Consider the following 57,671-nt stretch of genomic DNA (forward strand, 5'->3'; position numbering starts at 1 on the left):
TTCCCGCCGGCAGGGAATTTATCGTCAGAGATGGAAATATGCAAGGCCATGCGAATCGCCCGAGGGGCGAGCCTTGCATATTTCCATCCCCGGCGTTTTGCTGGTCGCATGTAGATTTGCAGCGTGATGTAATCACAGGTAATTTCGATATGGAGTCGCAGTGAACCGGGGCTTGTCGTAAGCTTTGAGGCTTGGCGGTAGATTTGGACTGCGACTCCATTAACCAGAGAGAATGGCTGTTTAGAATTGTAGGTTTGAAGACCTGGTACATGTGATAGCATACGACTCTCACAAAACTAACAAGTTATGCACTATTTGTATTATGTGGGTCTGGATGTGTCGAAAGAGACTTTCGATGCGTCTTTGGTCGCCTTCGAGGATGCAAACGAGATGGCTCACCGCAAATTCGCCAACTCCCGAAAAGGGATCTGCTCGTGTCTGCACTGGGTTGAGAAGCGGCATGGTATTCGGCTCGACGATGTGATTTTCTGCGCCGAGGATATGGGGAGCTACATATCCGAGATGGCGGTTTGTGCTTCCGACAGGACGCTGAATTTCAATTTTTCACTGATCTCGCCGTTGGTAATCAAGTATTCGATGGGTATTGCCCGTGGCAAAACAGACAGAGTGGATGCCCGGCGTATCGCCGAGTATGCGATCACTCACTATCGGAAGATAGCCCTTTATCTGCCGGCAGAGAAGGAACTGTGTCAGTTGCGCACATGGCTGATCTTAAGGGCTCATCTGGCAAAACAACGTGTAGCGAAACTGGTGTTGCTCGAAAAATTAGACTACAAAGAGAAATTCGCGGATGTATCTATTCAACGTTCCATGCTCCAGGAGGAGATCGCGTATGCAGAAACTCATATGAAAACCATCGAACGGGAAATGAAGGAACTGATAGCCGCCGACAGCAACATTTGCCGGAACTACAAGCTGCTGACCAGCATCAAAGGTGTAGGGCCGATCACGGCCATTGTGATGCTCTGTTCGACGCTTAATTTCACCAAAATCACAGACCACCGCAAGTTTGCCTGCTATTGCGGGCTGGCTCCGTTCGAACATAGCTCCGGCACAAGCGTTCGCGGGGGATGCCACACATCGAGCATGGCGAATCGAGACATTAAAGTACAACTGAACCGCAGTGCACTGATTGCCATCAGGTGTGATCCGCAACTAAAGGCATATTACGAACGCAAAGTGGCTGAAGGTAAACATAAATTCAGCGTCCTGAATGCTGTGAGGGCCAAAATCGCCGCCAGATGCTTTGCCGTCGTAAGGCGTGGAACACCATATGTAGCGTTGCAGATATAATCCGGCATACATATCTGCCATTCGATAAGATTTTGAGATCATTCAAAATCTCAAAATCTTATTGTCGGAACAGTCCGTCTAATTGGGAGCCGAACCTACTCATAATTAATGTATTGTCATTTCCGTACTCCGCAAATTAACGATTCTGACTATGGGATGCAAGGCTATACAAGCGCTTCGCGGCCTTGCATCCCATAACTAGAATCATTTTGCTAAACGCTACGACAAAAAATGACAATTTCCGGGCATGAAACTTTTTGCAGCTTTTATTTGGTTTTATCTTAGAATTCTACCGTCGGAATAGGCGGCTTTCTGCGGCCCGGACGCTACCCTGCAGACTGCCCCTCCAATAGCCATAATCCACGACACGCACGTCATATACCCCAATAGGCATAACAACCGCTCCCGACGTTTCGTTCAGCTGTCCGTTATAATTCGCATTGTCTGTTCAAAACGGTCGTCTGTTGTTCTTCTTCTCGTGGAGATAATTCAGCTCACCGCTGTAAATGTCCATGACAAATCGCAGCATATTGTCGACCAAGGCCGTAAGCCTTGTACTCTCATTCCCTAACAGGTGGAGTATTTCCGATACTTTGTGCTTGGTTCGGGTACTGACATAGATCGCAGAGCGGTTGCGGCAATCCACCGGAGCGAAGAACGTGCGTTCAAAATCCGGTAGCGTGAGCTTTTTCCGACGGAAACCGGAATGTTCTTTTACGGTACTCGCAGTGGAGTCTATGCCTGTTTTCTCAGCAGTCGGCGCCGATGCTACGGATGCAGTTGCCGATGTCTTTTCCTCGGGATCGTCCGTATTTTCCTCTTCCGGCTCGGGAATCCTGCGGACGACTTCCGAGTCCAAAGGGGCTTGTCCGGCGATCATCTGACGCATCAGTTCCTCGTCGACTTCGATACGGGGACGCTTAGCAGGATTGGGTGCGGGGTTGTCTTTTTCCTTTAATGAATCCATGGTGCAACGTTTTTGAGATTGATTGTCAGCCATACGAGCATAGAGTATGTATGTCTGGTTTATTGGGTTAAACCATTCAAAATACCGTTTTCTATTTCATGCAGTTTATATCGGGATAATGAACGCAATAAGAAAATCGACCTTTCATGCTGCAAGATACAACTGGGTGAAATACCTCGGTTCCGATGTCCGCTCCAGACCGCTCCAGTCCGTACCGAGGGTTTGTTTTGGCGCCCGCATGGTTGTAATATTGCAGAGGGAAACGACCCACCCTCGGAAGCCGTAGCGGAGGTTTGGCATAGATTTTTCGAAAATTTTTCCGCCGCGGATTTTTCGCCTCACTTGAGGCGAGCGAGCTGTACCTTTGTATGCCGAAAAACTTTTCGGCATACAAAAGGTGCTCGCTCTGCGAGGTTGGGTGTTCTCCCCAGTCGAACGCCTTTCTAACCCAAAACTATGGATACTAACCAAAAAAGAACACAGCAGCCCAAAACTCCGAGTTACAAGTATTCTTTTTCGCCTCAATGAAGAGCAGAATATCCGCTTCAACGATTTGCTCTGCAAAGCTGGTTTGGAACATAACCGCAGCCGGTTTATCGTCAAAAGAATCTTCGGGGAGGAGTTCGTTGTCGTCAGACGCGACCCTTCCAAAGTGCAATTCGTCGCCCGGCTGAACGACTTTTATTTCCAGTTTCAGAAACTCGCCAACAACTGTGCGCCCGTCAAGGCGATATAATAAATATAGCGATGGCAAGCTATTAGGTAAGTGTTCTTTGAAAATAACCCATCATCAACCGACTTATCTGAAAGGGAAACCGAACAGGGAGTGTAGCATGTCGGGGTAAACCATAAGTCAGTCAGTTACCCGACTGCGACTGAATGGGGTGATGAAAGACAGATATGAGGATAAAATCCGGATTGATTGAATGACAGCCTGAGCGGTACCTAGCGAAACTGTGACGTTAAGGTAACTATACTCGTCATATCGTGATACTCTCATTGTAGTAGTTGTACAGAGAGAGCAAGAACTTATCACGACGCAACTGCAATAAGCAGTAAAAGGCGGACGTCATATCCGACAATCTGTCGCGCCATAGTTATTATATCGCAAACGGGGATTACCTAAACCGGAATGCCGTAAGGCTATTGGACGAAGGTCTATGAATATCCGGCATGGTAACGGAGCCGCCGTAGTAGTCCGAGCGAGGGAAAGCCTCGCACACGGCGAAGGGCGGCAGCTAATATTCATTAATACGATTAACGGAAAATGCGAGAGGCATTATGAGAAGTCCCGCAAGAGTATTAAACAGTCTGACAAAGCATAGTCAAACCACGGAATACAGGTTTGAGAGGCTTTATCGTATTCTTTTCAATGAGGAAATGTATTATCTGGCTTATCAGCGAATATATGCCAAGCCGGGTAATATGACACAAGGTGCAGACGGGAAAACCATCGACCGTATGAGCCTTTCCCGCATTGAGAAACTGATCCTTTCGTTGAAAGACGAAAGCTACTCACCCCAGCCATCGAGAAGAATGCACATCCCGAAGAAAAACGGGAAGACACGACCTCTCGGCGTACCCTCTTTCGACGACAAACTGGTGCAGGAGGTAGTACCATTCGTACAATCCATTTGCCCCGTTCTTTCCGATGCATAAAACATGCTCGCCGGAACTCCCATATCCGGCTTTCAGCCGGATAATCCATCCCGGGAAACAACCCGGCGCAGGCCGCACTTGCTCGCCGGAAAACACACATAAACCCTCTTAGCCGGGAATTCCATGCAATGAAAATAGTGTGTAATTTTCAGATATGCCCTTATTTGGGGGACTAACAGTGTAAAAGTTTTTGCTTTTGTGGGTGTTGGTGTTGATTTTTCTTATTTTTACAGGCGTTTGGAGTTAAAATTATTGAACTGAAACTGCCTGAATGAATAATCGTGCCTATGCCGTGGACATCCTGCGGGGACTTGCCATCGTGGGGATGGTCCTCTCGGGTTACATCGCCTGGAATCCCGACCTGCCGGCGTGGCTGTTCCACGCGCAGCTGCCGCCGCCGTCGTTCGTCTTCGATGCGTCGGTGGCGGGAATTACGTGGGTGGACCTCGTCTTCCCCTTTTTCCTCTTTTCGATGGGCGCGGCCTTTCCGCTCTCGCTGGGCCGCAGGCTGAACCGCGGCGACCCGCCCCGGCGGATCGTCGTCTCGATCCTCAAACGGGGCCTGCTGCTCGCCTTTTTCGCCGTTGCGCTCGGCAACACGGGGCTGTGGACGCTCGACGCCGTGTTGCAGCGTCCCGTCGTGAGCGCCCTTGTGACGATGACGGTCTGGGGCGCCTTTTTCGCGATGTTCGTGCGGATTCCCGGCTTCATCCCGCGGCAGAACGGGTGGCTCAACGCCGGCGGCATTGCGGTCCTCGCGGTCCTTATGGGCGTGTACCGGTGGCTGGGCGTCGGGGTGAGCGTCGTGCGGTCGGACATCATCATCCTGATTCTCGCCGACGTGGTCGTCGCGGGTTCGCTGATCTGGTGGCTGACGCGCCGCAACCTCTGGCTGCGGATGGGCATCGTCGCCCTGATTGCCGCCCTGAAGCTGGGCGCGGCGGTTCCGGGGTCGTGGAACGAGGCGGTGTGGAACTTCTCGCCTGTGCCGTGGCTCTTCCGCACGGAGTTTCTGCAATACCTCTGCATCGTGTTGCCGGGAAGCGTGGCCGGCGATCTGTTCGCCCGCTGGCTGGCGCGCGGGCAGCAGGAGGAGCGTCCGGCGCTTTCCGGACAGATCGCCGCCGCAGGGCTCACAGCGCTGCTCCTTGCGGTCAATATGTGGGGGCTTTTCACCCGTACGCTGACGCTCAATCTGGTGCTGACGCTCGCGCTGGGCGCGGCGGCGTGGATGTTGCTGCGCAAGCCCCGCACCGGGACCGAATCCCTGCTTTATCGACTGTTCACGACCGGATTTTTCTGGCTCCTGCTGGGTCTTGCGTTCGAATCGCTCGAAGAGGGCGTGAAGAAAGACCCCGCCACGGTGAGCTACTTTTTCATCACGGCCGGAATGGCTTCGCACGTGCTGCTGGTCACGTCGGTCCTGCTCCGAAAGGGCCGTTCGCGGGGCGGTCTGCTCGTCCTTTGCGGGCAGAACCCCATGATCGCTTACACGGCGGCGGGTTACGTCGTCGTGCCGCTGCTCGTCTTCGCGGACCGGGCCGTGGCGCTTCCGTGGCTGTGGGGGCAGTGCGGCTGCGTGATGGGAGTCGGGCGCGGGGTGATCGTCACCCTGTTGATGATGCTCTTCACGGCGGCCTTCACGCGGAGCAAAATCTTCTGGCGCACCTGACCAAAAAAACGGGGCCGAAGCCCCGTTCTGTCACTTGTCGGAGAGCGCCCGTTCGACGACGGGCGGTAGAATCCGCTCCATCACCAGATACCCCGCTTCGGTGGGATGCACGCCGTCGTAGGTGTATTCGGCGATCATCGAACCGTCCGCGGCCGCCATCGGCGTATGGTAATCCACATAGGGGATGCCCTCCCGTTCGGCGTAGGCGCGGATCATCGCATTGAGCCGGACGATCTTCTGCGCCGGTTCCAAACCCGGACGCCAGGGGAAGTCACCGGCCGGGAGCACCGAGCAGAGGACGGGCCGGATGCCGTTGGCGCGCGCCAGCTCGGCCATCGACTGAATGTTGTCCAGAATGTGCTCGAGCGAGATGTAGCCCGTGTTCTGCGCCAAATCGTTTGTGCCGCCGCAGATCACTGCGACCTGCGGATGCAGTTCCACGACATCGGCGCGGAAGCGCACGAGCATCTGCGAGGTGGTCTGTCCGCTGATGGCGCGGCTTGCGTAGCCGTTTTCGGTGAAGAAGTCGGGGCGCTTGGCGATCCACCCTTCGGTGATCGAGTTGCCCATCAGAACGACTTTCGGATGGTCCGCCAGTGCGGCGTTCTCCTTTTCGAAACGTCCGAAGTTGGCCCAGTCGGCCGGGGCCTGTGCGGCGGCCGTCGCGGCTGTGAGGGCGGCGGCGAGGGTGATGATAAGATTTTTCAGCATGTCTAACGGTGTTTATCGGTGATTTATTCGTCGGTCAGTTCCTTTTCCACGGCCTGGGCCGCTCCCTCCTCCGTGTCCGGATGGGCGAAGGGGATGCGCCATGCGATGAGGAATATGGGGATGGTGGCCATGAGGGCCCAGAGGAAGAAGCGGTGGTAGCCGACCTGGTCGCAGAGCCAGCCGCTCGCCATGCCCGGCAGCATCACGCCCAAATTGGCCAGCGACGAACCGAAAGCGTAGTGGGCCATTTTGTGCGGTCCGGGCGCCACCTGCTGCATGATGAAGAGCGTAAGGCCCACGAACCCGAATCCGTAGCTGAAATATTCGAAGACGATGCCGCCGCAGATCAGCAGGGGCGACGCGGGCTGGAACCAGGCCAGCAGGGCGTAGACCACGAACGGGATGTTGAAGATCGTGATGAGCGGAAACAGCGCCCGCCGCAGTTTGAGCCACGCGATGAAGTAGCCGCCCAGGATCGAACCCACGACGAATGCGATCACGCCGAACGTGCCGTAGTAGAGGCCGATCTGCTGTTCGGTCAGGCCGAGACCCTGATTGTCGAGCGGGGCGTTGAGAAACAGCGGAACGATCTTGATGACCAGCCCCTCGGCGAAGCGGTAGAAGACGATGAAGGCGATGTAGATGCCGATGTACCTTTTCCGGAAGAATCCGCGGAAGATGGCGCCCGTCTCGCGCAGCGCCTCGCCGACGCTCCCCGCATGGGCCGTGGCTTCGCCGCCCGAAGGCAGCATCCGCAGGTGGTAGATTCCCAGCAGGAAGAGCAGCGCGCCGCAGAGCGCCATGACGATCATCCACGCCTCGACGATCCCGACCCGCTCCTTGAGCGCTCCGGCCAGATAGACCAGCCCGCCCATGGCGAAAACCTTGGCGATGTTGTAGAACGCCCCCTGCCAGCCGATGAAGCGGGCCTGCTGGTCCTTCGAGAGTTCGGTGATGTACACCCCGTCGGTGGCGATGTCGTGCGTGGCGCCGCTGAAGGCGATGACGCCCATCAGCGCCACGGCGTAGGGAAAGAAGTCGGGCAGGGGCAGCGTCAGCGCCGTCAGCGCCAGCCCCAGCCCGGAGATGAGCTGGGTCGACACGACCCAGAACTTCTTGGTGCGGAACATCTCCATCAGGGGGCTCCAGATCGGTTTGAGCGACCACGGCAGGATGATGAGCGAGGTCCACAGCGCGATGCGCGCATCGTCGATGCCCAGACCGCGGAACATCAGCGTGGAGACCATGTTCACGAGGATGAACGGCAGCCCCATGGCGAAGTAGACGGTCGGAATCCAGGTTAGCGGCGAGCGGCGCCGGACGGTTTCGGGTTTCATGCGTTTTTGCGTTTAGTAGTTAGGCACGGCCCTTACGGACGGTGGCGGGGGCGGTTGAAAACGACCCTGCGGCGGCCCTCCCCTCCGGTTTCGGCTTATTTGCCGCAAAGATAACAAAAAGGCGGAAGGGTGCAAAACCAGATTCCCGGCGGTTCGGCAAAACCTTCCGACCGATAAAAGAGCCGTTACGGCACCAAAGATAATTATTTGCGGCTAATTATTCGACATTCCGGTCGGGCATTTCCCACCCCGTGATCGTGGCGATGTAGGGAATGACGGCCATGGCCATCTTGCGGTGTCCCCGGTGGTTGGGGTGGTAGTTGGCGCCCATGTCGCGGTCCCAGTCGGTGATGCCGGGAAGCATGGCCGTGAGGTGGAGATGCGCGTCCTGCCGCTCGCGGAGGAAGTTCTCCAGGTAGCGCAGGATCACCAGATTGTCGCTCGGGGCCACGCACAGCACGGGAACCTGGCCGTAGGCCGCGCGCAGCTGATCCAGCGCCTGCGCGTAGGAGGCGTTGAAGGCCTGCTCCGAAGGGGTCACGTCGGTGCTGAAGTCGTTCGAGCCGAGCTTGATGACGACGATGTCGGGCGTGCAGCCGCGAAAATCCCAGCGCGGCGCGGGGTCCATGTCGAAGGTGCGGAGCATGCGTTCGCGCATGGTGCAGTCGGAGACCTCCTTTTCGTCGCCCCAGTTGCGGACGATGCCCTGTCCCGAGTGGGCGATGAGGGTGTATTCGGCGTCGAAATAGCGGGCGATGACGCATCCCCACGCCAGATCGCAGTTCTCGGTCTCGGGCGTAAAGGGCTCCTGGACCGATTTGCCCTCGGTGCCGTAGCCGCAGGTGTGCGAGTCGCCGATAAATTCGATGTGGCGCGTGCGGGGTGCGGGGAGCGGAAGCAGTGCCCCGTCGGTTTCGACGCCGCGGAGCGTCGTGCGGCCCTGTTCGCCCTCGGTGCGTTTCTGTACCAGTATGGTATGCGGCCCGCGTTCGAGCCCCTCGGCCAGCACGACGGTCGAATCGGCCCCGGAGGTGGCGGCGACGCCGGTGTGCCGGCCGTCGACGAATACGTTGTAGTAGTTGCGGCCCGTGTCCGCGGCCCGCATGGCGCAGCGCGTGCCCTCGAATCGGAACGTGAAGTGGCTGCCGCTCCAGTCGAACGACAACGCTCCCCCGGGGCCCTTTGCGGCGCGGCCCGTGAAGCGGATTTCGGGCGAGTCGGCGGGGGTGAACACCGGGCCGCTGCCGCGGCCCGAAGCGGCCCCGCAGGCGAAGAGCAGCAGGGCGAAAATCAGTTTTTTCATCGGTTTATTCTTTTTTCAGCGCGGTACGTGTTTCCGAAGCGGTCGCGGGCCGTGACCTCGACGCGACGCGTTCCGGCGGGCAGCGGCGCCGCGTAGTAGTGATCCGACTGTGTGACCGTGATCCATTTGTGGTCAAGTTTCGACGCATCGGCGTAGAGCCTCCGGGCCTGGGGATCGACCGCCGTGGTGCGTTCCATCCGCACGGGGCGGCCGCCGTCGGCGCGCATTTCGACCGTCCAGGCGGGGTCGCAGTTCCAGACGTTGGCCACGATGCGTCCGGCGAAGGCTTCGTCGTCCTTGGAATCGTAGATTTTCAGCTGGAAGGAGCGCGGATGCCCGACGGATTTGTAGTACCACGACACCTCGCCGCCGTCGACCTCGAAGACGGCGTAGCCGGCCGGCGTGCCGTCGGTGCAGATCGCGCCCTGCCACCACGCCCCGCTCAGGGCCGCGACGTTGTGTTCGTAGAGCCCCTCGCGGACGGGGCAGTTCGTCGTCGTGTGCATGTGACCCGAGACGATGTGCGCGTCATAGGGCTCCAGCAGCCGGTGCAGGGCCCGGTGGTTGCAGAGCGACCGCTCGGCCTGCGCATAGTCGAAGGGTTTTTCGTCCTTTCCGGCGAACGCGGTCGGGATATGGAGCGCCACGACCACCGTCGTTCCCGCGGGCACGAACGACAGGTCCCGTTCGAGCCACGCCAGCTGCCGCTCCTCGAGATAGCCGATGTAGTACCAGTCGCGGCCGATGTAGTAGTTGTCGTTCAGCACCGCGTAGTGTACCTCACCCACGTTGTAGGAGTAGTACGCGGGGCCGTACATTGCTTCGAACGCCGCGGCCGACGTTTCGTGCGAGCGGCCCCAGAGCTTCATGTCGTGGTTGCCCATCGCGTTGCGGAACTCGATTCCCGTCGCCGACATAACCTCGTTGTAGGAGGTGTAGAACGTGTGGTCGCCCGAGGTGATGTCGCCCGCGCAGATGCCGTGCATCGGGCGTCCGGAGCGCTCGGCGGCGGCAGCGGTTTGGCGGATGTCCTCCGCCGCACGCTCCAGCAGGCGGAACTCCTTGCGGGCGAAGAGCTGCGGATCGGCGACGACGACGAAGCCGTGGCGGGTTTCGCCGGATGGTTTGCGCCGGAGACGGAAGTCGTGGGAACTGCCGTCGGACTTCGCCGGAAGGTAATGGCGCACGCCCCCCTCCTCCGAGGGCGACGCATAGCCCGCGGGGGTCGAGACGAAGACGAAGCGCGCCCGGTCGTTCGCCGGAAGCACGAAGCGGCCCGCCGAGTCGGTGGCGGCGCAGTTGTCGCCGTCGCTCACCACAACCCCCGCCAGACCTCGGCCCGCGCAGGTCACCGTGCCGATACGCGCCCCGGCCGGCGTGACGTAAGGGCGCAGTGCCTCGACCCAGACGGCGTAGCCCGCCGGTGTGAGGTGGATGCCGTCCACGGTATACTCCGCGGGGAGTTTTCCGTCGCGGAGCATGCGGCTGCGGATGTCGATGAATTTCAGTCCGCGCCGGGCGGCCATCCGCCGCAGCAGGCGGTCGAAAGCCTCGATGCGGGCGTTCTTACCCGTGAAATATGGTTCGTTGCGCGCCTCGTCGAGGGGCAGCGGACTTTGGATAAAGACCTGCGTCGCAGGCGATTCGGCGGCGATGCGGTCCAGCAGACGTTCGTACTGCCGGAGCAGCGCCTCGGGCGCGATGGTCGAGAATATCAGGTCGTTGACGCCCGCCATGAGGAATATCGCCCGCGGCCGTCCCGCCACGATGCTGTCCAGCCGCGCGGCCATGCCGGCAACGCAGTCCCCGCCTATGCCGCGGTTAATCACGTGCGCTTCGGGGAAGTATTCGGCCCAGGCGCCCCGCTCGGTGAGGCTGTTGCCGAGCATCACCGTGTGGTGCGGCCGCACGGGGAGGGACTCCTGCTGACTGCGTTTCGAGAAGTAGTAGTCGCCGCGGTAGTCGAGCGAGTCGGGCTGTGCAGCGAGCGTGACCGCCGCGGCGGTCGACAGAAGGGTCAGAATCAGTCGTTTCATAAGCAGTTAGCGGTATTCTCCGTGAAGATCGACCGGGCGGGCGAAGGGATCGAGACACTCCTCGAGAAGCAACGCCAGTTTCCGGCGCGTGAGGGGCCTATCCGCATCCGCGGGGCGGATCCGCGGGGCTTTGCCGCCCGCCTCGGCGATGAGCTTCGCGGCGCGTGCGGCGGTGAGGGCGGTCGTGTCGGTCCGGACGGGGATTCGAGGGGCGAAGTCGTGCAGTCCGCGGGTGAATTCCCCGACCGGGATCGTCCGCTCGGGGTAGAACCACGAACGGTTCGCCCAGTGGAACGGCTCGCCCGTCATGCGCAGGATGCCCGTCGCGGCGATGCGCTGCAGGGTCGCGAAGTCGGGATCGTCGGGCTTTACGTCGTAGAGCGGCGCGATGTAGGCTTTCTGGGCCAGCAGGGCTTCCTGCACCTCGCGCACGGGAACCTCCCGCGGCGGGCAGCGGCGTTCGGCGGCCAGCGCCGCGAGGGTTCCCGCGGCCTGTCCGGTAAGCATCACGACCGGTTGCAGGCGCGTCGAGCCGTTGACGAGGTTCGAGACGGAAATGGCTTTGTCCGAGACGATGAAGTTCTCGGTCCGGTCGGGAATCAGCGCCCCCAGCGGCACGCTGAACGACGGCACGGGCGGGAAGAGGATCTTCGGCAGATCGGTCCGGCAGTTGCGGTGGTGGTCGACGGGGTAGTCGCCGACGGAGATGCCCGTGCGGTAGAGCGGCCTCGCGTAACGATCGGTCACGTCGTCGAGCGTCATGCGCACCACGCCGTCCATGCGCCGCCCCTCGCGGTGGTAGGGCAGGTAGGCCAGCCCGTCCGGCGTGTCGAATTCGTCGTCAGCGATGCCGAGGCGGCGGTATCCCAGCTCGTGCTGGATGTGGTAGACGAAGCGCAGGGTCTTCTGCCGCGCCGCTTCGAGGGCCGCTGTGCGCTCGGCATGGGGAAGTTCCACCACGTCGAGGTTGATGTCGTTGCCCTCCTTGGGCCAGTTGATCATGTATTTGCCTCCCGGCATACGGCCGTATTCGAGCATCCGGTCGGCGCTGCGCACCCCTTCCGACGAGAGGTCGTAACACCCGGCGAACTCCGCGGGGTCGTAGCCCGCAGGCCGCTCGATGGTTCGGTCCGCGCCGGGCCCGTAGTCCTTGAGGATGGCCACCACCGTGAGGTCCTGCACCGCGTCGTTGGCCTCGGCCAGAGCCAGCTCTTCGCCCGTGTCGGCGCGGGCGTCCATGCCAAGACGGTATGAGGTGCCGCTCAACGGCAGCGCGTCGCCCAGATCGGTGGCGTCGACGGTGATGCGGGCCCGCACCAGCATGCGGCCTCCGCGCGCGTCGGTGAACTCGGCGCCCGTGACCCGCTTTCCGCGGCGCAGGATGCCCGTCAGGCGGTAGCCGTGCACCACCTCGAGCGTCGGCTCGGCCGCGGCCATCGTGTGAAAGATGCTGTCGGCCACGTGCGGTTCGAACAGGGTGGTGCTCACCCAGCCCGTCCACAGCGCGCCGATACCGCCGTAACGCTTCCGCAGGTGGTCGCGGAACTCGTTCCACAGACCCGACGGCAGGTTGAAATTGCCGTCCGTGGCGCATACGCCCTGGGCCGTGAGCATGCCTCCCAGCATGGGAGTCTCCTCGACGACGAGCGTCTGCACGCCCTGCCGCGCCGCGGCGATGGCGGCCGTCGTGCCGGAGGTCGTGCCGCCGATGACGAGCACGTCGGCCCGGCGGCGGATGGTGTTTTCACAGGTGCAGCCCGCGGCGAACGTCAGACACAGCAGGGCCGGAATCAGGATTTTTTTCATCGGATCGGTGTTTTTTCAGGTGCGGCGAACCTAACGGCGCATCCGCCGCCCGAAGCCATGCTCACGGTCAGCGTATCGGCGGCCGTTACGGGACGCTCTTCGTAGTCAACGGCATAGGGATTGGTTTTCCAGTCGGCGCCCTCGCCGTCGGCGTAAATCTGCGCCGTGTAGGTCACCCCGGGCGCGAGGAACGTGAGGGGCACGCCGACCGTGCGGGGCTCCTCGTCGGTGACGGCGCCGAGGTACCAGTCCTCCGAGCTGCGGTCCTGCCGCACGAATACGGCATAGTCGCCGATCGCGGCCTGGGGCACGAGCGTCCGCTCCCAGTCGGTGGGCACGTCGCGGATGAAGTCGAAGGCCTTGTGTCCGCGGTAGTTTTCGGGCAGGTCCGAGGCCATCTGGAGCGGGCTGTAAATCACCACGTAGTGCGCCAGCTCGCGCGCGATGGTCGACTGCACCCGCGCGAAGGGCGAGACGGGGTTGTCGAAACGGAACGTCCCGAACGTGTAGTCCATCGGCCCGGCCAGTCCGCGCAGGAACGGCACCACGGTGGTGTGCTCGGGCGGATTTCCGCCGTCGGGCGACCAGGCGTTGTACTCCTGACCGCGGACGCCCTCCTGCGTCATCAGGTTGGGCCACGTGCGTTCTATCCCCGTGGGCATGACCGGCTCGTGGTTGTCGATCATCATGCCGCAGCGGGCTGCCGTCTCGATCACGCGGCGGTAGTGCCGCACGCCGTACTGGCTGTCGTGCAGCTCCTTTCCGTCCATCAGCACATTGACGTAGCCCGTTTTGACGTAATCGACGCCGTACTTTTTATAGAACGCGAAAGCCTCCTCCAGCTGGGCCTCGTAATTCTTTGTATCGGCCCCCGTTTCGTGGTGGCCGATCAGTTCCACGCCCTTTTGGGCGGCGTAGCCGGCAACGGCTTCGATGTCGAAGTCCGGATAGGGCTCCGTGAAGCGGATCCGGTCCGTGTTTTTGGTCCACTCGCCGTCCCAGCCGACGTTCCACCCCTCTACCAGCACGCCCTCGATGCCGTGTTCCGCGGCGAAGTCGATGTAACGTTTCGCGTTTTCGGTCGTGGCGCCGTGGCGGGGTCCCTGCGCCCAGGTCTCCTGAAAGAGATGCATCGACCACCAGATGCCGACATATTTGGCGGGGCGGATCCACGAGGTGTCCTCGATGCGGCACGGCTCGTTGAGGTTGAGCATGAGCCGCGAAGTTACCAGACCGCCCGGCGTGTCGGCGACGATCATCGTGCGCCACGGCGTGCGGAAAGGCGTCCGGGCGTAGACCTTCACCCCCGTGGACCACGGGGTGAGGTGGCAGCGCAGGGTGGTTCCGTCGGGGTAGAGGCTCATTTTGGCGTAGTCCGTCAGATCGGCCTCGTGCAGGGCGAGATACCCTCCGCCGGCGCATTCCAGCGTGAGCGGCGTGTTGACCGTGTCCATCCGCGAGATGGGGGTGTGGCGGGCGAGGCTCTCGTAGTAGGGTTCGCGCGCGGGCATCCACCAGACGTTGTGGTCGGACGGAAAGCGGTATTCGGTCAGCTCGTCCGTGATCGCGAACTCGCCCAGATGGGGCTGTTCGGGAAATTCGAAGCGGAAGCCATAGCCGTCGTCGAACAGGCGGAACACCACGTCGAAGCGGCGGCGGGGCGCGTCGCTTTCGCGCACGCTGACCCTCAGCTCGTTGTAATGGCTGCGCACGGTGCGCTGTTCACCCCAGACGGTCTCCCACGTCTCGTCACGGCTGTCGCGCGACGTGCCCGTGATTTCGAGCCCTTCGCGCAGCGCCGGGGCATCGAGCAGTTCGAATCCCAGCGTCGAGAAATCCAAAAGGGGCGCGCCGCGGCGCGTCACGGAGTAGCCGATGCGGCCGCCGCGTTCGGCCACCTCGAGACAAAGCGTGCCGTCGGGCGAGCAGACGCGGCCTGAGCTGCCGCAGGCGGTGCAGAGGAGTGCGGCGAGCGCCGCGAAGAGGATCGAAAGAGGTTTTTTCATCGTGCTGTCATGGTTTTTTCGGTGTCGAATAGCCCGTGCCGCTCTCCCAGACCGAGAGCCGGCCGAATCGGTCGCAGACTTCGACGCGGATATGCGCATCGGGCGACGCGGGCAGGGCGTGGAAGAGGTGTTCGGTGCGGTCCGCGCCGATGTTTTTGTGCTTGAAATGCTCGCTGTAACGCGCCACGTAGTCGTAGATCGACGCGTCGTACCCCGTGTAACGGGTCATCGGTCCGCGCGGCTCGCCGTTCTCGTACCAGACGACCTGCCAGGCGGGGTCCCAGTTCCAGACGTTGACCGTCACGGCGTCGGGGCGGCGGCGGTCTTCGCCGACGCCGTAGGCCGTGAACTGCCGGCTGCGGGGATGGTCCGCGGCCTTGTAGTACCACGTGAGGCCGTCGCCGTCGAACTCGTAGACCCCGTACCCGGCCGGAATGCCGTCCATGCTCCACGGGGTCTGCCAGAAAAGGGTGCTCAGCGGAGCGTGGACGTGCTCGAAGAGGTGCGGCTCGGGGGTGTAGTTTTCGTTGTAATGTTCGTGCGCGGAGAGGATATGGGCGTTGTAGGGTTCGAGCATCCGGTAGAGCGCCCGGCGGTTGTTGAGCACCTTGTGCGACTCCTCGCGGCTCCATTCACCGCTCCGCGCCGCGCGCGACCAGGTCGGGATGTGCAGGCAGACGACCACCGTGCGGCCCGCCGGGACGGTGGCGAGGTCCTGCTCCAGCCAGCGGAGCTGCCGCTCGTCGAGATACCCCACATAGAGGTAGCTGCGGCCGATGTAGAAGCAGTCGTCGAGCACCACGTAGTGCACGCGGCCGCGGTCGAAAGCGTAGTAGGTCGGGCCGAAGTGCTCCTTGAACGAGCGTTTCGCCCGGTCGCTCGTCCGCACGCCGAGGTCCATGTCGTGGTTGCCCGCGACGTAGAAGAACGCGACCCCGCTCGCGGCGAGGGCCTCGCTAACCGGTTCGAAAAGCGGGGGCCTGCGGTCGATGTCGCCGATGATGTCGCCGCAGACCACCCCCAGCGTCGGCACTCCGTCGGCGGCCGTCAGCCGCATGTCGTCCGCGGCCCGGCGCACGCTGTCCAGCTCGCACTCGAAGTAGACCTGCGGATCGGCGACCGCCAGCAGGCGGTGGCGCGTCATGTCCTGCGCCGCGGGCTCCAGCGCGAAATCGTAGCGCCGTCGGCCGGGTGCGATGCGCCGGTAGATGCAGGGCGTGCCGTCGCGCAGGGGGATTTCGTACCCGTCGGGCAGCGTCAGGTAGACGAACTCCGCCTCCGTGTCCGACGGCAGGCGGTAGCGCCCTTTGGCGTCGGTGCGCACGATCGTGCGGCCGTCCGTGACGCAAACTCCCGTCACGCCCCTGCCGGAAGCCGTCACGCGGCCGCACAGATCGATCGTGCGCGTGGCCGCCCGCCCCGTGACGGAAAGAGACGAGGCGGCGAGCAGCGCCGCAAAGAGGATGAACGCGCTGGTTTTCATTTCACGGGTTCGAGAACGGCGGCCCATCCGCCTCCGGGGGCCATCCTTAAGGCGACCGTATCGTCGCGCGTGACTTCGCGGGTTTCGGTGCGGTAATCCCGCGCGATGCGGTCGGCATTCACCCCGTCGGCGAAGACCGTCATGCGGTAGCGGCCACCGCCGAGGAACTTCAGCGGGGCCTCCAGCGTGCGGGCCGTCCAGTCGGTGATGGCTCCGATGTACCACTTCTCACCGCTGCGGCGCGCCACGGCGGCGTACTCGCCCACCGAGGCGGCGAGCCCCACCGTTTCGTCCCACACGGTCGGCACGGCGGCGATGAAGGCCGTGAACTCCGCTTCGCGCAGGTAGTGCGACGGCGAGTCGCAGAGCATCTGAAGCGGACTTTCGAAGACGACGTACAGCGCCGCCTGATGGGCGCGCGTGCCCTGGCTCATCGGGTTGTCCCAGCTGATGGCGAAATCGGCCCGGGTGGCGTTGCGCGTGGCGCCGGGCGTGTAGTCCATCGGTCCGGCGACCATGCGCGTGAAGGGCAGCGTGCAGTCGTGGACGGGCGAAATGTCGGTCGAGCATTTGTCGTGCTCCATGCCGTAAACTCCTTCGAACGAGAGGACGTTGGGGTATTTGCGCTGGAGCCCCGCGGGTTTGAACGACCCGTGGAAATCCACGATCAGACCGCGGTCGAACGCCGCGCGGGCGATCTCATCGTAAAATCGGACCATCTCCTGATCGGACCGCTGCATGAAGTCGATCTTGATGCCCTTCACGCCCCAGTCGCGGTAGGTGTCCAGGATGCCTTCCAGGTCCTTCTTCATGGGGTTCCAGAGCGTCCAGAGCACCACGCCGACGCCCTTTTCGCGGCCGTGGCGGATCAGCTCCCCGAGGTCGATCTCCCGGCGCGGCTCCTTGATATTGAGCGTGCTCACGGACCACCCTTCGTCCAGCAGGATGTAGTCGATGCCGTATTTGGCCGCGAAATCGATGTAATACTTGTAGGTCGCGGTGTTGACCCCCGAGCGGAAATCGACCCCGTAGATATTGAGCGAATGCCACCACTCCCACGAAATCTTGCCCGGCCGCACCCACGAGGCGTCGCCTTCGACGGGTTTCGACGCGAGCTGGTAGGCGAGGTTGTTCTCCAGCAGCGCGCGGTCGTCGGGGTCGATGGTCACCACGCGCCACGGAAACGTGCGCGTGCCTCGGGTCCGGGCGATGTAGGGCGCTTTTTTCACCAGCTCCTCGTTGCGGTCCGAACCCTCCCTGAGCCGGGCTTCGAGCACCACGGGCGGGAACTGCGCGCGGAGGCTGTGTCCCTCGCCGCCGAACAGGAACAGGCAGGGATAGTCCTCCAGATCGGTTTCCGTCACGACCATGCGCGTGCCGCGCGGCGAGGAGAACCACACGGGCAGGTAGGCGTACCGCTTCGCGTCGAGCTCCGAGAGGTGCTTGCGGTCGAAGAACGCTTCGCAGTGGGAGATGAAATCGGGGTTCTCCTCGCGGGGCCAGAGGGTCTCGAAATCGGCGGCGAAATTCAGCTCGGCGGTCTCCGACTCGATGTCGACGGTCCCCTTTCGCGCCGTTTCAAAACGGTAGACCGCGCCGTTGTCGTAGACCCGGAAGCGGACGGCCCAGCCGCCGCGGAACGTAAGCAGAAGCTCTTCGCAGCGATCGTGCAGCGTGCGGAACTTGGTCGGAACGGGCGCCGTGCTGCGCTCGTCGATGCGCCGCCGTTCGGCCCGCCGCACGACGGGCGCCGCGCCGAACGGCTCGGCCCCGGCGATCTTCATGCCGATGCGGCTTGCGTCGAGCAGCCGTTCGCCCTCGCGCGTGACGCTCCAGCGCAGTTCGGGCGCGGTCGATACCGTCACCGTGATTTTTCCGTCGGGAGATATCGCCGTGTACTCTTCGGCCCGGAGCCCCGAAGCCCCGGCCAGCACGGCTGCGGCGATAAGAAGGAGTTTTTTCATGGTGCAACTGTTTTACTTATTCGGTTGCCGTCTCCGCTTCGTAACGGTCGATGCCCCGCTTGATGGCGGCCCACATATCGTTGTTGATGACATGAACGATGTCGAAGACCATCAGCCCGGCCGTGCGTTTGAGGCAGTAATAGCAGGCTTCCTCGATGTCGAATGTCTTCTGCGAGCAATCCACCGTCGCGTAATAGGTACAGGCGTTGAGCAGGAAGCGCTCGGCACGGTTGATACCGTATTCGATCGACTCGCCGTCGTCGGGTCCGTACACGCGGGGCAGGTAGGTCCCCAGCAGGAACGTGTCGAGCTGATCGGCGAAACCGGTCTGGTGGTAATTGATCGAACACCAAGAGTTGAACGACCACGCATCCTGATCCGTTAGCGGACGGAACGCCTTGCTGGCCCAGTTCTGTCCGTTGGCATAGAGTGCGCCCCACCACGAAGCGGCCCAATATTCCAATTTTACGTCCGGTTTGATTGCCTTGATCTCCTTGCGAACGCGGGCTACGAAGTCGTGGATTATCATCGAGCGGAACTCCCACCACTCTTTGTAGTATTTGCCGGGGACTCTTTCGCCGGAAGCGTTGTAGGTGAAGACATCGCCCGGCCACGTCTCGACGAGTCCGCCAATGTACTTTTCGAACGCCTCTTTGGATGCTTCCGAGAAATCGCTCTGATAGTCCGGAAAACGGCAGTAGTCGAGCGCGTAGGCATCGAAATCGTAGTTGGTGACTATTTCACGAATGAAACGCAGGGCGAACTCCTGAACTTCGGGCAGGACGGGATTGAGGAACGCTGCGACCTTCGTGGGGTCATCCTTGATGTCGACCATGCCCTCGGGCTTGTATTGCATGCAGGTTTTCCCCTTCCATGTCGTGCCCCGGTAGGCGGGTCCCTGTCTGGTGCTGGGCATGCCCATGGGGAATACGGTGGTCGAGACGGTCACTTTCAGGTTCCGTTTATGTGCCTCGTCGAGGAAAAACTGGAGGTAGTCCCAACCTCTGTCGGCAACGTTAACTGAACCGATAGTCGTCGCTTGGGTCATGAACTCGCTTTTGTAGAGTACGTCCCCCTCGACGGGCTTCACATCCACGACGATCTTGTTGAATCCCGCTTCCTGTGTTTTGTCGAGCATGGCGATGATACCGGCCTGTGTCGAGAATCGCTGGAAGTTGGCCTCGGCATCGAACCAGAGCATTTTTTCCTTTCCCTCTGAGGGTTCCGGTTTCGGATCGGGGTTCGGCCCGGGTTGCGGCTTGTCGAGTTCCGGAGGGGTTTTATGCGATTCCGTGCAGGCGGACGGAATCGCCGCCATCAGCAGGACACAAAGTATCAGGATGGATTTTTTCATCTTGTCATTTTTGAGTTTTCTGTTCTTTTTCAGCCCGGTCGATACCACGTTTGATGTCATCCCATAGATCGTTTTCGATGACCTGAATGATGTCGAAGACCATCACACCGTCCGTGCGCGAAAGACACAGGTATACGGCGTCTTCGAACTGATCGACATGGTTCTGGGCGTAGAGCGAACCGTAGACCGCACAGTCGCCGTCGACATCCTTCAGCGAGCGGGCGAGACCGTACTCGATGGATTCGGGATCGTCCATGCCCCATACCTTTTCGAGGTAGGTTCCCGTGATGAAGACATCGAGCAGATCGGCGAATCCGGTGCGGTTGTAGGTCGGCGTGGCCCAATCGTCGAGATAGGCTTCGTGGAAGCGCGAACGCGGGCTGGCCCAGTTCTGGCCCTGTGTGTAGATGGCGTGCAGCCACGAGGCGGCCCAATACTCCAGTTTCACGCCGGGCTGGGTCCGTTCGATAAGCGTGCGCACTTCGGCGATGAAGTCGCGGATGACGCCCGAGCGGAACTCCCACCACTGTTTATAGTAGGGGCCAGCCACGCGGGCTCCGTTGGCGTCGTAGGTGAATATATCCTCCGGGAAACGGTCGATGCCGTGTCCGAGGTAGGTTTCGAACGCTTCGCGCGAAGCGGGCGAGAAATCGCTCTCAGCATCGGGGAAGCGGCAATAGTCGAGGGCATAGCCGTCGAACTTGTATTTTGTGAGCAGTTCGTGTGCGAAACGCAGCACGTACTCCTGATTTTCGGGCAGTACGGGATTGAGGAACGCCGCGACTTTCGTCGGGTCGTCCTTGATGTCTTTCCTCCCTTCGGGCGTGTATTCGACACAGGTTCGGCCCGCCAGTTCCGGGTCGGAGTAGGCCGCTCCCTGGCGGAACGTGGTGAATCCCGCAGGGAAAATCATCGTCGAGACGGTCACTTTTAGTTCCCTTTTACGCGCTTCGTCGAGGAAGCATTGCAGGTAGTCCCAATCGCGGCGGACGGTGTCCGGACCAACGACGGTGAGCGGTTCCAGCATATCGCTTTCGTAGAGCACGGTGCCCGAAATGGGGCGCACGTCCACGACGATGTGGTTGAATCCGCACTCGACGGTGCGGTCCAAATAGTAGCGGATCGAATCCTGCGAAGCGAAGCGCTTGAAATTGGCCTCTGCGTCGAACCAGAGCATTTTGGGTTTTCCACCGTCGGCGGCGCGAAGCGTCCGGGCGGAGTTTCCGCCACAGGATATCGATGTCGCTGCAACGAAGAGGATGACTGTAAAAAAGGTGCTTATTTTCATGGGTCGTGTTAAAAGAACCACATTCCTCCGGCCCGAGAACGGGCCCGGACCGGGAAGAATGCGGATTGATACGGTTTCGTCAAGACCTGTCGTGACAGGTGTAAGGTTTGTTAATCGTAAGTGATCTCCAGTTTCCAGCTCTTGACTGCGTGCCCGGGAACCAGTACGTATACGTAACCGCAGTTTTCCTTTTCGTTATACACGAATGTTCCGACGGGGCAGTAGGGGTTGGCGTCCGAGATCGCGTAATTGAGCGTCGCCTCGGCGGGGTTGAGCAGGAATTCGCCGTTCGAGTCCACGATCGAGACGTAGGTGCAGGGCCAGCCGGTGGTGAAGACGGCGGCATAAGCCTTTTCGTTGAACATGAAAGCGCGGATCGAACCTTTGGTGTAGTTACCCCAGTTGTTCGGACCGTTGGGCGCTGCTCCCGGAATCTGCTTCAGATTGAGCGAGGATGTGCCGTCCCAGCCTTCCCAGGTCAATACGTTGTGACCGCCGGCCACGGCATCCCACATGAACCAGGAGCCCGAAACCTCTCCCGAGCAGGCCGAAACCATCTGGCTCCACGAGCCGTCGTTCGAGGGCTGTCCGGTAAGCAGGTTGTAGTAGTCGCCACGCACGCCGTCGGCGAAACCCCAGCAGAAACTCGGGCCAGTGGCTACGCGTGCGCCCAATGCCGTAATGAGCGCTTTGCCTTCGACGAGGTTGCCGCCCACGGAGAGGAACGCTGCGATGGCGCTGTCCGACGGACCGAGGATCGTTTCGGCGGGCTGGTCGCATCCGTTCTTCCAGCAGGCGTACGTAACAGGAGCCGATCCACTCGTGCCGTCAGCGGTCAGTGAAGCGATCAGATGTCCTGCCTCGTCGTTAGCCAGCGAGGTGACCTGCAATCCGTCGTAACCGGTCATGTTCAGATTGCCTGCGGCAGCGAGCGTCTTGCCGTCGAATACCTTGGTGCCGATGACGATCTTGTCGCCGCTGACGCCGATTTGCAGGTATTTCGTGTGATCGGTGATGTCCATCTGAGTGGCCGTTTTCTCTGCCAGAGCACCGATCTTGGTATAGGAAACGACAACTTTTTCAACGGGCTTTGTTGTATAAATGCGGGTGGTCTTGCCGTCGGCTCCCGTCACCGTGAATGAAATCGGCTGCGTATAGTCGGCCGCCACGGAGGGATCGGGCGTGATGGTTGCGCCTTCGGAGAGTTTCACCGTGGCGGTGGCCGTCTTCATGGCTTCCAGCTGCGGCGTGGTATAGGCAAGGTCGATCGATTTGTCGTAGTCGTAGACATCGCCTGAAAGCGTTTCCCCTTCGGGGAGATTCAGAACGAAAGATTCGATACGGCATTTTTCGCCGCGGTCGATCTGCGGGCCGGGTTTGCTGATTTCCGGATCGTCGTCCGTACAGGCTGCAAACGACAGCGCGAGACCTGCCAGGGTGGCGTAAGCGAACAAATTGAACTTTTTCATATTGGTCGAGTTAATTTTAGATTTATTCATTCGTTGTAATTCGTTATCTGCGCGTGTAGAAAGCCCACAGCGTATAGGTTCGCGATCCATTGTCGCCTGCCCGAACCTTGATCTCCATCGGATCGGAGAGGTCTTTCAATCCCGACAGTGACGGATAGATATAGGTGTCATAAGCCACGTTTGCGCGTACCATCAGCTTTTTCACGTCGTATTTTTCACGAAGTTTTTTGGGAATGGGGAAGAAAATCTCGCCCGTCGTTTCGTCGATGATTCCTGCGATACCGGCTCCGCCTTCGGCGGGCTGGATTTCGATGGAATTAATCGTACTGTCCGTGTGGATGAATTCGTCTTCCGCTTCGGCGCATGATGTCGCAAGCGATGCGAATGCCGCTACGGCCAGTACTGCAAGATATTTACGGAGTTTCATAGTCGTTCTGTTTTTGCGGTTAATCATTAGATCCATCCGTCGTTGTTCGTACAGAGCGAATTGTTCGAACGCTCCGAAAGCGGAATGGCGAATCGGTAATAACGGTCGTAGAAGATGCGCTTGTGTCCGCCGTCGGCATCGACCTGCTCGTAGGTAAATGAACCGTCGGACTGTTTGGAGATCTTAACGCCGTGCACGTTCTGCCCGTCGATGACTTTTTCGGCCAGCCGCCAGCGGCGCAGGTCCCAGTAGCGGAAACCTTCGCCGGCCAACTCCACCTTGCGTTCGTGACGCACGTATTCCAGGAAGGTCTCCTTGTCGGCGGTGGCACGCGCGGGCAGTCCGACGCGGGCGCGGACATCGTTGAGCGCCTGCAGCGCTTCGGCGCTGTTCTTGTTCCAGTTCTCCATGGCAAGTGCCTCAGCCTTGTTCAGGAGGACCTCGGCATAGCGCAGTACGATCCAGTCCTGTCCCGAGCCGCTCGTGACCCACGTCTTGTCTCCGTCTATGAGGTATTTGCGCAGGTAATAACCCGTTACGGTCGTTCCGGCGGCTCCGGCGTTTTCATAGGCCTTGTATCCGTCCTTGCCGCCAACGAAGCTTTCGATCTTCCGCCCCATCCAATCGGCTCCGTTATAGAGAATCGTGGCGTAGAAGCGCGGTTCACGGTTCGCATAGGGATCCTTACCGTGTTTCTCCCAGGAGAAATTGCCGCCGTCGCCTGCCATTTCATAGCTGTCGACCAATTCGCTGGTGGGAACGAATCCCGAATAAACCTGCTTGCCTAACTCCTTTGTATCGCCCGAGGGCCGCACGTAGGCGTCGTAGGCATGGTCGATCACGCTGGATTTGAATTCTACGGCAAAGAGTACTTCGGGACTGTTGATGCCGAGTTCGAAGATTTTGGCATAGCCGTTCTTCGACAGGTCCAGATTACCCTCTGCCGTGGCGCAATCGCGTGCGGCCTGTGCGGCGACATCCCATTTTTCAGCGTAGAGCGCTACGCGGCTCAACAGACCGTATGCGGCTTTTTGAGTGGCGCGGCCCGAGTTGTCGCTGTCCCATTTCAAGGGCAGGTCGGGAGCCAGTTCCTTCAGTTCGTTAATGATGAAGCCCCAGCACTCTTCCTCCGTCGAACGGGCTTTGTCGTTCTGCTCAGGGCCGTCGACTTCGGTGCGAAGAATCACCCCGCCGTAAACCCGGCACAGCATGAAATAGGCGTAGGCACGGCAGAAACGCACTTCGGCGATACGAATCTTGAGCCAGTCCTCACCGAATTTGCGGCCGAATTCGGCCGCGTCGCGCAGGAATTCGTTTTCGCGGCGGATGCGGTCATAATGACTCGACCAGCACTCGAACGCACCGGCGGAGTTGCTGTTGAAAGCCGTTTCCTGGAGGAGCGTGGCGTTGAAGTTGTGGTTGTACTGATTCCAGGAGGTGCTTTTCAGGATGTCGGAATAGGCATCCGATAATCGGGGCGACGCATAGGCATCGCCGCCGCGCATCTCGGTGTTTGCCCCGAAGATGGAGTAGAGTCCGATGACGTATTTATCAGCCGTAGTGGTGGTGGACCAGACGGTCGCCGGCGAAAACCGGTCCGCCGGATTCAGGTCCAGCACGTCGGAACAGGAGGTGCCCAATACGACGGCCGCCAGACCGAGTATGAATATGATCTTTTTCATAGGTTCAGTTGCTTTAGCGGTTAGAAGGATAAATTGACTCCGATACTGTAGGTCCGCTGTTGCGGGTAGTAACCGTTGTTGACCGACGGCATTTCGGGGTCCACGTATTTGAATGCACTGAAAGTCAGCAGATTGGTTCCTGCCACGTAGATATTTACCCGGCCGATACCGGTATTTTTCAGAATGTGTTCGGGGAGCGAGTAGCCGATCTGGAGGTTCTTCAGACGAAGATATGCCCCGTTTTTCACCCACCAGGACGAAGGCCATGCGTTGTTGCCGTTGGCTACGGTGCTCAGACGCGGATAGTCGGCATTGCGGTTGTCTTCACGCCAGGCGCTCTCCACGAGATAATAGGGTGCGTTGCCGTTGCCGTAGAAAGGACGGGTGTACATCGTGTTGTCGAAAACGCCCGAATAGTATGCCGCGCTGAGCTGATAATCGCAGATGGCTACACCCTGCCAGAGGGCTGTAAGATAGAGGTTTTTCCATGCCACCTCCATATTGAGCGAGAAGTTCATCTCGGGGGTATAGCCGCGGCCGATTTTGATGAAGTCCTGCGACTGCTCGATCTTGCCGTCGCCGTTGACGTCGGCATACATCAGGTCACCCAGACGCTTCTCTCCCGAAGGAGCCGTCGGCGAATTGGCGATCTGCTCTTCGGTCTGATAGAGTCCGATCGCCTTGTACCCGTAGAGCGTACCCATCGGTTTGCCCAGGATGGCACGGTACATCGGATGGTTGTCGGAAATTTGTTTGGCGAGAACCCGGTTGCGGGCCCACGAGAGACTACCCGTCAGCGAATACCGCCAACCGCTGGCAAAGTGATTGTTGTGTTTTAGCACCAGCTCGAAGCCGCGGTTATCTACCTTGCCGGAGTTTTTGTATGACGGTACGTTGCCTCCCAGGGAGGGTGCGTAGGAACCGCCGACCTGTTCGAGGATATTGTCGGTAACCTTGTAGAACCAATCGAATTCGATGCCCAGTTTTCCGCCCCAAGCGCTCAGGTCCAGGCCCACGTTGAAACTGCGCGAACGCGACCAGGTAAGGTCCTTGTAGACATAGTTGCTGGTGTAATAGGTCGTCTGACCCTTGCCGCCTATGATATAGCTGTAGGAGGGTGCGGTCGATCTGTAGGATTGCACATAGAGATAAGGGCTCGTATCGTCCATACCCAGTTCGCCGTAAGAGGCGCGCAGCTTGAAGAAGTCGATTTTCGGGAGTGCCTGCTTGAAGAACTTCTCTTCGGACATGACCCAGCCGACGGCTGCGGACGGGAAGAATCCCCAGCGGTTTTCGGGGGCGAACTTGTAGGAACCGTCCGCGCGGAATGTAAATTCGACCAGATATTTCTTGTCAAATGCGTAGTTGAAACGGCCGGCGTAGCTGGCGATACTCGTTTCGCTGAACGAACCGGTTACGGGGGTTGTGATGCCTTCCCACGTGGTGCCGATCGAAAGATCGACCGGATAGGGGGCGAAATACCCCGCCTTATAGCCGGTCATTGTGTCCGAGTAGGTTTTTTTCTGCTCGTAGAAGAACAGGCCGCCTACGCTGTGACGCCCGAATTCGCGGTTGTAGGTCAGCGTCGGGCGAACGGTGAATCCGTCTCCGAACGACGACGATTTGTTGAAGCTGCTGTTGACATTGACTCCCGATGCATTCACGACTGTGGAATTCATCGTCGTGGGCGAGAATGACATCAGCTGGTACGATTGCAGCATATTGCGGTTGCCCGTATTCGAATAGTCGTATGCAACGTGTACGGCGGCCTTGAGTCCTTCAAGCGCCTTGATGCTGCCGAAATCGTATTCCAATTTGGCGTTTCCCTCGAACTGCCAGCGCTTCGTATCCTGAAAACCGCTCTTGTTGACCGCGGCAATGGGCTGCTGCGTGTATACGCCGCTCATATAACCTTGCGGCAGGTCATTATAGGTCGGAGCGATGATCGGCAACGAGAAGAGCGCCTGCGAGATGGGGTTGAACTCACCCTGCGTGCCAAGAGAGTATCCGGGTGCGTGGGTGTCTTCGCGGAATGCGGCGATATTGACGTTCAGATTGAAATTCTTGGCGATCTTCGTGTCGATGTTGGCGCGCACGTTGAAACGCTGGTAAGAGGTATTGGGCAGGATACCGTCCTGATTCATCATACCGATGCTCGTATAGTATTTTACGCGGTCGGTACCTCCCGTAGCGGAGATGTTGTGCTGGTGTGTGAAACCGTAGTTCTTGAAGAGCAGATCCATCCAGTCCGTTTCACCGTATATCCCTTTTTCCTTCATACCGGCGATCACCTCATCCGTCCACAGCGGATTCAATCCGTCCATCTCGCGAGCCTTGTTGTGCCAGCCGATGTAGTCCTGGGCGTTAAGCATCTCGGGCATGGCGACATTGGTGGTGAAAGTCGCCGAGCCGTCGTATGAAATGGTAGCAGCGCCCTTCGAGCCGGTTTTGGTGGTGATCAGAATAACGCCGTTGGCTCCGCGTACGCCGTAGATGGCCGAGGTGGCGGCATCCTTGAGGATGGAGATCGATTCGATGTCGTTGGGGTTGACCGTATTAATCATACGCTCCACCCCGTCGACGATGCAAAGCGGGCTGGAATTGTTGAACGAGGAGACACCACGGACGAAGATCGTGGTGCCGTCGCTGCCGGGCTGTCCCGAACGCTGAATACTCGTCACTCCCGGCAATTTGCCGGTCATCATGTTCGATACGTTGGTCATCGGGGCCTTCAGCAACTCCTTGCTGGAGACCTGGGACACGGAGCCTACGAGAAACTGTCGTTTCTGTGTGCCGTATCCCACTACGACCACTTCATCCACCAGCGTGGCGTCCTCTTCCAGTTGGACGTTCAGGGTTTTGCGGCCGCGGACGGCCACTTCTGCAGTTTTGTAACCGAGGAAACTGAAGACCAGCACATCGTCGGAGGACAAGACCTCGATAGCATACTGTCCCTGTGCATCGGTGGTAGTTCCCCGGGTGTTGTCACCTTTTACGATGACCGTAGCACCCGAAATTTCCCCCCCCCTTGCGTCGGTCACTCTTCCGGAGACTGAAAGTCCTTGCGCCTCAGCTACATTGGTGCCTGTGATCGCCATGGAGACCACGGCTAATACGCTGCTCAATAGGCAGCGAATGCCTGAAGGTTTCATTTTGTAAACGTTTCTCATAAAATTAGGGTTGCAATAGGTTTAGATTTTTGTGACGGGAGACGTGCTCCGCTCGAAATGGTTGATTAAGGCATTTTTCGCATAGTTTTATGTTTGGGTTATTGGCACTCGTCGAGTATTTTCCAGCACTGGTACAGACCGCGAGGTACATGGAAACAGCCTTTCCATTTGCCGCCCTTGAGCGGGAGCAGCACCTCGCCGCGGCGGTTCAGATAGCCGAACCATTCGGGGTATTCGGGGTCCTTGAAATGCGACCAGGTGTAGTCGTGCAGCCGGAGGAACCAGTCGAGACACGCCTGCGAACCGGTGAGGCGGTATCCCTTGATCATCGCGATCATCGCTTCGATATGCACCCACCACAGTTTCTGGTCCCATTCGAGCTGCTGCTGCGGGTGTCCGAGCCGGTCCATGAAATAGAACAGGCCGCCGTACTCCTTGTCCCAGCCATATTCAGCCGTGTCGAGCGCGATCTTTACGGCCTTGTCGATCAGCGCCCGGTCGTTGAGCCGCACGCCGAGGTTCATGATGAACCACATAGCTTCGAGCGTGTGGCCGGGATTGATCTGCCGGCCTTCGAACGAGTCGGAGAGCTCGCCGTCCGCTGCGACGTTCTCGACGATCAGCCCCAGCTCCCCGCGGTAGAAGACCTCCATGACCTGGTGGATGCAATCCCGGATCGTCGCGTCGAGCAGCGCGGGGTCGATCATCTGCTCCGCTTCGAGCGCCATGTTGCAGAGGATCATCGGCAGGGCGAAATCCTTCAGGTCGCGCGTGCCCGGGACGGTCTTGCACCACGGTCCCTTGGGGTTGTCGCGTTTTTCGAGAATCCGCGCGAAGGTGCGCTTGGCGATTTCGGCATATTGGTCGCTGCCCGTGGCGAGAGCCGCCTGCGCGAAGGCCATCGTGGCGAACGTGTAGGAAAAGATGTTGTAGGGAGCCACGAGCGGCCGGCCTTCGCGCGTGAGCGAGAAGTACCAGTTGTAATTGCCGTCGTGGCCGTGTTTACGGAGGAACTCCGCCCCCTGTACGGCGCATTCGAGCCATTCGGGACGCTTCTCGACCTGGTTGTAGAGCATCGAAAATAGCCACACCTGCCGTCCCTGCAGCCAGACGAATTTGTCGGTGTCGTAGACGTCGCCCCCGCGGTCGAGGCAGGTGAAGTAGCCGCCGTATCGTTCGTCCTGCGAGTGGGTGAGCCAGAACGGAACCACGTTTTCGAGCAGTTCGTCCCGGTTCAGACACGCCAGTTGTTTGAAATCGATCATGGGAGGTTCTTTATTTTTTGTGTTGGAGATAGTTCATGTATTCCATATAGCGGTTGTAGAGGTGTCCCGCTTGGGTGTAGGACGAATTGGGGCTCATGAAGTGCGAGAATTCGAACGTGATGACATTCTGCATCCCGGCGCGCCGTGCGGCGTCGAGCTTGAAGAGGAATTTCTCCCATTTGATCGGCAGGAAACGGATGGGCATGTCGCGGTCGAACGATTCGACGTTGGTCCAGCACTCCATGCCGTAGCGTTCGGCCAGCTCGCGGTTGACCACCAGGTAGTCGTAGAGTTCGTCGTAATCGACCTGTCCGTCCTGGAAAGCGAGGATGTCCACGGCTCCGGCGATGTCGCTCAGAATCGCGTCCCACTCGCGGCGGTGCTCCTCGACGGTGATCGCCTTGTCGCCGGCCATCACCTGATCGGTCTTGACGCCGTGGATGTAGGGCGAGATCATCGTCTTCAGCCCGCCCGATATCTCCTTGGCGTGCCGGCCCATCGCGGCGTATATCTTCGATACGTTGCGGGTGCGGCGGCTGATCTCCTGCGAGAGGTACCAGCCCCGGAACGATTTGTGGTGGCCGTATTTGGCCCACACCTCGTCGATGAGCTGCATGTTCAGTTCGATCTCCTTCTCATACTCTCCCACGTGCCAGTGGTAGCACGAGTCGTAGGTCCCGAACCAGAAATCCATTCCGTACTTGTCGGACAGCGCGAGGAACATCTCCACCAGATCCACGGGCGGATACTTGACCTTTCCGGTCCGGAGCAGGCAATCGAACGGCGCCGCGATCCAGCTGCCGAGCCCGGCGCGGATCAGCACGACGGTGTTGATTCCCATCTGCTTCATGGCCTTGAAGTCGGCGTCCCACTCCTTCACGCCCCAGTTCTGATGGGGAATGTCCCAGCTCACCTCGTCGAGGAACGTGGCGCGGATGGGGAGGGCTTCGAGGATCTTTTCGGTGCGGAAATCCGCATCCGTGAATTCGCACGTCTTCTTCGGACCTTTGCCGCGCGATGCGGCGGGCAGGCAGACAAGTATCGTCAGTGCGGCGCCGAGCAGGCCGCGGAACAGCGTTTTTTTCATTTCTTCGAAGTATTTAAGTATTCGAGGTATCGGTCGTAGAGGTGCCCCGCCTGCAGGTAGGCCGACTGCGGGGACATGAAATGCGAGAATTCGAAGGTGATGGCCTGATCGATACCCGCCTCCTCGGCCATCCGCAACTTCAGACGCAGCTTCTCCCACTTGATCGGCAGGAACTTGATCGGCATGTCGCGGTCGAAAGTCTCGGTGTTGGTCCAGCACTCCAGGCCGTAGCGGTCGGCCAGCCGCTTGTTGATGCGGAGGAATTCCGGAAGCTCGTCGTATTCGACGTGCCCGTCCTGAAAGGCCACGATGTCCACCGCGCCCTGAATCCCCCGGAAAATGGCGTCCCACTCCGCCTCGTGGCTCTCGGCCGTGACGCCGCCCGTGCGCGTGGTCCGGTCGGTGTACTGGCTGATGTTCTTGCTGCCGTCGATGTAGGGGGAAATCAGCGTCGGCAGTCCGCCCGAGACGGCTTTGCAGTGACGGCCCAGCCGGGCGTAGAGGTCGATGATTTTGCCCGTGTTGCGGCTGCACTCCTGCGAGATGTACCATCCGCCAAAAGCGGCGTGATGCCCGTAACGGGCCCACACCTCGTCGATCAGGCGGCAGTTGAGCTCCACCTCGTGCAGATAATCCCCGGATGCCCAGTATTTGCCCGAGTCGTAGAGCCCGAACCAGAATTTCATGCCCCACTTTTCGCTCAGGCGCAGGAACATCCCGACCAGGTCCGCGGGCGGTTCGTAACAGCGTTCCTCCGAGGTGAGCACCTGCGAGGAGAAGGTCTGCCAGCGGCGGTAGCCGCAGCGGATGAGTATCACGTGCTCGATACCGGCCCGGTGCATGTGTCCGAAATCGGCGTCCCACTCCTTTTCGCCCCAGTTCTGGTGGGGAATGTCGTGGCTGATTTCGTCCAGAAAGGTTCCTTTGATCTGCATGGCGGTTTGGTTATAATAAAGGTGGCGTTAAATCACGAGCAAATGTAATAATAAAAATTATTATCACAAGCGGTTTTGGTGATAAAATTCATTCAACAGCGGTTTTGTCACAAATATGTTTATTTTGCAGGTGGAGCTCGTTCGCAGGAAGGGCGGCGGCCGATCGGGGTACGATCGTAAAGTTTCTGCGAATGAACGGTCCGCATGGCGACATTCGTTATAAATTCGCGGCTCGGGGCGCATTTTCCGCAGAATGTTTGCCCGACTCGCTATTTATTTTTATCTTTACCCAATCGTAAAGACGTAAATCAAACACCCCGACGAAATGACCAATTCGTTCCTCAAACTGGCCACGGAAGGCAACAAGGCCGCTATTCTCAAACAGCAGATTATCTGTCAGTACATTCTCGGCGGCGATTCGAGCATCACCGATCTGAGCAAGGCCGTGAATCTGAGCGTGCCGACCGTGACCAAACTCATCGGGGAGCTGATCGACGAGGGCTTCGTGCACAATTTCGGCGAGCAGGGGACGGCCGGCGGACGACGGCCGAATATCTACGGCCTGAATCCCTATGCCGGGTATTTCGTCGGCGTCGATCTGCGCAAGGATTCGGTCATGATGGCCGCCATCAATTTCAAGGGACAGCTGATCGATGAAACGACGGTCGATTTTCTGATGGACAACGATCCCCGTTCGCTGGACCGTCTTTGCGACGTGATTCAGAATTTCATCCGTGCGCGCAAGATCGCCCGCGACAAGGTGCTGGCCGTCGGGGTGAATATTTCGGGCCGCGTCAATTCGCAGACCGGATACAGTTACAGCTATTTCTTCGTCGAGGAACAGCCGCTGACGATGCTGCTCGAAGAGCGTCTCGGCACGACGGTCTACATCGAGAACGACACCCGTGCCGCCACTTACGGCGAATATATGTACGGCGACGCCCACTCCGAGAAGACGATGCTCTACATTAACGCCAGCTGGGGACTGGGGTTGGGGATGATCATCGACGGCAAGATATTTTACGGCAAGTCGGGCTTTTCGGGCGAATTCGGCCATTTTCCGCTGCTCGACAACGAGATCATCTGCCGCTGCGGCAAACGCGGCTGTCTTGAGACGGGGGCTTCCGGTTCGGCCATGCACCGGATTTTTCTGGAGAAACTCAAGGAGGGACGCGTGTCGATGCTTTCCGAGAAATACAAAAAAGGCGAGGAGATCACGCTGAATGATATTCTGGCCGCGCTGCTGAAGGAGGATGTGCTGGCCATCGAGATTCTGGAGTCGGTGGGGCACACGCTCGGCAAGGCCATCGCGGGGCTTATCAACATGTTCAATCCGGAGGTGATCGTTATCGGCGGTACGCTTTCGGTGGCCAAGGAGTACCTGATGCTGCCCGTGCGCAACGCCATCAACAAATACTCGCTGATGCTGGTCAACAAGGATACGCAGATACGCCTCTCGACCCTGGGCGAACGCGCTGGAGTGATGGGCGCCTGCATACTGGCGCGCAGCAAGTCGCTGGGGCTGTTCTGAGAAGCGGCCCTCTGCGAACGGAAAACTCCCGGACTGAACGAAAAAGTCCGGGGTTTTATATAAATAGGTACGACGCCCTACCGCTCGGCGTCGAACAGCGGTTTGTATTTCGAGGCCAGTTCGCGCGCCGTCCGCACGGCGTCTCCCGCTTCGGGGAAAGTAAGCGGGTGGGAGGCGTCGGCCCATCGGCATTCGAAGTCGCGGATTTCGCGGTCGAAAGCCTCATGATCGAACATCCGGCCCGTGCGGGCCGCCTCCATCACGCGTTCGATGAAGAGCCGCCAGCGGGGAGCGTAGTAGGTCGAAATCATTCCGGACCATGTGCGGCTGGCGTAATCGGTAAGGTGGTAACTGTCGCCCCAAACCGAGATGAGCATGCGGGCGTTGGTTTCGTAGTAATCTTTCGAAGCGTTGTCGCTGCCGAAGCCGCGCGCCGCGGCGATCCACCGCTCGAGCGAAAACTCGGGGTGGCAGGCCGTGAGCAGGTTGATGTCCGCAAGCAATCCGGTCATGCGTCGGGCGGCGGCGTCCATCGCCTTCCGATCGTGCTGCGCATAGGCCGCGGCGAAACGGTCGCGTTCTATCAGGAAGTAGTCGCCCAGCACCTGCCGGCCGATGTTCACTACGTCGAAACGGTAGGTGTCGCGTTCGCTGTCCACAGCGAGCAGCTCTTCCCAAACCCGCCACAAGGTCGGGAAACGGTAGCCCGTCGTGGGCTTGGTGGTCCAGTGCCAGTTACCCTCCAGCGCGGGATGCGCATTGGTCAGCGGAGACTGTCCGGTCTGCGCGGGCAGCGTGTAGACGCTGTCGCAGAGCGTCCGCCAGCCGGTGCGGGCCGCGGGGTCGCGGAATCCCGTGCGGCGGTCGGCCAGGCGTGCGATCCACTCGTCGTCCGCAATGCCCGTGTTCCACGCTTTGTCCAGCACGAATTCGTACATGAACTGGTTAACGCCGAAGCCTTCGAGCGTCGAGCCCACGCCGCGCAGGTTGTCGCCGCCATGGGCGAAAGCGTCCTCCATGCGGGCACTCACGGTATGGAAATTGCCCGATAGCATCGTGTTGCCCCCGAAATTGCCGAGGTAGCACCACAAGTAAGGCTGGCCGTGGAATTTTTCGGTCTGCTTCCAGATCTCTGTGAATTCGCAGAAGTAATCCAGCATCAGCAGCCGGTCCTGCGGCACGGCGCCGAGGAAGGCGCGGATGTTCTCCGCGGTCCAGTGCGTCGGATCGGCATAGAAGAGCCAACCCATCTGGAGCCACACCGCCTCGGGATCGACCTCCGCCATCGACTCGTAGATGTGGCGCGACATTCCGGCGAGCGTTTCAGGATCCCACGTCGGGGCGTCGATCTCGTTGAACGGATCGGCGCCGTAGATATGGCCCGTGCCGAACAGACGGGTCTGTTCGGTGAGGAACTCCCGCTGGATGACCGCGAAAAGCGGGTCCATCGGGTCGAGGAAACTGCACCGGTATCGATCGTCGAAGCCGCCCCAGTAGCTCACGCGTGTGATCCGGGCATCGGGATGGAGTCTTTTGAGCTCCTGCGGAACGTGTCCCGCGAAGGCCGGCAGCACGGGTTTCATCCCCAGTTCGCGTTCGCGCGCCAGAATACGCTGCTGCAACGCCAGCTGGCCGTCGATCCACTCCTCGGGCAGCGGACCCTGCCAGCGGTCGATGTTCGACATGCGGTGCCAAGGCAGGTGGGCCGGACCGGTGAAGTAGGCGCGGACCTCTTCGTCCGAAAGTCCGAGCCGGGTCCATACCCGCTGCCAGACAGCTTCCTGCCCCGTGATGGCCAGCGGCATGGTTACGCCCTGAAGCGCCATCCAGTCGATGAAGCGTTCCCATTCGGTCCATCCCCACCACGGCATGGTGTACCCGAACGTGCAGTAATTGAGGAAGAAACGCTCTCGTGCGCGGGATTCGACGCGGACTTTTTCGTCGATCCGCGGTAGCACGGCAGGCATCTCCACGGGATTGCAGGCATGCCACGAGACGGTCGTCAGGCAGTAATTCTTCAGGTAATGGTTCAGTCCCACGGCAATCGAGGCGGAGCTGTTGCCGCGCACGATGATCTTTGAGCCGCGGGATTCCAGTTCGAAACACTCGGTCGTATCGGTAAGACGCTCGAAGCGGAACTGTTTTTCGTGCTCGGGAATGATCCGCCGGGCCAGTGCGCGGACGGCGGCATCGTCCTCAGAGCGGCAGCCAGCGGCCATGCAGAGCAGCGCCGTAAGGCAGGCAATAAATCTCGGTATTTTCATATCGGGCAGGGTTTGGGTGAGCGATCGATTGCTTTGATGGCAAAATTAATAAAATTATTCAAAACATCATACAAAGTAAAAATATTTACGCTGAAAAGTTTTATATTACCGTAAATTAATTATCTTTGCTTCCATGAAATGAATAAACATTTGTATGATGCACATGAAAAATCTCGGTTATATGCTGTTGGTAGCCCTTCTGTTGTGCTGCACCTGCGTACAATGCAGCGAGAAGGAGCACCAGACTCCTCCGGCTCTCTCTGAAGGGGACGATCCGGGCGGCGACGGCGGCGAAGAAAATCCGGAAGGTCTGCCCGGTTATCCGAAGGGTCTTACGGTCGATGAGTTTACGCAGGAACTTGCGAACGGCTCGAAGTGCCTGGGCTTCTACGCCATCGTCGATTTCAAGGCGAATCCGGACCTGCGGTTCCGTCCGCAGTTCTCCGCAGCGAAGAAGCCGACGGCCTATTTCTCGGCATTCGCCGAATCGGGAGACGGTACGCCGTATTTGGCCGTCAACGGGGGTTTCTTCGGCGGTACGACTTCGGTTAGCCTGCTCATCGACCGGGGTGTGGTCCGATCGCTCGCCGTGCAGGAGGATTGGATATGGTCCACAAATCCTTACACGCATTTCTTCCCCGTGCGGGCCGCTTTGGGGCAGCTGCGCGACGGAAGTTTCGAGGCGGCCTGGGTCTATTGCGTGGCCGACGACGACAACTGTCCCTATGCTTTCCCGTCCGCGCTCGGCAACAACGAGAAGACCATGACGTTCATGCCGGCGCCACCGACCTCGCACACGGCGGGCGGACGCCGCTGGCAGCCCTACAACGCCATCGGCGGCGGCCCGATGCTGGTCCACGGGGGCCGGAACGTGGCCGAGGAGAACTACTGGAAAGAGATTTTCGACTGCGGAGGTCTGCAGGGGCTTGCGCGGCATCCCCGGACGGCCATCGGCGCCACGGAGGACGGGAAACTGGTCATCGTGGTCTGCGACGGACGCAACAAGCGGGGCAGCGCCGGTATGACACTGCCCGAACTGGCCGACAAAATGATCTCGCTGGGATGTGTCGAAGCGATCAATCTCGACGGCGGCGGCTCCTCGACCTTCGTGGGCCGGGAGGGACGGGTGCTCAACATGCCCAGCGACACGCCCGGTACGACTGCGCAGGACGTCGCGCTACGGGAGCGAAGCGTTCCCACGGCGGTAATAATCGCCGAGCAGTGACGCGAAACCCAATACTTTACGGGCGGCAGGCATTCTGCCGCCCGTTTTTGTGGTGCGCATTCATTCACTTTTGCCCGAAATTTGTCAAAAAAAGGATTAATTAACATCTTTTGACACGGCTTTCAGATAATCTTTTATACTCGTTGGTTGAATTAAATTTCCCAATATTTATAAATGAAAAAGTTGCACAAATTGCAGATTATTAGCAAATTAGTGGTAATCACACCGTTAACTACTATTGCTCTGCTTATGCGCAACTTCATAGCAAATTTCGTTAGAATTCTCGGAATCTGCAAGGATTTCGCTGGGAATCGTGTAAATGAACTTGGAAACGTACCCCGTTGTGGCGTTGTTCCGAAGTTTTCCGACCTCGAAGTCGTCGCTCTCGGCATAACCGCCGAGGCTTTCGGATTCGATAGCGAAAATCTTCTTTTTCATCGTCTGCGACATGAGTGCAAGGACGATTTGCCAAACCAGATCAGCCGCCGGCAGTTCAATGTCCGTCGTAAGCTGACGGCCAGACTTGCCGAGGAAATCCGCAAGGAGGTTGCTGTCGCCATTGACGGATCTGAGGACGTGTTCTGCATTGATTCCAAGCCGGTAAAGGTCTGCCAGAACGCAAGGGCGAAACGTTGTGTCATGGGCCGAGACAACGCGGAGGCCGCTCCGGATTGGGGATACTGCGCCTCGCAAGGTCTGCACTATTACGGTTATAAACTCCATGCTGTGTGCGGGATACGAGGTGTGATACATTCCTATGACATGACTGCGGCAAGCGTACATGACATCCATTACCTCAATGATGTGCGTTGGGAATATCATGACTGTATGATGCTTGGAGACAAAGGTTATCTCAGTGCCGAGGTTCAGAAAAACCTCTTTGAGACAGCTAATATAACTCTTGAAGTCCCGTATCGGCTGAATCAGAAAAACTGGCGTCCGCCATCCCGGACATACAAGAGATTCCGCAAGCGTATAGAAACAATATTCTCCCAACTCAACGACAATCTCATGATGATACGAAACTATGCAAAGCAATCCTGCGGTCTCTTTACCCGTATGGCAGGCAAAATCGCAGCTATGACGTTTATGCAATAGGGCAATTTCGTTAATCTTCGTCCGATTGGGCTGATAAAATATTCACTAATCTAATTCAACCAACAGGTTTATAATTATAGAATAATCAAAGACCACTCATCCTAAGCAAGTATATATACCGGATGCTGGATCTTAGAAGGAGTTGCGTTTCCAGATTCTAAACAGCAGAAACAGCTTCACGCAAAAATTGATGAGCTGAGAAAACTTATTATAGATACTGACAATGAATCTGTTCATCGATTTTTTTTATAAAAAGACCGTCATTAAATACACGGCCAATATCTATCAGGAAGATTCCCAGACATATCCTTCAAGAAAACAAGATACGTCTGAACTCTTTTTTCTTGGAACAGGAATCTGTACAGGAGAAAGGAACTCAGTTTATATTCAAATATGCATTCTAAAGTGGTAATAGTAATCATAAAACATATAACAAAAATCACAAATACGGAGGTTCGATTTTGGACAATACACTTCAGAAATTGTAAAAGAAACAGGTTGCATCTAACAACTCTTGACTATTTGCCAATTCCAAAAATTTTTCGTATCTTGCAATAGGTTATTTGAAATGCGGTATTTGAGCGCAACAAGTTGAAAATAAACCGTTACTTTTTCGTTACCTATTATCCTATACAAAAATGTAACGACCTGATTTATTAGGTCGTTACATCATTTTAATCCCGCTCCACAGAGGTCCGGTAGTCGTTCAGCACGATTTCCTGTCCGTATTCATCCGTTTCTCCGGTGAAATTGTAAGTCATGGCATAGAATACTGCCGGATTGCGGAGCGACTTTGCGATCGTTCCGTGGTATTCGGCGCGGGTGCGCATTTTGGGAAGTTCTTCGTTGAGGATGTTGTAAATGGGGCGTTCGCCGTCCACCTGATAGCTGTAATCCTCGTTGATTATGGTGAACGTTCCGGCCGAGGTGAAGGGGTCTTTGCGTCCCCACTGGTAGATCATGCCGTGGCAGTCGAAGCTGTCGGGGGCGTTGGTCGTGGCGCCGACGTTGCGGTCCATGAAGGTCCATGTCGTGCCCGAAGCGTTGGCCGGGGTGGTGTAGAGCGATGCGGCGGGATCGTAGTCGGCGATCCACAGGTGCCAGCTCCAGAGTATCTCTCCGTCGGCGCCGCAGGCCGCGACGACGGCGTTGCCGCTTGTGCCCGGAGCGGTCACGGCGACGATTTTTTTCTCCTTGGAGACGTAATAGATGTCCTGAATCAGATTTTTGGCGTCTTGCCAGACGAGTTCGGCAGTGACGGGATCGCCGATGCTTTCGGTCGTGGAGTTGCCTTTGTACTGCGCGTCGAACACGACCGTGCCGCCCGGTTTTACGATGTAGCAGTTTGCGGTTCCGGCGGCGGAGAGATCGACCGCATTTTCGGGGACCTTTACCTCAGATTTCCCCCCCCCTCCTTTTCCGGGGTCGTCGTCGCTGCAGGAGACAGCGATACACATGCTCAGGAGAGCTGCGAATTTGAAATAGGATTTTCTTATCATACCGATATTGGTTAAATAAATGATGATCCCCTACCCTTCGGGATCGAATCGGGTGTTCCGGGGACGCGGGTATGCCGGGCGACATCTGTAATTCCCCTGCGGTAGCAAGATGAATTGTACGGAATAACCCGGCCGTCCTCCATGCCTGTTTGCGCAGGATGTGGCCCAAATATAATAAATTTTTGCCGGAATATGCTTTTCGGACGTTAAAAGCGGCAAAGTATCCGATAATTATAATATATTTGTATATCCCATCAATCCCTCTTGAAAATGATAAAGTTCTTTTTTGCGTTCTTGTTTTTGTCTGCGGGCTGTGCGTGTATGGCTCAGGACCGGATTCACACCAAAGACGGCCGTGTGATCGAATGTAAGGTTTCCGATTCGAGCAACCGGGCCGGCAACGTTTTCTTTTTTCCTGCGGACGACCCCGAAACGTCGCATTTTATTCCCGTGACCCAAGTCGATTATCTTGAAATCGGCGACGAGCGGGTGGTGCGTACGCCGAACGACAAACTGAAACCGGCCGAGACCCGTTTCGGACTGAAAGCGCCCGCCTTGCCGCACATGCTGGGTGCGACGTACGATTTCCTTTCGAATACATATGTGCATACGCACGGGGCGACTGTTTCGTATGCCTATTTTTTCGACGGCAGGAACGGCATTCATGCCGAGTTGGCCTATCGCAGTCTGGAGAGTGCTTCCGCTTCCGAAAGAAGAGCAGATCCGGGCACCTCAGTCGATATTTTCGCGGTGATTCCGCATTACGAGCGCCGTTTTTACATTCAGCGTATGGGATCGTTCTATTTCGTGCGCGGAGGTTTGGGCGTGAATGTCTATACGGCTTCGATTCAGACGGATGCCGGGGAGAGCCGCGAAGGCTTGGCGGCTCCGGTCGTCAGTCTCGCCTTGGGACTCGATTTCCGGGTATCCCGCAACCTTTATCTGGAGGTTGCCGCGCGGTATATCGGTGATTTCGCCTCTTGGAATTTCGGATATGATTCCGAACCCTTGCTCGCTAACGAGGGCTTTTTCGGCGGGTTCTCTGTCGGATTGCGTTTCGGATGGGGCCGTTAGGCGGCGGACTTGTCAAGTAGTAACAAAATATGCGGCGTCATCACGCCGCATATTTTATTCCCGTTTCTGCTATCTCCGCGGCCATTCGCCGACCTCCATGTCGCGCATGTCGGCGCCGTCGATGACCAGCCGCACGGCGGTGCGGACTTTGTGGAACCCGTACTCTCCGGCGGCGCCGGGATTGACGTGCAGCAGGTCGTAAACCGGGTCGTAGGCGACTTTGAGGATGTGCGAGTGTCCGGCGATGAAGAGTTTCGGGCGCAGGGACTGGATCTTCGCCACGGCGCGCGGGTCGTAGCGGCGCGGGTAGCCGCCGATGTGGGTCATCAGGACCCGGACCCCTTCGCATTCGAACGAGAGGAAATCGGGGTATACGCGGCGCGTAAGGCCGCCGTCGATGTTGCCCGATACGGCCCGCAGGGGCTTGAACGCGGCGATGGCGTCGGCCAGTTCGAGCGACCCGATGTCGCCCGCGTGCCAGATTTCATCGACGTCCTTGAGGAATTCCCGCAGCGTGCCGTCGAAGGTGCCGTGCGTGTCGGATATGATGCCGATCTTTTTCATTTACTTGTATTTGTCGCGCCAGAGTTCGCGCATGCGTTCGGCGATTTTCGCTTCGGTCGCGTTGCCGGTGTTGGGCTCGTAGAATTTGGTGCCCGCCAGCGTGTCGGGCAGGAACTCCTGCTCGGCGAAGTTGCCTGCGAAATCGTGGGCGTATTTGTAGCCTTTGCCGTAGCCCGCCTTGTCCATCAACTTGGTCGGGGCGTTGCGCAGGTGCAGCGGCACGGGGCGGTTGGTGGTGTCGTGTTCGACCAGCGACATGGCCTTGTTGATCGCCATGTAGGCTGAGTTGCTCTTGGGGCTGGTGGCGAGGTAGATCGTCGTCTCGGCCAGCGTGATGCGCGCTTCGGGCATGCCGATCTTGTGTACCGTGTCGAAGCAGGCGTTGGCCAGCAGCAGGGCGTTGGGGTTCGCAAGCCCGATGTCCTCCGAAGCGAGGATCACCAGCCGCCGGGCCAGAAAACGCGGCTCTTCGCCTCCGGCCAGCATGCGCGCGAGGTAGTAGATCGCGGCGTTGGGGTCGCTGCCCCGCACCGACTTGATGAAGGCCGAGATGACGTCGTAATGCTGTTCGCCGTTTTTGTCGTACAGCGCGATATTCTGCTGGAGACAGTCGGTGACGTACTGGTCGGTGATGGTCAGCTTGCCGTCGGTCGCCCCGGCGAGGATGTCGAGGATATTGAGCAGTTTGCGGGCGTCGCCGCCTGAGAATTTGAAGAGCGCGCCGGTCTGCCGGACTTCGACTTCGCGGGCCTTGAGTTCCGCGTCGGTCGTGAGCGCACGGTCCAGCAGCGTCTGCAGGTCCTTGTCCTCCATCGGGCGGAGAATGTAGACCTGACAGCGGCTCAGCAGCGGCGAGATCACTTCGAACGAGGGGTTTTCGGTCGTGGCGCCGATCAGCGTCACGGTGCCCTGCTCGACGGCGCCCAGCAGCGAATCCTGCTGCGATTTGTTGAAGCGGTGGATTTCGTCGATGAACAGCAGCGGCGGCTTGGCGTCGAAGAAACGCTGTTTCTTGGCCGACTCGATCACCTCGCGCACGTCCTTCACGCCCGACGTGACGGCCGAAAGGGTGAAGAAGGGGCGTTCGAGCTGCGTGGCGACGATCTTCGCCAGCGTGGTCTTGCCCACGCCCGGAGGTCCCCACAGGATGAACGACGGCACGTTGCCCGTCTCGAAGAATTTGCGGAACACCCCGTTTTTACCCACGAGATGTTCCTGACCGATGTAATCGTCGATGGTTTTCGGGCGCAGGCGTTCGGCTAAGGGTGCTGACATGGTTCGAAATGTGTTTTGCGATTCAAAAATAGGTATTTTTCCCCGGATAGGCAAATGCGGTGCCGCGAAAAGCGGGGACGAAAAACGGAGCGCCGCGATCGAGCGGCGCCCCGTGGGTATCGTCGGTTCCGGATTCCGGTTATTTCGCGGCGGGTTTCACCAGCGAGAGGCACAACTCGTCCAGCTGGGCTTGGTCGATGCAGCCCGGTGCGTCGAGCATCACGTCGCGGCCGGCGTTGTTCTTCGGGAAGGCGATGTAGTCGCGGATCGAATCCGAGCCGCCGAACAGCGAACACAACCGGTCGAAGCCGAAGGCGAGACCGCCGTGAGGGGGCGCGCCGAACTTGAAGGCGTCCATCAGGAAGCCGAAGCGCACCTGAGCCTCTTCGGCCGTGAAGCCCAGCACCTCGAACATTTTGGCCTGCAGTTTCGAGTCGTGGATACGGATCGAACCGCCGCCGATCTCGGTGCCGTTGCAGACGAAGTCGTAGGCGTTGGCGCGTACGCGGCCGGGGTCGCTGTCTATATACTGTACGTCCTCCAGCTTGGGCGAGGTGAAGGGATGGTGCATGGCGTAATAGCGCTGCGTCTCGTCGTCCCACTCGAAGAGCGGGAAGTCCACGATCCAGAGCGGCGCGAACTTTTTCGGGTCGCGCAGTCCCAGCTGCTGGGCCACTTCCAGACGCAGGGCGCAGAGCTGCGTCAGCGTCTTGAACTTCTTGCCGCAGAGGATGAAGACCATGTCTCCGGCCTTGGCGCCGCAGCGGTCGGCCATCGCGCGGACCTCGTCGGGCGTGTAGAACTTGTCGATCGAAGACTTCACGCCGGACTCCTCGACGCGGATCCAGATCAGCCCCTTGGCGCCGATCTGCTGGCGCTTGACGAACTCCGTCAGGGCGTCGATCTGCTTGCGCGTGTAGACGGCGCAGCCCGCGGCGGCGAATCCGGTGACGTATTCGGCATCGTCGAAAACCGAAAAACCGTGGCCTTTCGCCAGATCGGTGATATCGGCGAACTCCATGCCGAAGCGCAGGTCGGGTTTGTCCGAACCGTATTTCTCCATCGCCTCGATCCACGGCATGCGGCGCAGCGGCTCGGTCAGTTCGATGTCCATCACCTCCTTGAACATGTGCTTGGCCCAGCGTTCGAAGATCTCCAGCACGTCCTCCTGCTCGACGAACGACATTTCGCAGTCGATCTGCGTGAATTCGGGCTGACGGTCGGCGCGCAGGTCCTCGTCGCGGAAGCAGCGCACGATCTGGAAATATTTGTCGTATCCGGCCACCATCAGCAGCTGCTTGAGGGTCTGCGGCGACTGGGGCAGGGCATAGAACTGGTTGGGACTCATGCGGCTGGGAACCACGAAGTCGCGGGCGCCTTCGGGCGTCGAGTTGACCAGATAGGGGGTTTCGATTTCGAGGAAGCCCTCCGAATCGAGGAAGCGGCGGATCTCCTGCGCCATCTTGTGCCGCAGGATCATGTTGCGCTGCAGGGGCGGACGCCGCAGGTCGAGATAGCGGTATTTCATGCGCAGGTCGTCGCCGCCGTCCGACGTCTCCTCGATGGTGAAGGGAGGAACTTCAGCCTCATGGAGCACGACCACCTTCTCGGCTGCCACCTCGATGTCGCCCGTGGCCATTTTGGGGTTCTTCGACGAACGCTCGATCACCCTGCCGGTCACCTGGACGACCCATTCGCGGCCCAGCCTGCAGGCCGTCTCGCGGGCTTCGGCGGGCGAGTGCTCCTCGACCACGATCTGCGTGATTCCGTAACGGTCCCTGAGGTCGATGAAGGTCATGGCGCCGAGGTTGCGGACTTTCTGCACCCACCCGGCTAAGGTGACGGTTCGGTTTACGTCGTCGGCTCTCAGACAGCCGCACGTATGGGTTCTGTACATAGGAAATATGGTTTTTTGTTCAATTTGTCCTTGCAACCCGCAAAGTTAAACAAAAGATGCGAAATAAGGAATCCCGGAAGATATTATTTGTGCTGCGGAGCAGTCGCAAAGAGTTTTTTGCTTACTTTTGCAAAAAATCCCGCCCGTGGAAGATCAGAAAAAAAACGATGAAAAATTCATGCGTCTCGCACTAAACGAGGCGCGCAAAGCGTTACAGTTGCAGGAAGTGCCCATCGGCGCGGTGGTCGTGGCCGACGGCGCGGTCGTGGGACGCGGCCATAATCTGGTCGAGACGCTCTCCGATCCTACGGCCCATGCCGAGATGCAGGCGCTGACCGCCGCCGCATCCACCCTCGGCGGCAAATACCTGCAGGGCTGCACGCTGTACGTCACCGTCGAACCGTGCATCATGTGCGCCGGAGCCGCAGGCTGGGCGCAGGTGGGCCGCGTGGTGTGGGGCGCCGACGACCCGAAGAAGGGTTACAGACGCTATTCGGAGACGGTGTTCCATCCTAAAACGACGGTGGTGCGGGGCGTGCTCGGCGAAGAATGCGAGGAGTTGATGACCTCTTTTTTCGCAGGTTTGCGCAATTAGATTTTGAAAAAAAAGAAAAAAAATATACTTTTGCGATCAACGTATCCGAAAACGGGTGCACGAACTGAAAAACTTTAAAAAACGGAATAGGAAATGAAAAAATTATTGGTATCGGTAATCGCGCTGCTGGCAACGGTGTCGCTTTCGGCGCAGGATCTTACGGCGGTGTATAACGAAGCTGCAGCAGCTTTCGGAAACAAGGACTTCGCGGGAGCCGCCGCAAAATTCGAAGAGGTAATCGACAAGGGCATGGACGACGAGACCGCCGCTTCGCTGGTGGCCACCGCCAAGACCACGCTTCCCAAATGCTACTTCATGCTGGGCGGCAGTGCACTGAAAACCAAGAATTACGAGGAGGCGCTGAAGAATTTCACCAAGTCGGCCGAGCTGTCGGAGCTTTACGGCGATATGAACCAGATGGCCAAATCGAACGGCTGGGTTGCCAAGATTTACCAGATACAGGGCGGCGACGCTTTCAACAATAAGGATTACGCGACCGCTTCGGAGATTTTCGCCAAGGGTTACGCCGCCGACCCCGACAATACGGGCATGGCGCTCAATCTGGCGATGAGCTACTGCGAAATGGCGATGAGCAGCGGCGACATGGCACAGTATGAGAAGGGTATGGAGGTTTACGAGGCCATCGCCGCCAAGACCCATCCCAAATACGCCGAGGATGTAGCCAAGGCCAAGGAGGGCATGGCGCTCTATACCAATAATATGGTTGCCAAGATGCAGGCTGCCAACGATTTCGACGGCATTATCAAGATGGCCGACGACCTGCTGGCCAAGAATCCCGAAAGCGCACTCGCCCAGAACGTTCGTCTGCAGGCTTATGCCAACAAGAAGGACTATGCGAAGGTGATCGAGCTGGGACAGGCCGCTGCTGACGCGCAGACCGACGCTGCCGACAAGAGCCTGATGTACTACCTGCTGGGCGCCGCCTACAACGCCAAGGAGATGAAGCCGCAGGCTATCGCCGCATTCAAGCAGGTGACCGACGGTCCCGCCGCCGAGAATGCCAAGGCAGCCCTCGCGGAGCTTTCGAAATAGGAATATTCATCCATGCGATACGAAGCGGGTCCCTTTGCGGGGATCCGCTTTTTTCGTCTCGCCGAGGGGGGCTTTTTGTGCAGTCAGGGCGATTTCTCGTACCGCCGGGAGCTTCTTGCGCAGTCGGGGGAGGGGTTCGGACTGCCGGGGCGAATCATCGCGCTGGCGGAGTGACTTTTCGTACTGCCGGGAGCTTCTTGCGCAGTCGGGGGAGGGGTTCGGACTGCCGGGGCGAATCATCGCGCTGGCGGAGTAAATTCTTGCACCGCCGGAGGGCTCTTATGCAGTCGGGGCGAAAGCGCTTATTCTGTTTTGATATTGCCGCGGATGCGCGCCAGACCGCTGCGGGTCAGGGGCGTTGCGCCCATGCGGGCTTCGAACTCAGTTTCGTCCAACGCCATCCACGCTGCGGCATCCATCGTCAGCGGGTCGAAGACGGGATCGAACGCCCGATTGGCGTGCATCGGCGCCTTCTGGTTGTGGGGACAGCAGCTCTGGCAGCGGTCGCAGCCGAAAATCCAGCCGTCGAGGTCGATTCCTCCGGACGGCTCCCGTTCGATGGTGTGGCACGAGATGCAGCGACCCGTGTCGATCACCTTCGGGGCGACGATGGCGCCCGTGGGACAGCTCTCGATGCAGTTGCGGCAGCGGCCGCAGCGGGACCCTTCGAACGGGGCGTCGTAGGCGTCGGCTTCGTCGGTCAGGAGCAGCTCGCCCAGCAGGACATAGGTGCCGTGGCGGGGCGTGACGAGCAGCGACTGGCGGCCTATCCAGCCCAGTCCGGCCTCTACGGCGAGCTGTTTTTCGAGCAGCGGGGCCGTATCGACGAACGCCCGGCCGCCGAGTCCGGGATCGGCGGCTTTGAGATGTTCCAGCATGCCGTTCAGCATTCCCTTTATCGTCGTGTGGTAGTCCGCCGTGCAGGCATAGGAGGCGATTTTGGTGCGGTGTCCGGGGGGATACCCTTCGCCGATGCGGTTTTTGTAACTTACGGCGCAGACCACCGCCGTACGCGCCCCTTCGACGAGTTTGCGCGGATCGGCGCGTTTCTCGACATTGCGTTCCATGTAGGTCAGCGACGACTGATACCCCTTGCCCAGCCACGCCCGGAGCCACGCCTCGTTCTGAGCCATGTGGCCGCAGGGCGCAAGGCCGCAGAGATCGAATCCTGCGTCGGCGGCAAGTTTTTTGATGTGCTGATAGTCGAGCATAGTGATAAATTTGTCCCAAAAATAGTGTTTTTTAACCGGAAATTAGTAATTTCGCCCCAAACTTTCACGTTATTCGGACGTAGTTGAAAACGAAAAATTATGACCATCAATACACTTTACGAACTGGCTCGCAACAGCGTGGAAAAGTTCGCGTCGAAAGTCGCATTTTCGATGTTCGAAGGCGACGACGTGACTTACGCCGAGGTGGACCGTCGTATTGCCAAGGTGCAGGAAATCCTTACGGGAGCCGGCCTGCAGGCCGGCGACAAGGTGGCCCTGCTGAGCAGCAACATGCCCAACTGGGGCGTCTGCTACTTTGCCGTCACTTCGGCCGGCATGATCGCCGTGCCGATTCTTCCGGACTTTTCGGGCGAAGAGCTGGACATGATCATCGAGCATTCGGAGGCCCGTGCGCTGCTCGTCTCCGACAAACTTTTCACCAAACTTTCGAAAGAGACCATCGGACGGCTCAACGTCGTGGTCCGCACCAAGAACCTCGGAGTCATCGTCCAGCAGGTCCATGCCCAAGGTTCGACGGCGGTGCCCAAACCCGATGATCTGGCGGTCATCATCTATACTTCGGGAACTACCTCCAAGCCCAAGGGCGTGATGCTGACCCATTCGGCGCTTTGCGCGCAGGTGGGCATTTCGTCGAGCATCTTCCCCGTGCAGCCCGACGACGTATTCCTTTCGGTGCTGCCGCTCTCCCATACGTACGAATGTTCGATCGGCATGATCTATCCCTTCTCGATGGGCGCGCAGGTCGTATATCTGGACCGTCCGCCCACGGCCTCGGCCCTGATGCCGGCGTTGCGCGCGGTGCGTCCCTCGGTGATGCTGATCGTGCCGCTGATCATCGAAAAAATCTACCGCTTGCAGGTGCTCGCCAAATTCAAGTCCACCGGATTCTGGCGCACGCTCTATAAGATCGGCTTCATGCGCCGTTACCTGCACCGCGTCGCGGGCAAGAAACTGCTCAAGCTTTTCGGCGGCCGCCTGCGTTTCCTCGGAATCGGCGGCGCGAAGCTCGACGGAGACGCCGAAAAATTCCTGCTGGAGGCCAAGGTGCCTTACGCCATCGGTTACGGACTTACCGAGACTGCGCCGCTGCTGGCCGGTGCCGCGCCCTCGCAGGTGCGGCTCGGTTCGACCGGTCCGCAGGCTCCGGGCGTCGAACTGCGGCTGGAGAATATCAATCCCGATACCCGTCAGGGCGAGATCGTGGCGCACTCGCCCAGCGTCATGCTCGGCTATTTCAAGAATCCCGAAGCCACGAAGGAGGTATTTACGGCCGACGGCTGGTTCCGGACGGGCGACCTCGGCGAATTCGACAAGGACGGATGGCTCTATATCAAGGGGCGTCTGAAAAACATGATCGTGGGGCCGGGCGGCGAAAATATCTATCCGGAGGACATCGAAACCGTCCTCAATTCGCATGTCTACATCGCCGATTCGATCGTCACCGAACAGCAGGGCCGTCTGGTGGCCCTCGTGCACTTCAACCGCGACGAGATCGAAAGCATGATCGACGATTGGCGCGAGGAGTGGACCTCCAAGAAAGAGGCGTTGGAGGCCAAGACCGAACAGCTCAAAAAAGAGATTCTGGATTTCGTGAATGCCAAGGTCAACCGTTTCTCGCGTATCTCGGAGGTCGTCGAGGAGAAGGACGACTTCGTCAAAACCCCGACGCACAAAATCAAGCGTTTCCTCTACAGCAAGAAGAAGGAGTCCGGAACTCCGGGGGAGCACCCTGCCGGACGGCCCGAAACCAAATAGGGGCTTCGGATATTGTGGAATAAGAAATACCGCACTTTTCGGAGTGCGGTATTTTTTTTCTGTTTCTCTGCAACCCTTTTTGTCGGGCTGCGGTTTGCGCTTCTGTCGGTTGGCGTTTGCGCTTATTCCGGGCTGCGGTTTGCACTTCGCTTTGCGGTTTCCAGTCTGCGGTCCTCGCCTGCCTGCCGCGGTCTCGCTATCGGCCGGTCGCTGCTGCGGTATCGACGGTCAGGAACGGAACGCTCTCCGCATCGGGAAGCACGGCGCGTTCGGTCCGGGTCTGCACGATCTCCTTATAATGGGCCGAAAGATCCAGTTCGGCGCCTTCGCGGATCGTGAACGGGGCGATCGGTATGATTTTGCGTTCTTCCGCGGGGACTCCGTAATGTTCCGACACGATGCGCGAGAGGATCGTTTGCCGCTCGCCGAAGGTTTTGGTGATCTGCAGTTTTATCTTCCGGCGGGCGGGATCGACCGTCAGTCTGGCCCAGAATCCGGGGTAGTAGAGCGGCATGACGGCCTTCTCGCGGCCTTTTACGACCGGCGCCAGCCGGAGCTCCTGCGCAGGGACGTTCAGGCCCGCGCCTGCGAGCACGTCGGTCGAGAACCATACCACCGGAGCCGTCATGTAGGTCAGTTCGGCGGGATTCCACAGATTCTGGCACCAGCTCCAGCCCCGGCGCAGATTGACGAGCTGTATGTGGCGCATGATCTCCAGCGCGTCGTCGTAATACCCGGCCTGCATGGCGGCATAGGCCGTGTAGCTCTCCAGATAGAAGGGCCAGCACTGCGACCCCCGGTTGTCGATGCCGTGTCCCCGGCCGATGTCCCATACTTTGTTGGCGTAGTAATCAGGGGTCTTGGAGAGCGATATCTTGAACTGCGAGACGACCGACGCGCGGGTCATCGGCATCGGCACGACGTCGCCCCAGCCGCAGTAACGGCTTACGAACTGTCCGCCGAGCTGTCCGGTGAAAAGCAGGTCGTCGCGGCGGCCGGAGCCGTCCTTCTCGCAGCCGTAGGCGAAGAAGCGGCCGTTCCACAACATCCGGATCAGCTCTTTCTGCGTCCGTGCGTACTGCTCCTCGTAAGTCTTGACGCGCACTTCGTCGCCCATGGCCGCGGCGACCACGCGGGCGGCCTTGAGCGTGGCGAGGTAGATCGTCGCGCCGTAACTGTAGACGGGCGGATGGTGGAAGTCGTCGTAGGTGGTGCCGCCGATGGGAATCTCCAGCCCTTCGGGCATCAGCGAACGCAGGAACTCCATGCCGTTGTACACCCGTCCGGCGTAACGCCGCAGGTACTCCATGTCGCCCGTCTGCTCGTAATCCTTTGCGAGCTGGATGATCCAGCCTCCCGTGTTGTCGATCATCCAGCCCTCTTCGGTCGGGATGCGTCCGCCGACGGTTCCCATGCCGAAGTAATAGTGGCCGATGAAGTGGGTGATGTTGCCGCGGGTCTGCTGGGCGTCGGCGAATATCATCATCTCCGAACGGTCCAGCCGGGTGAAGAATTTCTGGTAGAAGGGGTGCGACGAGATGCGCTGGTCCATGGTTCCAGCCAATCCGCCCATGCCGCCTTCGTTGACGGTTACGTCTCCTTTCTTGTTGAGGATCATGTTGGTGTAGATGACGTACCCGCTGTTGATGAGTTTGAACTTATACCAGTCGGGCAGCGTGCTTTCCAACACGGGCCGCTGCCATTCGACGGTTTGCGCGCAGAGTCTCTCGCGTTCGCAGGCCCCGTAACGCACCAAAGATGACAGTCCCGAAAAGAAATTGTGGAAATAGCGGCCGTAATCGCTGCCTCCGGCCCAGTAGAATTCGGGCGGATCGCTGCGGCGGTCCACTTTGAGTTCGGGGTAGTACCACGCCAGCATGAAGCGGAACGTTTTCTTCTCGCCCGGCCGCAGTGTGGTTTTCAGGGCTACGGCGCTTCCGCACCGCTTCTCGCCCGGCGTCGAGAGCAGTGCGACGCCGTCGTCCGTTGCGTCGAATTCGCCGTTGCGGCGGAACGCCTCCCACGCCTCGTCGCCCGCGGCGAGGTCGTAGGCCGTGAGTGTCGAGAGCCGGGTCGCGGAGTCGGTCTGCGCCAGAACGGCCACTTCGTCGACGTAATTCTGGAAATTGGCCCGTTTGGGTTGCAGCGGGCCTGCCGCGAACTGCCGCACTCCGGCCATCGCGCCGCACTCCCATGTGCGGGCGAAGGTCTGCTCCAAAGGACGTTCGGGCCACTCTTCGCCGTTGCACAGCTCGTTGCGGCCCTGTCCGAAAAGCTGGCCGTCCATGCCTTCGATGCTTTCGGGTTCGCGGATGCCCCGTCCGATGAAATCCTCCCACGAGAAGGCCACGGCCGTCTCGCCTCCTTCGGCGGATTCCAGCTCGACGTCGAAGAACGCCAGCGGAAGGCTCGAATCCTTGACGTTGTGCGCAATGAGCGGAGAGCAGGCGCGGATTCGGACTTTTACGCCCGGAAACACCTCTCCGGGATCGAGTTCGGCGCGGGGGAACAATCCGGTGTAATAGGTCGTGGAAACGCCCTCCATGCCGTATTGCACCAGCGTGTCGCGCACGAGCCTGCGTGCGTCCGCCGTGCCGCCGCTGCGATGCCAGAGCGTGAAGAACGATCCGGTGCTTTTGCGGATGGGCAGGTGTATGTTGTTCATTCCGATCCGGACGAAGCGTCCGTCGGGTGCGAATTGCACGTTGCCCGCCCCGATGCCACCCAGCGGCACGCCGCTGGCGGCGGGGTGGTTTTTCAGCCGGAGGCAGTCGAAATCGGTGCGTCCGCCCAGAAGTCCCTGCGAGGGGATGAAACGTACGTTGGCTGCGCCGGCGCCGTAGTCGGTTTCCTGCGCGTGCAGACCGGCGGCCGTGAAGAGCAGGCAGAGCGCCGTGTTCAGGAGTTTGATTCGCATGGCTTCCGGGGTTTTACTGCATGATGACCGATTCGAGCTGCCGCATGTAGGCGGGATCGGTGGCGGTGAAGCGGAAGCGGCCGTTCCAGCCTCCCCATAACTGGCCTACCTTGAGCAGAACATGGTTCCAGCCCTTTTCGAGCGGAATGCCTTCGATGCGCTGCGGCAGAGCGGGGTTGTCCTGCCGTTTGATCGCGTTGTCGAGAAGGTTGCTGTTGACGTATACGGCCAGTTTGTCGTCCACCGCGAATTCCAGATCGAGACGGGGCATGTTGGGCTCCAGCAGCAGGTTGACCAGCGACCGGGGGCTGAACAGCCAGAAACTCAGGTAAACGGCGCAGTCTTTCTGCTCGCCCTTGAGGTTCATCGTTTCGAAGTTCCAGAATCCCTCTTCGTTGCTGTCCACGGCGCCCCAATATCTTCCGGAGGTTACCGCTCCCGGCCGCAGGTCGGCCGCCGGAGTGCCTTCGAGGTAGTCGCGGGCCATGACCTCGTCCATGCTTCCGCCGGCATAGGTGCCGCTCAGCAGGGCGTGTACGACCGTGCCGTTCCGGTCGAGCGCCGCCGGGATATGGCGCGGGCGGCCGTTGAACCGTGCGCCCAGATTGTGCAGCATTTCATGGATCAGCGCACTGCCCTTGTTGCCCAGCACGAAGGGGTCGATCGCCGAGAGCAGCAGCTCGCCCCGGCCGGCCTCGCCGCGGAGCAGTACGCTGCCGAGCGGCTTGCTCTCCCGCTCGCTGCGGAGCACCTGCCCGGTTTTGATGTTCTCTTCCTGATAGTTCCATTTGCTCCAATCCGTGTTGCAGGGGTCGAGCAGGGTGGCGTAGGCGTCGCCGGAGGGCATTACGAAGCTGGAAACCGGCTCTTTGGTCCGTTCGTTGAAATAGAGCGTCGAAAGGTCCTGACCGTTGAGCAGCGAGTGTTTGCCGCGTATGATGTAGCTGGCGGCATTGCGCGGAGTGAGCGTCACGGCGTGGCCGCCGAGCTTTTCGACCAGCGGAAGCGCCGCGGGCGAGATGTTCCATACCAGCAGGGTGCTTCCGGCGCCGAGTGCGGCGCGGAGCCGTTCGACGAGGGCCGGATCTTCCGCCGGGCGGATGCCGTCGAGCAGGATGAGCTGATTGCGGCGTGTGTCAAGCGGCCGGAATGCTACGGACAGCTCTTCGAACTGCCTTTCGGCCTTCGACTCCGGATCGGCGGAGATCCAGACGACGTCGCGGGCGGCCGGAACCGGTTCGCTGATCTCGGTGTGTTTGCGTACGGCCCATTTGTTGGGCTGGGCGGCATAGGTGTCGCTGAATGCGGCTTTCACGCCCTCGAACAACGCCCACGGGCGGTACAGCGGAAGCCGGGGATCGTAACCGGGGTTGAATGTGGTGGTGTAGGGGCCGAGCCGTTCGGGCTGGACGCCCGGAACTCCTTCCCGGTAGGGGCCGAACCAGATGCCGTCCTCCGCTTCTACGGGACGGGTGATGTCGTTGAGTCCGATTTCGAGCGGCTGCACGCCGTACCACGCGAGGTTGAAAATCGAGGCGTAGCAGGCATCCAGACCGCGCTGCATGGAGATCGTTTCGAACGCTTCGCCCGCGAGTCCCTCCATGCGGCCTTCCTGCGATTCGAAGGCGCGGTCGCCGTTGACCACCGAGACGTGGGCCGGGGTTCCGGCGTAGCACATACCCATCTCGCCGACGCCCCACGGTTTGCCCTTGCTCTTCCATTCGAGCATCAGCGGCGTGTTGCAGTAGTGGCCGATGACGGTCGGCAGGTCGGTGTCGGTCTGGGTCTCGCCGTCGCCCGAAATCCAGTTGCGCGTATGGTCGCATTCACGGGTGATGCGCACCCATTCGTTGATCTCGGCGATGTTGCGTTCGACGATCGGTTCGGGGGCGTGGACTACGTGCTTGGTGACGGCCAGCATCTCGTTGCAGACGCTCCAGCCGAATACCGAGGGGTGGTTGCGGTCGCGCAGGACCATGCCTCTGACATGGTCGCGGCATGCCTGCCAGAAGGCTTCGGCATCGACCTTGGGACCGCCGTCGCTCGACCACATGGCGGTTTCGTCCAGCACGCAGATGCCCATTTCGTCGGCCATATCCAGATAGAAACGCGGGAAAACCTGCGCATGCAGGCGTACGGCGTTGGCATTGGCGTCCCTGAGCATGCGGTACCACGAGTAGGCGTACCGCCGCGTCATCTGCGGAATGCCCATGAAGTGCCACGAATCGCCCTTCAGCTCGATCACTTCGTCGTTGAGGTAGAACCGTGTGCCTTTGAGTCGGAACTGCCGCCAGCCGAAGCGCGTGTAATCCCTGTCGGCGATTCCCTTTTTGCCCTGCATGGAGACGGTCATGCCGTACAGCGCGGGATTGGCGGGCGACCATTTCTCCAGCCGTCCGTCCGGAACGCCTTGCAGCGTCACCTTGTTTTCGCCCGGTGCGAGCGTTACGTGCCGCGCGGGATAATCCAAGGCCGGAGCGTCGTCGAGGTGCCATGCCGGGACGGGAAATGACAGCGCCGAAGTGTCGGCGTCGTTGTGCCAGCGGCGTACGTCGGCGCTGAGCGCGACGCGCTGCGGCTTGCCGGTCGTGTTGAGGATTGTCAGCTCGGCGGAGAGCCTGTCGCCGGCCACGTCCGGGTCGATGTAGGTGTCGGCGATGTAGACCTCCGGATAACTCAGCAGGAAGACGTCCTGCCAGATGCCCGCAATGTGGTTGCCCCAGAACGAACCGCCGATGTAGGGCCTTTTCCCGTATTTTCCGGGTTCGTCGAACAGCGATGCGCGGGCGACCCACACCGTGACTTCGATCTCCTGTCCGGGACGTGCGTAGTCCGTGATGTCGGCGGAGAAGGGCAGGAAGAGGTCGAAATTCTCGCATACGAGGTTGCCGTTGGTGAATACGCGCGCATATCCGGCGACCGCCTCGAAGTGCAGGATTATGCGGTGGCGGTCCCAGCCGGCGGGTATCTGCACCTTCTTTTGCAGCCATGCGGCCTGCACGTGCTCCCAAGCCTCCGGGTAACTGGGATAGGCGACGAAGTCGCCGCCTCCGCCGCGGGAGAAGCCGTTGACGTTCCACGGCGAGGGAACCTTGCACTCCACGGCGTCCCATACGGGGGTCGTCGGGTAGGTTTGCGTCTTGAGTTGTTCGGGCGTCATGCCTTCGGTCTTGACGGGCATGAACTTCCAGCGGCCGTTCAGGCAGATTTCGTCCCGGCAGGGACGTTCGGGAGTCGCAACGAAACCCTCTTGGGGCGCAAACGGCCGGTCGAACCGGGTCTGCGACTGCGCGGAATTTTCCGTGCCGTACAGACCGCCCAGCAGCAACAGTAGCGGTAGCAGTTTTTTAGTTATGGCGGATAATTGTTGATCGGTTGGTTATTTTAATGCGTGTTTTCTTGCAGGTAGTTTTTCAGCAGCAGGTAATTGTTCCATAGCCGCTGGTTGATCGAGGTCAGGATGCCCATTTCGCCGCGTGACCCGGTGCGCGAAACATAGGTGCGGATCAGCTCTTCGACGGGGGCGGATTCCAACTCGCGGAGCGCCGCGGCGCAGGCTTCGCGCGATGCGGGACGGTTCTCCGCAAGGGTTTTGTCGCGCAGCTCCCAGCCCGGAGCCATCGCCCGTACGACCTTGTCCAGCAGCAACTCGAACGAGAGCATGGCCCGGAAACTTTTCAGGTTGCGGCGCTGCTGCGGCGTCTGCTCTTTGTCCTGCACGGCGTCGATGGCGTCGATGATCCCCTGCCGCGAAGCGGCGTTCGCTTCGTCGAGCACTCCCCAGTCGGGGCGGAATGCGAAGTACTCCGGGGACTGCGGTCCCTCCCATGCGTTGGCCGTATCGACGGCGGCCATCAGGGGCGCGAGTGCGGCGGCGGCCTGCGCGCCGAAATCCTCTTCGAAATACTCCTTGTAGAGCGTTTCGACGGTCGTGTCGTCCGACGTGCGGGCGTAGCGGGCGAACGTGCGGAAGTTATAGCGGGTCTCCGCCGTGCGCCAATGAATGGCCGCCACGCCCTGAAGCCCCTGTTCGCGGGCCAGCTGTACGTGGTCTCGCATCTTGCCCACGCGCGGCTGCTGGTGCCACATCTGGTTGTCGCCTTCGAGCCACGGCACGGCCCAGACTTTGCGGTGGCGGGCGATGTCGGCGAGGAATCCGGGCTGTCGGGTGCGTCCCAGATCGGGGTTCAGACAGCTGAAGACAACCTCTTCGGGCAGCGCCCGGTCCAGTCCGCGCAGGATGCCCGGCAGTTGGCCCCCGCCGCCCCAGCCGCCGATGATCAGCTTGGCGCGGGAGCCTTTCTGCCGGAGATGATCGAGCGTGCGGCGGATGTATTCGAGCGACCACACGCCCACGAAACGTTCGCTGTCGCTCTGCGCCTCTTCAAAATGGCCCGATTCCCGGCGGAACACCTCCGCGAAGGCGGGGTCGCCCAGCGCCTGTTCGACGACCACGCCCAGAAACGAATGTTCGTTGAGTCAGAGCCACACATAGTCGATGTCGGGATAGTTTTCCAGCAGGTCGTCGAGCGCCGCCCGGTGCAGTTCGACCGAGGTCGGATGGCACGGATTGGGGACCATGTTGCCTGCGCCGAGCCAGAAGAAACAGCTGCCTGCGGCGTAGAGCGAGAAATATTCGGGCGGCACGACGCCGAATTCGAAGCCCATGGCCATTTCGATATCCCGGTCGTGGGCCATGCGCAGTACGTCGCGCATCAGCCGCTGCGTGTTGCGGTAGTGTTCGTCGGGTGTTTTCGAAATCAGGGAGCAGTCGCTGCCGAAGGCTTCGGCGCCGCGCGGTACGTCGAGCGCCCGCTGCGAGCCGAACGCAAACTCCTTGAGCCGGAGCGGCAGTGCGCCCCAGCGGCAGCTGAGCGAGTTGTCGAGCATGGCCTGCGGCACGATGCCCCGGTAGGAGATGCGCACCATCGGTTCGACGTAGGTGGCGTAGCGTTCGCCGCCGCCCGTGTAGTTGTGAAAACCGATGAAGTTGATGCCTTCGGCTTCGCAGTTGTCGAGGTAAACCTCGTAATCGGCTTTGTTCCAAGCCGTCGGGCCGCAGAGGAAGTTGTGCCACGGCAGCACGCCGCGGATTTCGAACGGCTCGGCCGCGAATCCGGCGGACGCCAGACAGCAGCATGCCGCGATGAAAAGGTGTTTCATGGCCTGTTGCGGTTAGAGTTCGACGGTGATCGTGCGTTTGTCGCCTTTGATGCCGCGGACCCAGATCCACGAGGCGTTTCCGATCAGTTCGGTTTCGTAACCCTTCGGGTTGTTCTGCAGACGGGGGAACGGGCCGAAACGGATGTCCGTGCCTTCGAACCTGCCGATGCCTTCCAGCTCGACCGTGCAGCGGCGCAGCCAGCGTTCGTGGCGGACGGTGAAGCGGATGCGGTGCGTCCGCCCGTCGGCGTCGGTGACAGGCCAGTCCACGCACTCCATCGTGTCCCACAACCACGGCAGGCGGGGCATGAGCGTCAGCCTGCGGCCTTCGCAGCGGACGCCCGCGACGATCGAGAATGCTTTGAGAATCTCGGCTTCCTGCACGAGATTGCCCTCGTCGCCGGGGTTTTCCATGATCTCGCGCCGGCCTTCGGAGTGGACTCCGACGGTGATCCGCCGCGATCCGAAGGATTTCGTCCTCACGGCAGGCGGCGATGCGGAGTATCTTGCTGCCGTGCGCGGGCTTTACGGCAAAGGGAAGCAGGCCGGGACGCTCGAATTCAAAAAACATTTCTACCTCGAACGGGGACCTTACGAGATCGTGGCCGTCGTCGATGAAAATGCGGATACGGAGCCTTTCGTGCTGGAAGGGAAATTCATCGACCTGTTCGATCCGGCGCTTCCGGTGCTGACGCGCCGTGCGGTGCTGCCCGGTACGCAGGCGCTGCTTTACAATCTGGACAAGGTCGCCGATCCCGGCCGGCCGCAGGTATTGGCGTGCGCCGCCTGCGTCGAGACCGAGCGGGTGGGGCGGAACGGCTACTCGTTCATGGTCAAGGGGCCGGCTCAGACGACCAACGTCATGCGGGTACTGCTGCCCCGGAAGCCGGTTGCGACGGACGTGACCCGAAGCGACGGAACGCCCGTGGCCGATCCCGGTTTCGAGTGGGACGAGGAGTCGCACACCTGCCTGCTGCGGTTCGAGAATGCGCCTGAGGGGGTGAACGTCGCACTCGGATTCTGAGGCGGAAGCTTCGGCGCGCTGTCTGTCCGCTTTCGGACGGCCTGCGGAAAAAACGCACACGCCCGGCAACTGCATTGCCGGGCGTGTGCGTTTTTTCCGCTATTGCGGGTCTTTATTCGTTCATGCCTTTGGGAATCAGCGTCGTGTCGGCCTGACGGGGCTTGTCGCCGACGTCCACGAGGTTGTCTTCCGAGACTCCGAACGAACGGTAGTAGGTGTTCAGCTCCGCGACGACTTCCTTGCGTCCGGCGTAGGTCGCCAGATAGTAGATGTCGCCCAGCTGGTCGAGTTTCTCGTCGAGGATCGGCGATACCATGTCGCCCTGCGTTCCCTCGAAGCGTAGGTAGTACTCGATGTATTCGATCAGCGTTTGGGCATACTCGCGCAGCAGGGCGTCGCCCTTGGCGGCGGCCTCTTCGACGCCCATCGCCGATGCGGCGTAATAGGCTTCGAGGAAGGGGTAGGTATTGGTGTCGGTGAAACGGATCTGCCACGTAGGCATCCTTTCGAGTCCGAGGTCGAGCAGCTCGACCGCCTCCTGCGCCCGATCCTGCCGCAGCAGCTCCTTGG

At 59.6% G+C, this 57,671-nt stretch carries 40 protein-coding genes and 2 pseudogenes (1 of these 42 running past the window's edge); 13 read left to right on the plus strand and 29 right to left on the minus strand.

Annotated features, from left to right (window positions below):
- Positions 1–306 precede the first annotated feature (306 nt).
- Entirely contained in the window at positions 307–1,314 is a 1,008-nt protein-coding gene (locus ACESTR_RS12390) for an IS110 family transposase (protein WP_014774945.1), read from the plus strand.
- Between the two features lie 448 nt (positions 1,315–1,762).
- On the opposite strand, the gene ACESTR_RS12395 is transcribed toward ACESTR_RS12390, so the two are convergent.
- A complete protein-coding gene (locus tag ACESTR_RS12395; RefSeq protein WP_195635635.1) occupies positions 1,763–2,281 on the minus strand; it encodes a DUF3408 domain-containing protein in 519 nt (172 codons plus the stop codon).
- Positions 2,282–2,699: 418 nt separating this feature from the next.
- Between ACESTR_RS12395 and ACESTR_RS12400 the strand changes: the two genes are divergently transcribed.
- The 3 genes and pseudogenes from ACESTR_RS12400 (at position 2,700) to ACESTR_RS12410 (ending at position 5,612) form a co-directional block, all read left to right on the plus strand.
- The gene (locus ACESTR_RS12400; protein ID WP_373179342.1) at positions 2,700–3,017 is read left to right on the plus strand and encodes a hypothetical protein; all 318 of its coding nucleotides are present in this window, start codon (positions 2,700–2,702) and stop codon (positions 3,015–3,017) included.
- A 545-nt stretch (positions 3,018–3,562) separates the two neighbouring features.
- Positions 3,563–3,907 (plus strand): annotated as a pseudogene (locus tag ACESTR_RS12405) (maturase); the annotation flags it as partial.
- A 304-nt stretch (positions 3,908–4,211) separates the two neighbouring features.
- Positions 4,212–5,612 carry a DUF5009 domain-containing protein gene (locus ACESTR_RS12410; protein ID WP_195498092.1) on the plus strand — a complete coding sequence of 467 codons (1,401 nt, stop codon included), beginning with the start codon at positions 4,212–4,214 and terminating at the stop codon, positions 5,610–5,612.
- A 30-nt stretch (positions 5,613–5,642) separates the two neighbouring features.
- On the opposite strand, the gene ACESTR_RS12415 is transcribed toward ACESTR_RS12410, so the two are convergent.
- From ACESTR_RS12415 to ACESTR_RS12495, 17 genes are all read right to left on the minus strand, one after another.
- Positions 5,643–6,323: an SGNH/GDSL hydrolase family protein gene (locus ACESTR_RS12415; RefSeq protein ID WP_302576478.1), complete on the minus strand. Its 681-nt coding sequence runs from the start codon at positions 6,321–6,323 to the stop codon at positions 5,643–5,645.
- 23 nt (positions 6,324–6,346) lie between these two features.
- A complete protein-coding gene (locus ACESTR_RS12420) occupies positions 6,347–7,660 on the minus strand; it encodes an MFS transporter (protein WP_278409384.1) in 1,314 nt (437 codons plus the stop codon).
- A gap of 217 nt (positions 7,661–7,877) precedes the next feature.
- Positions 7,878–8,963, minus strand: a complete 1,086-nt coding sequence (locus tag ACESTR_RS12425; protein WP_281716998.1) for an SGNH/GDSL hydrolase family protein — start codon at positions 8,961–8,963, stop codon at positions 7,878–7,880.
- Positions 8,960–10,999, minus strand: coding sequence for a calcineurin-like phosphoesterase C-terminal domain-containing protein (locus tag ACESTR_RS12430; protein ID WP_302576477.1), 2,040 nt, complete (start codon positions 10,997–10,999; stop codon positions 8,960–8,962). Before ACESTR_RS12430 ends, ACESTR_RS12425 begins: the two co-directional genes overlap by 4 nt.
- Positions 11,000–11,005: 6 nt before the next feature.
- The gene (locus ACESTR_RS12435; RefSeq protein WP_302576476.1) at positions 11,006–12,805 is read right to left on the minus strand and encodes an FAD-dependent oxidoreductase; all 1,800 of its coding nucleotides are present in this window, start codon (positions 12,803–12,805) and stop codon (positions 11,006–11,008) included.
- Entirely contained in the window at positions 12,802–14,811 is a 2,010-nt protein-coding gene (locus tag ACESTR_RS12440) for a glycoside hydrolase family 97 protein (protein ID WP_373179333.1), read from the minus strand. Before ACESTR_RS12440 ends, ACESTR_RS12435 begins: the two co-directional genes overlap by 4 nt.
- Before the next feature lie 7 nt (positions 14,812–14,818).
- Complete coding sequence (locus ACESTR_RS12445) at positions 14,819–16,294, minus strand: calcineurin-like phosphoesterase C-terminal domain-containing protein (RefSeq protein WP_373179334.1); 1,476 nt, start codon at positions 16,292–16,294, stop codon at positions 14,819–14,821.
- Positions 16,291–18,258 (minus strand): glycoside hydrolase family 97 protein, encoded by a 1,968-nt coding sequence (locus ACESTR_RS12450; RefSeq protein WP_373179335.1) that lies wholly within the window; start codon positions 18,256–18,258, stop codon positions 16,291–16,293. The genes ACESTR_RS12445 and ACESTR_RS12450 overlap by 4 nt, the downstream gene beginning before the upstream one ends.
- 16 nt (positions 18,259–18,274) lie before the next feature.
- A complete protein-coding gene (locus ACESTR_RS12455) occupies positions 18,275–19,612 on the minus strand; it encodes a family 10 glycosylhydrolase (RefSeq protein WP_026076260.1) in 1,338 nt (445 codons plus the stop codon).
- A 4-nt stretch (positions 19,613–19,616) separates the two neighbouring features.
- On the minus strand, positions 19,617–20,789 hold the full coding sequence (locus ACESTR_RS12460) for an alpha amylase family protein (RefSeq protein ID WP_019149382.1): 1,173 nt from the start codon (positions 20,787–20,789) through the stop codon (positions 19,617–19,619).
- Positions 20,790–21,010: 221 nt separating this feature from the next.
- Complete coding sequence (locus ACESTR_RS12465; protein ID WP_373179336.1) at positions 21,011–22,369, minus strand: DUF5018 domain-containing protein; 1,359 nt, start codon at positions 22,367–22,369, stop codon at positions 21,011–21,013.
- Between the two features lie 43 nt (positions 22,370–22,412).
- Entirely contained in the window at positions 22,413–22,796 is a 384-nt protein-coding gene (locus ACESTR_RS12470; protein ID WP_022062349.1) for a hypothetical protein, read from the minus strand.
- A gap of 26 nt (positions 22,797–22,822) precedes the next feature.
- Complete coding sequence (locus tag ACESTR_RS12475; RefSeq protein ID WP_015547683.1) at positions 22,823–24,478, minus strand: RagB/SusD family nutrient uptake outer membrane protein; 1,656 nt, start codon at positions 24,476–24,478, stop codon at positions 22,823–22,825.
- 20 nt (positions 24,479–24,498) lie between these two features.
- Positions 24,499–27,630: a SusC/RagA family TonB-linked outer membrane protein gene (locus ACESTR_RS12480; RefSeq protein ID WP_349103866.1), complete on the minus strand. Its 3,132-nt coding sequence runs from the start codon at positions 27,628–27,630 to the stop codon at positions 24,499–24,501.
- A 116-nt stretch (positions 27,631–27,746) separates the two neighbouring features.
- The gene (locus tag ACESTR_RS12485; protein ID WP_015547684.1) at positions 27,747–28,913 is read right to left on the minus strand and encodes an AGE family epimerase/isomerase; all 1,167 of its coding nucleotides are present in this window, start codon (positions 28,911–28,913) and stop codon (positions 27,747–27,749) included.
- Positions 28,914–28,923: 10 nt separating this feature from the next.
- Entirely contained in the window at positions 28,924–30,000 is a 1,077-nt protein-coding gene (locus ACESTR_RS12490; RefSeq protein ID WP_217727753.1) for a DUF4434 domain-containing protein, read from the minus strand.
- The gene (locus ACESTR_RS12495) at positions 29,997–30,935 is read right to left on the minus strand and encodes a DUF4434 domain-containing protein (protein WP_015547686.1); all 939 of its coding nucleotides are present in this window, start codon (positions 30,933–30,935) and stop codon (positions 29,997–29,999) included. The genes ACESTR_RS12490 and ACESTR_RS12495 overlap by 4 nt, the downstream gene beginning before the upstream one ends.
- Before the next feature lie 325 nt (positions 30,936–31,260).
- Between ACESTR_RS12495 and ACESTR_RS12500 the strand changes: the two genes are divergently transcribed.
- Complete coding sequence (locus ACESTR_RS12500; protein ID WP_015547687.1) at positions 31,261–32,466, plus strand: ROK family transcriptional regulator; 1,206 nt, start codon at positions 31,261–31,263, stop codon at positions 32,464–32,466.
- Positions 32,467–32,543: 77 nt separating this feature from the next.
- Here the strand turns inward: ACESTR_RS12500 and ACESTR_RS12505 are convergent, their stop codons facing one another.
- A complete protein-coding gene (locus ACESTR_RS12505; protein ID WP_253012595.1) occupies positions 32,544–34,685 on the minus strand; it encodes an alpha-N-acetylglucosaminidase in 2,142 nt (713 codons plus the stop codon).
- Between the two features lie 199 nt (positions 34,686–34,884).
- Between ACESTR_RS12505 and ACESTR_RS12510 the strand changes: the two genes are divergently transcribed.
- Positions 34,885–35,955 carry a phosphodiester glycosidase family protein gene (locus ACESTR_RS12510; protein WP_302576469.1) on the plus strand — a complete coding sequence of 357 codons (1,071 nt, stop codon included), beginning with the start codon at positions 34,885–34,887 and terminating at the stop codon, positions 35,953–35,955.
- Positions 35,956–36,129: 174 nt separating this feature from the next.
- A complete protein-coding gene (locus tag ACESTR_RS12515; protein WP_044118563.1) occupies positions 36,130–37,053 on the plus strand; it encodes an IS982 family transposase in 924 nt (307 codons plus the stop codon).
- 674 nt (positions 37,054–37,727) lie between these two features.
- Here the strand turns inward: ACESTR_RS12515 and ACESTR_RS12520 are convergent.
- Positions 37,728–38,552: a hypothetical protein gene (locus ACESTR_RS12520; RefSeq protein ID WP_373179337.1), complete on the minus strand. Its 825-nt coding sequence runs from the start codon at positions 38,550–38,552 to the stop codon at positions 37,728–37,730.
- Positions 38,553–38,873: 321 nt separating this feature from the next.
- Between ACESTR_RS12520 and ACESTR_RS12525 the strand changes: the two genes are divergently transcribed.
- Positions 38,874–39,626 (plus strand): hypothetical protein, encoded by a 753-nt coding sequence (locus ACESTR_RS12525; RefSeq protein ID WP_373179338.1) that lies wholly within the window; start codon positions 38,874–38,876, stop codon positions 39,624–39,626.
- Positions 39,627–39,695: 69 nt separating this feature from the next.
- Here ACESTR_RS12525 and ACESTR_RS12530 read toward each other — a convergent pair whose 3' ends face one another.
- The 3 genes from ACESTR_RS12530 to aspS form a co-directional block, all read right to left on the minus strand.
- Positions 39,696–40,190 carry a metallophosphoesterase family protein gene (locus ACESTR_RS12530; protein ID WP_009598657.1) on the minus strand — a complete coding sequence of 165 codons (495 nt, stop codon included), beginning with the start codon at positions 40,188–40,190 and terminating at the stop codon, positions 39,696–39,698.
- Entirely contained in the window at positions 40,191–41,465 is a 1,275-nt protein-coding gene (locus tag ACESTR_RS12535; RefSeq protein ID WP_014774557.1) for a replication-associated recombination protein A, read from the minus strand.
- Between the two features lie 139 nt (positions 41,466–41,604).
- Positions 41,605–43,362 (minus strand): aspartate--tRNA ligase, encoded by a 1,758-nt coding sequence (aspS, locus tag ACESTR_RS12540; RefSeq protein ID WP_130062683.1) that lies wholly within the window; start codon positions 43,360–43,362, stop codon positions 41,605–41,607.
- 145 nt (positions 43,363–43,507) lie between these two features.
- Between aspS and ACESTR_RS12545 the strand changes: the two genes are divergently transcribed.
- The 3 genes from ACESTR_RS12545 to ACESTR_RS12555 all read left to right on the plus strand — a co-directional run bounded on the left by ACESTR_RS12545 (position 43,508) and on the right by ACESTR_RS12555 (position 45,184).
- Positions 43,508–43,957 (plus strand): nucleoside deaminase, encoded by a 450-nt coding sequence (locus ACESTR_RS12545; RefSeq protein WP_288299000.1) that lies wholly within the window; start codon positions 43,508–43,510, stop codon positions 43,955–43,957.
- Between the two features lie 93 nt (positions 43,958–44,050).
- Positions 44,051–45,010 (plus strand): tetratricopeptide repeat protein, encoded by a 960-nt coding sequence (locus ACESTR_RS12550; RefSeq protein ID WP_009598590.1) that lies wholly within the window; start codon positions 44,051–44,053, stop codon positions 45,008–45,010.
- Between the two features lie 12 nt (positions 45,011–45,022).
- On the plus strand, positions 45,023–45,184 hold the full coding sequence (locus ACESTR_RS12555; RefSeq protein ID WP_302576517.1) for a hypothetical protein: 162 nt from the start codon (positions 45,023–45,025) through the stop codon (positions 45,182–45,184).
- 128 nt (positions 45,185–45,312) lie between these two features.
- Here the strand turns inward: ACESTR_RS12555 and queG are convergent, their stop codons facing one another.
- Entirely contained in the window at positions 45,313–46,221 is a 909-nt protein-coding gene (gene queG / locus ACESTR_RS12560; RefSeq protein ID WP_014774552.1) for a tRNA epoxyqueuosine(34) reductase QueG, read from the minus strand.
- Positions 46,222–46,320: 99 nt separating this feature from the next.
- Here queG and ACESTR_RS12565 point away from each other — a divergent pair, with 99 nt between their 5' ends.
- Positions 46,321–47,997, plus strand: a complete 1,677-nt coding sequence (locus ACESTR_RS12565; protein WP_302270085.1) for an AMP-binding protein — start codon at positions 46,321–46,323, stop codon at positions 47,995–47,997.
- A 196-nt stretch (positions 47,998–48,193) separates the two neighbouring features.
- Here the strand turns inward: ACESTR_RS12565 and ACESTR_RS12570 are convergent, their stop codons facing one another.
- The 4 genes and pseudogenes from ACESTR_RS12570 to ACESTR_RS12585 all read right to left on the minus strand — a co-directional run bounded on the left by ACESTR_RS12570 (position 48,194) and on the right by ACESTR_RS12585 (position 56,491).
- Positions 48,194–50,914, minus strand: coding sequence for a GH116 family glycosyl-hydrolase (locus ACESTR_RS12570; protein WP_302270083.1), 2,721 nt, complete (start codon positions 50,912–50,914; stop codon positions 48,194–48,196).
- Positions 50,915–50,927: 13 nt separating this feature from the next.
- Positions 50,928–54,242: a glycoside hydrolase family 2 protein gene (locus ACESTR_RS12575; protein WP_373179339.1), complete on the minus strand. Its 3,315-nt coding sequence runs from the start codon at positions 54,240–54,242 to the stop codon at positions 50,928–50,930.
- 56 nt (positions 54,243–54,298) lie between these two features.
- Positions 54,299–56,077, minus strand: a pseudogene (locus ACESTR_RS12580) (hypothetical protein).
- A gap of 12 nt (positions 56,078–56,089) precedes the next feature.
- Positions 56,090–56,491 (minus strand): hypothetical protein, encoded by a 402-nt coding sequence (locus ACESTR_RS12585; RefSeq protein ID WP_014774551.1) that lies wholly within the window; start codon positions 56,489–56,491, stop codon positions 56,090–56,092.
- On the opposite strand from ACESTR_RS12585, the gene ACESTR_RS12590 reads away from it, so the two are divergent.
- Entirely contained in the window at positions 56,490–57,101 is a 612-nt protein-coding gene (locus ACESTR_RS12590) for a hypothetical protein (protein ID WP_279183282.1), read from the plus strand. The genes ACESTR_RS12585 and ACESTR_RS12590 overlap by 2 nt on opposite strands.
- 112 nt (positions 57,102–57,213) lie before the next feature.
- Here the strand turns inward: ACESTR_RS12590 and ACESTR_RS12595 are convergent, their stop codons facing one another.
- A protein-coding gene (locus ACESTR_RS12595; RefSeq protein WP_278713879.1) for a DUF2723 domain-containing protein crosses the window boundary here: on the minus strand, positions 57,214–57,671 show its 3' portion. The gene runs 2,773 nt beyond the window's last position; the window shows 458 of its 3,231 coding nt (coding positions 2,774–3,231); its start codon lies off the right edge, out of view — the gene reads right to left on this strand; the stop codon is at positions 57,214–57,216.

This window comes from Alistipes sp. DJF_B185 (assembly GCF_964250025.1).
In the GTDB taxonomy this organism is placed as follows: domain Bacteria; phylum Bacteroidota; class Bacteroidia; order Bacteroidales; family Rikenellaceae; genus Alistipes; species Alistipes finegoldii.

Bases quoted from the DNA above. Each gene is read 5' to 3' on its own strand.
- ACESTR_RS12450 (WP_373179335.1), bottom strand. From the start codon at position 18,258: ATGAAAAAACTCCTTCTTATCGCCGCAGCCGTGCTGGCCGGGGCTTCG.
- ACESTR_RS12520 (WP_373179337.1), bottom strand. From the start codon at position 38,552: ATGATAAGAAAATCCTATTTCAAATTCGCAGCTCTCCTGAGCATGTGT.
- ACESTR_RS12515 (WP_044118563.1), top strand. From the start codon at position 36,130: ATGAAAAAGTTGCACAAATTGCAGATTATTAGCAAATTAGTGGTAATC.
- ACESTR_RS12550 (WP_009598590.1), top strand. From the start codon at position 44,051: ATGAAAAAATTATTGGTATCGGTAATCGCGCTGCTGGCAACGGTGTCG.
- ACESTR_RS12590 (WP_279183282.1), top strand. From the start codon at position 56,490: ATGATCTCGCGCCGGCCTTCGGAGTGGACTCCGACGGTGATCCGCCGC.
- ACESTR_RS12490 (WP_217727753.1), bottom strand. From the start codon at position 30,000: ATGAAAAAAACGCTGTTCCGCGGCCTGCTCGGCGCCGCACTGACGATA.
- ACESTR_RS12585 (WP_014774551.1), bottom strand. From the start codon at position 56,491: ATGGAAAACCCCGGCGACGAGGGCAATCTCGTGCAGGAAGCCGAGATT.
- ACESTR_RS12465 (WP_373179336.1), bottom strand. From the start codon at position 22,369: ATGAAAAAGTTCAATTTGTTCGCTTACGCCACCCTGGCAGGTCTCGCG.
- ACESTR_RS12565 (WP_302270085.1), top strand. From the start codon at position 46,321: ATGACCATCAATACACTTTACGAACTGGCTCGCAACAGCGTGGAAAAG.
- ACESTR_RS12510 (WP_302576469.1), top strand. From the start codon at position 34,885: ATGATGCACATGAAAAATCTCGGTTATATGCTGTTGGTAGCCCTTCTG.
- aspS (WP_130062683.1), bottom strand. From the start codon at position 43,362: ATGTACAGAACCCATACGTGCGGCTGTCTGAGAGCCGACGACGTAAAC.
- ACESTR_RS12495 (WP_015547686.1), bottom strand. From the start codon at position 30,935: ATGCAGATCAAAGGAACCTTTCTGGACGAAATCAGCCACGACATTCCC.
- ACESTR_RS12505 (WP_253012595.1), bottom strand. From the start codon at position 34,685: ATGGCCGCTGGCTGCCGCTCTGAGGACGATGCCGCCGTCCGCGCACTG.
- ACESTR_RS12570 (WP_302270083.1), bottom strand. From the start codon at position 50,914: ATGCGAATCAAACTCCTGAACACGGCGCTCTGCCTGCTCTTCACGGCC.
- ACESTR_RS12415 (WP_302576478.1), bottom strand. From the start codon at position 6,323: ATGCTGAAAAATCTTATCATCACCCTCGCCGCCGCCCTCACAGCCGCG.
- ACESTR_RS12425 (WP_281716998.1), bottom strand. From the start codon at position 8,963: ATGAAAAAACTGATTTTCGCCCTGCTGCTCTTCGCCTGCGGGGCCGCT.
- ACESTR_RS12535 (WP_014774557.1), bottom strand. From the start codon at position 41,465: ATGTCAGCACCCTTAGCCGAACGCCTGCGCCCGAAAACCATCGACGAT.
- ACESTR_RS12470 (WP_022062349.1), bottom strand. From the start codon at position 22,796: ATGAAACTCCGTAAATATCTTGCAGTACTGGCCGTAGCGGCATTCGCA.
- ACESTR_RS12440 (WP_373179333.1), bottom strand. From the start codon at position 14,811: ATGAAAAAACCTCTTTCGATCCTCTTCGCGGCGCTCGCCGCACTCCTC.
- ACESTR_RS12435 (WP_302576476.1), bottom strand. From the start codon at position 12,805: ATGAAAAAAATCCTGATTCCGGCCCTGCTGTGTCTGACGTTCGCCGCG.
- ACESTR_RS12530 (WP_009598657.1), bottom strand. From the start codon at position 40,190: ATGAAAAAGATCGGCATCATATCCGACACGCACGGCACCTTCGACGGC.
- ACESTR_RS12430 (WP_302576477.1), bottom strand. From the start codon at position 10,999: ATGAAACGACTGATTCTGACCCTTCTGTCGACCGCCGCGGCGGTCACG.
- queG (WP_014774552.1), bottom strand. From the start codon at position 46,221: ATGCTCGACTATCAGCACATCAAAAAACTTGCCGCCGACGCAGGATTC.
- ACESTR_RS12485 (WP_015547684.1), bottom strand. From the start codon at position 28,913: ATGATCGATTTCAAACAACTGGCGTGTCTGAACCGGGACGAACTGCTC.
- ACESTR_RS12555 (WP_302576517.1), top strand. From the start codon at position 45,023: ATGCGATACGAAGCGGGTCCCTTTGCGGGGATCCGCTTTTTTCGTCTC.
- ACESTR_RS12500 (WP_015547687.1), top strand. From the start codon at position 31,261: ATGACCAATTCGTTCCTCAAACTGGCCACGGAAGGCAACAAGGCCGCT.
- ACESTR_RS12460 (WP_019149382.1), bottom strand. From the start codon at position 20,789: ATGCTCTGGTTCGACGCAGAGGCCAATTTCAAGCGCTTCGCTTCGCAG.
- ACESTR_RS12475 (WP_015547683.1), bottom strand. From the start codon at position 24,478: ATGAAAAAGATCATATTCATACTCGGTCTGGCGGCCGTCGTATTGGGC.
- ACESTR_RS12525 (WP_373179338.1), top strand. From the start codon at position 38,874: ATGGCTCAGGACCGGATTCACACCAAAGACGGCCGTGTGATCGAATGT.
- ACESTR_RS12455 (WP_026076260.1), bottom strand. From the start codon at position 19,612: ATGAAAAAATCCATCCTGATACTTTGTGTCCTGCTGATGGCGGCGATT.
- ACESTR_RS12480 (WP_349103866.1), bottom strand. From the start codon at position 27,630: ATGAAACCTTCAGGCATTCGCTGCCTATTGAGCAGCGTATTAGCCGTG.
- ACESTR_RS12410 (WP_195498092.1), top strand. From the start codon at position 4,212: ATGAATAATCGTGCCTATGCCGTGGACATCCTGCGGGGACTTGCCATC.
- ACESTR_RS12420 (WP_278409384.1), bottom strand. From the start codon at position 7,660: ATGAAACCCGAAACCGTCCGGCGCCGCTCGCCGCTAACCTGGATTCCG.
- ACESTR_RS12395 (WP_195635635.1), bottom strand. From the start codon at position 2,281: ATGGATTCATTAAAGGAAAAAGACAACCCCGCACCCAATCCTGCTAAG.
- ACESTR_RS12390 (WP_014774945.1), top strand. From the start codon at position 307: ATGCACTATTTGTATTATGTGGGTCTGGATGTGTCGAAAGAGACTTTC.
- ACESTR_RS12445 (WP_373179334.1), bottom strand. From the start codon at position 16,294: ATGAAAACCAGCGCGTTCATCCTCTTTGCGGCGCTGCTCGCCGCCTCG.